At 44.9% G+C, this 57,671-nt stretch carries 43 protein-coding genes and 2 tRNA genes (2 of these 45 only partly in view); 18 read left to right on the top strand and 27 right to left on the bottom strand.

Annotated features, from left to right (window positions below):
• From AACV32_RS11070 to rlmE, 17 genes are all read right to left on the bottom strand, one after another.
• Window positions 1-1,138, bottom strand: partial view of an MATE family efflux transporter gene (locus AACV32_RS11070; RefSeq protein ID WP_170894985.1) — the 5' portion only. 203 nt of this gene lie to the left of the window's left edge; 1,138 of the gene's 1,341 nt are visible here — the first part of the coding sequence; the start codon lies at window positions 1,136-1,138; its stop codon lies beyond the left edge, outside the window.
• 40 nt (window positions 1,139-1,178) lie between these two features.
• A complete protein-coding gene (locus AACV32_RS11065) occupies window positions 1,179-1,589 on the bottom strand; it encodes a MarR family winged helix-turn-helix transcriptional regulator (protein ID WP_010318918.1) in 411 nt (136 codons plus the stop codon).
• A gap of 119 nt (window positions 1,590-1,708) precedes the next feature.
• Window positions 1,709-2,629 (bottom strand): lipoprotein NlpI, encoded by a 921-nt coding sequence (nlpI, locus tag AACV32_RS11060; protein ID WP_170894986.1) that lies wholly within the window; start codon window positions 2,627-2,629, stop codon window positions 1,709-1,711.
• Window positions 2,630-2,781: 152 nt separating this feature from the next.
• The gene (gene pnp, locus AACV32_RS11055) at window positions 2,782-4,908 is read right to left on the bottom strand and encodes a polyribonucleotide nucleotidyltransferase (RefSeq protein WP_010318920.1); all 2,127 of its coding nucleotides are present in this window, start codon (window positions 4,906-4,908) and stop codon (window positions 2,782-2,784) included.
• A 316-nt stretch (window positions 4,909-5,224) separates the two neighbouring features.
• A complete protein-coding gene (gene rpsO, locus AACV32_RS11050) occupies window positions 5,225-5,494 on the bottom strand; it encodes a 30S ribosomal protein S15 (RefSeq protein ID WP_010318921.1) in 270 nt (89 codons plus the stop codon).
• A gap of 109 nt (window positions 5,495-5,603) precedes the next feature.
• On the bottom strand, window positions 5,604-6,554 hold the full coding sequence (gene truB, locus AACV32_RS11045) for a tRNA pseudouridine(55) synthase TruB (RefSeq protein WP_013857615.1): 951 nt from the start codon (window positions 6,552-6,554) through the stop codon (window positions 5,604-5,606).
• On the bottom strand, window positions 6,555-6,971 hold the full coding sequence (gene rbfA / locus AACV32_RS11040) for a 30S ribosome-binding factor RbfA (protein ID WP_026028089.1): 417 nt from the start codon (window positions 6,969-6,971) through the stop codon (window positions 6,555-6,557).
• A 105-nt stretch (window positions 6,972-7,076) separates the two neighbouring features.
• Complete coding sequence (gene infB / locus AACV32_RS11035) at window positions 7,077-9,791, bottom strand: translation initiation factor IF-2 (RefSeq protein ID WP_170894987.1); 2,715 nt, start codon at window positions 9,789-9,791, stop codon at window positions 7,077-7,079.
• Between the two features lie 24 nt (window positions 9,792-9,815).
• Window positions 9,816-11,303 carry a transcription termination factor NusA gene (gene nusA, locus AACV32_RS11030; RefSeq protein WP_013857618.1) on the bottom strand — a complete coding sequence of 496 codons (1,488 nt, stop codon included), beginning with the start codon at window positions 11,301-11,303 and terminating at the stop codon, window positions 9,816-9,818.
• A gap of 36 nt (window positions 11,304-11,339) precedes the next feature.
• On the bottom strand, window positions 11,340-11,795 hold the full coding sequence (gene rimP / locus AACV32_RS11025; RefSeq protein WP_013857619.1) for a ribosome maturation factor RimP: 456 nt from the start codon (window positions 11,793-11,795) through the stop codon (window positions 11,340-11,342).
• 210 nt (window positions 11,796-12,005) lie between these two features.
• Window positions 12,006-12,082: transfer RNA gene (locus AACV32_RS11020), tRNA-Met, on the bottom strand.
• Between the two features lie 54 nt (window positions 12,083-12,136).
• Window positions 12,137-12,220 (bottom strand) — tRNA-Leu (locus AACV32_RS11015).
• Window positions 12,221-12,246: 26 nt separating this feature from the next.
• Complete coding sequence (gene secG / locus AACV32_RS11010) at window positions 12,247-12,582, bottom strand: preprotein translocase subunit SecG (RefSeq protein WP_010318534.1); 336 nt, start codon at window positions 12,580-12,582, stop codon at window positions 12,247-12,249.
• Window positions 12,583-12,845: 263 nt separating this feature from the next.
• Complete coding sequence (gene glmM / locus AACV32_RS11005; RefSeq protein ID WP_170894988.1) at window positions 12,846-14,186, bottom strand: phosphoglucosamine mutase; 1,341 nt, start codon at window positions 14,184-14,186, stop codon at window positions 12,846-12,848.
• A gap of 22 nt (window positions 14,187-14,208) precedes the next feature.
• A complete protein-coding gene (gene folP / locus AACV32_RS11000) occupies window positions 14,209-15,039 on the bottom strand; it encodes a dihydropteroate synthase (RefSeq protein ID WP_170894989.1) in 831 nt (276 codons plus the stop codon).
• A 58-nt stretch (window positions 15,040-15,097) separates the two neighbouring features.
• A complete protein-coding gene (gene ftsH / locus AACV32_RS10995; protein ID WP_017049783.1) occupies window positions 15,098-17,047 on the bottom strand; it encodes an ATP-dependent zinc metalloprotease FtsH in 1,950 nt (649 codons plus the stop codon).
• 98 nt (window positions 17,048-17,145) lie between these two features.
• Window positions 17,146-17,775: a 23S rRNA (uridine(2552)-2'-O)-methyltransferase RlmE gene (gene rlmE / locus AACV32_RS10990; protein ID WP_010318530.1), complete on the bottom strand. Its 630-nt coding sequence runs from the start codon at window positions 17,773-17,775 to the stop codon at window positions 17,146-17,148.
• 119 nt (window positions 17,776-17,894) lie between these two features.
• On the opposite strand from rlmE, the gene yhbY reads away from it, so the two are divergent.
• Window positions 17,895-18,191 (top strand): ribosome assembly RNA-binding protein YhbY, encoded by a 297-nt coding sequence (gene yhbY / locus AACV32_RS10985; RefSeq protein WP_010318529.1) that lies wholly within the window; start codon window positions 17,895-17,897, stop codon window positions 18,189-18,191.
• Window positions 18,192-18,279: 88 nt separating this feature from the next.
• Here yhbY and greA read toward each other — a convergent pair whose 3' ends face one another.
• The gene (gene greA / locus AACV32_RS10980; RefSeq protein WP_013857625.1) at window positions 18,280-18,753 is read right to left on the bottom strand and encodes a transcription elongation factor GreA; all 474 of its coding nucleotides are present in this window, start codon (window positions 18,751-18,753) and stop codon (window positions 18,280-18,282) included.
• A gap of 555 nt (window positions 18,754-19,308) precedes the next feature.
• Here greA and ompU point away from each other — a divergent pair.
• Together ompU and dacB are read left to right on the top strand one after the other, a co-directional pair.
• The gene (gene ompU / locus AACV32_RS10975; protein WP_017049782.1) at window positions 19,309-20,304 is read left to right on the top strand and encodes a porin OmpU; all 996 of its coding nucleotides are present in this window, start codon (window positions 19,309-19,311) and stop codon (window positions 20,302-20,304) included.
• 99 nt (window positions 20,305-20,403) lie between these two features.
• Complete coding sequence (dacB, locus tag AACV32_RS10970; protein WP_170894990.1) at window positions 20,404-21,846, top strand: serine-type D-Ala-D-Ala carboxypeptidase; 1,443 nt, start codon at window positions 20,404-20,406, stop codon at window positions 21,844-21,846.
• On the opposite strand, the gene AACV32_RS10965 is transcribed toward dacB, so the two are convergent.
• Entirely contained in the window at window positions 21,825-22,670 is an 846-nt protein-coding gene (locus tag AACV32_RS10965; RefSeq protein ID WP_064624449.1) for a magnesium transporter, read from the bottom strand. The genes dacB and AACV32_RS10965 overlap by 22 nt on opposite strands.
• Before the next feature lie 489 nt (window positions 22,671-23,159).
• Window positions 23,160-24,347, bottom strand: a complete 1,188-nt coding sequence (gene tyrS, locus AACV32_RS10960) for a tyrosine--tRNA ligase (protein ID WP_019283242.1) — start codon at window positions 24,345-24,347, stop codon at window positions 23,160-23,162.
• A 129-nt stretch (window positions 24,348-24,476) separates the two neighbouring features.
• On the opposite strand from tyrS, the gene AACV32_RS10955 reads away from it, so the two are divergent.
• Window positions 24,477-25,769 (top strand): peptidoglycan DD-metalloendopeptidase family protein, encoded by a 1,293-nt coding sequence (locus AACV32_RS10955; protein ID WP_170894991.1) that lies wholly within the window; start codon window positions 24,477-24,479, stop codon window positions 25,767-25,769.
• A gap of 51 nt (window positions 25,770-25,820) precedes the next feature.
• On the opposite strand, the gene AACV32_RS10950 is transcribed toward AACV32_RS10955, so the two are convergent.
• From AACV32_RS10950 to erpA, 3 genes are all read right to left on the bottom strand, one after another.
• Complete coding sequence (locus AACV32_RS10950; RefSeq protein ID WP_017049778.1) at window positions 25,821-28,919, bottom strand: efflux RND transporter permease subunit; 3,099 nt, start codon at window positions 28,917-28,919, stop codon at window positions 25,821-25,823.
• 8 nt (window positions 28,920-28,927) lie between these two features.
• Complete coding sequence (locus AACV32_RS10945; protein WP_170894992.1) at window positions 28,928-30,034, bottom strand: efflux RND transporter periplasmic adaptor subunit; 1,107 nt, start codon at window positions 30,032-30,034, stop codon at window positions 28,928-28,930.
• Window positions 30,035-30,160: 126 nt separating this feature from the next.
• The gene (gene erpA / locus AACV32_RS10940; protein ID WP_026027518.1) at window positions 30,161-30,502 is read right to left on the bottom strand and encodes an iron-sulfur cluster insertion protein ErpA; all 342 of its coding nucleotides are present in this window, start codon (window positions 30,500-30,502) and stop codon (window positions 30,161-30,163) included.
• Window positions 30,503-30,824: 322 nt separating this feature from the next.
• Between erpA and hemL the strand changes: the two genes are divergently transcribed.
• From hemL to AACV32_RS10870, 14 genes are all read left to right on the top strand, one after another.
• On the top strand, window positions 30,825-32,120 hold the full coding sequence (hemL, locus tag AACV32_RS10935) for a glutamate-1-semialdehyde 2,1-aminomutase (protein ID WP_026028237.1): 1,296 nt from the start codon (window positions 30,825-30,827) through the stop codon (window positions 32,118-32,120).
• A 277-nt stretch (window positions 32,121-32,397) separates the two neighbouring features.
• Entirely contained in the window at window positions 32,398-33,483 is a 1,086-nt protein-coding gene (locus AACV32_RS10930) for an AI-2E family transporter (RefSeq protein WP_017045856.1), read from the top strand.
• 83 nt (window positions 33,484-33,566) lie between these two features.
• Window positions 33,567-34,610, top strand: a complete 1,044-nt coding sequence (gene rsmC / locus AACV32_RS10925; RefSeq protein WP_017048383.1) for a 16S rRNA (guanine(1207)-N(2))-methyltransferase RsmC — start codon at window positions 33,567-33,569, stop codon at window positions 34,608-34,610.
• 199 nt (window positions 34,611-34,809) lie between these two features.
• Window positions 34,810-38,202: a response regulator gene (locus AACV32_RS10920; RefSeq protein ID WP_170895066.1), complete on the top strand. Its 3,393-nt coding sequence runs from the start codon at window positions 34,810-34,812 to the stop codon at window positions 38,200-38,202.
• Window positions 38,203-38,946: 744 nt separating this feature from the next.
• Window positions 38,947-40,617, top strand: coding sequence for an ABC transporter substrate-binding protein (locus AACV32_RS10915; RefSeq protein WP_013857639.1), 1,671 nt, complete (start codon window positions 38,947-38,949; stop codon window positions 40,615-40,617).
• Window positions 40,618-40,783: 166 nt separating this feature from the next.
• Window positions 40,784-41,770, top strand: a complete 987-nt coding sequence (locus AACV32_RS10910) for an ABC transporter permease (protein WP_013857640.1) — start codon at window positions 40,784-40,786, stop codon at window positions 41,768-41,770.
• A gap of 2 nt (window positions 41,771-41,772) precedes the next feature.
• Window positions 41,773-42,798 carry an ABC transporter permease gene (locus tag AACV32_RS10905; RefSeq protein ID WP_013857641.1) on the top strand — a complete coding sequence of 342 codons (1,026 nt, stop codon included), beginning with the start codon at window positions 41,773-41,775 and terminating at the stop codon, window positions 42,796-42,798.
• A 2-nt stretch (window positions 42,799-42,800) separates the two neighbouring features.
• Window positions 42,801-43,784 carry an ABC transporter ATP-binding protein gene (locus AACV32_RS10900; protein ID WP_013857642.1) on the top strand — a complete coding sequence of 328 codons (984 nt, stop codon included), beginning with the start codon at window positions 42,801-42,803 and terminating at the stop codon, window positions 43,782-43,784.
• A 37-nt stretch (window positions 43,785-43,821) separates the two neighbouring features.
• Entirely contained in the window at window positions 43,822-44,814 is a 993-nt protein-coding gene (locus AACV32_RS10895; protein WP_013857643.1) for an ABC transporter ATP-binding protein, read from the top strand.
• Window positions 44,815-44,961: 147 nt separating this feature from the next.
• Window positions 44,962-46,689 carry a glycoside hydrolase family 9 protein gene (locus AACV32_RS10890; RefSeq protein ID WP_017049769.1) on the top strand — a complete coding sequence of 576 codons (1,728 nt, stop codon included), beginning with the start codon at window positions 44,962-44,964 and terminating at the stop codon, window positions 46,687-46,689.
• Complete coding sequence (locus AACV32_RS10885; RefSeq protein WP_017049768.1) at window positions 46,686-47,561, top strand: N-acetylglucosamine kinase; 876 nt, start codon at window positions 46,686-46,688, stop codon at window positions 47,559-47,561. Before AACV32_RS10890 ends, AACV32_RS10885 begins: the two co-directional genes overlap by 4 nt.
• Before the next feature lie 9 nt (window positions 47,562-47,570).
• On the top strand, window positions 47,571-49,484 hold the full coding sequence (locus AACV32_RS10880; RefSeq protein WP_019283250.1) for a beta-N-acetylhexosaminidase: 1,914 nt from the start codon (window positions 47,571-47,573) through the stop codon (window positions 49,482-49,484).
• A gap of 93 nt (window positions 49,485-49,577) precedes the next feature.
• The gene (locus tag AACV32_RS10875) at window positions 49,578-51,983 is read left to right on the top strand and encodes a GH36-type glycosyl hydrolase domain-containing protein (RefSeq protein ID WP_170894993.1); all 2,406 of its coding nucleotides are present in this window, start codon (window positions 49,578-49,580) and stop codon (window positions 51,981-51,983) included.
• Between the two features lie 62 nt (window positions 51,984-52,045).
• Window positions 52,046-53,458 carry a phosphoglucomutase/phosphomannomutase family protein gene (locus tag AACV32_RS10870; RefSeq protein WP_013857648.1) on the top strand — a complete coding sequence of 471 codons (1,413 nt, stop codon included), beginning with the start codon at window positions 52,046-52,048 and terminating at the stop codon, window positions 53,456-53,458.
• A gap of 106 nt (window positions 53,459-53,564) precedes the next feature.
• Here the strand turns inward: AACV32_RS10870 and AACV32_RS10865 are convergent, their stop codons facing one another.
• From AACV32_RS10865 to AACV32_RS10850, 4 genes are all read right to left on the bottom strand, one after another.
• Entirely contained in the window at window positions 53,565-54,593 is a 1,029-nt protein-coding gene (locus AACV32_RS10865) for an ABC transporter ATP-binding protein (protein WP_013857649.1), read from the bottom strand.
• Window positions 54,593-56,218, bottom strand: a complete 1,626-nt coding sequence (locus AACV32_RS10860; protein ID WP_017049764.1) for an ABC transporter permease — start codon at window positions 56,216-56,218, stop codon at window positions 54,593-54,595. The genes AACV32_RS10865 and AACV32_RS10860 overlap by 1 nt, the downstream gene beginning before the upstream one ends.
• 100 nt (window positions 56,219-56,318) lie before the next feature.
• Window positions 56,319-57,332 (bottom strand): Fe(3+) ABC transporter substrate-binding protein, encoded by a 1,014-nt coding sequence (locus AACV32_RS10855; RefSeq protein ID WP_013857651.1) that lies wholly within the window; start codon window positions 57,330-57,332, stop codon window positions 56,319-56,321.
• 140 nt (window positions 57,333-57,472) lie between these two features.
• A protein-coding gene (locus AACV32_RS10850; protein WP_026028234.1) for an ammonium transporter crosses the window boundary here: on the bottom strand, window positions 57,473-57,671 show its 3' end. 1,031 nt of this gene lie beyond the right edge of the window; the window shows 199 of its 1,230 coding nt (coding positions 1,032-1,230); its start codon lies beyond the right edge, outside the window; its stop codon occupies window positions 57,473-57,475.

The following is a 57,671-nucleotide window of genomic DNA, read 5'->3' as shown; positions in this document are numbered from 1 at the left end:
TGCCGCGATTGGTCGCTTGGTAAAAGGCGGCGGCGACAACTAAAAATCCATCCAAAAACAACGCAAACATATGCAGTTTTAAGCCCAGTACAGCGCTTGCCATCAATTGCGGGTCAGTTGAATTGAAGACCGCAACAACCTGAGTGGAAAACAAGTTCAGCAGCACCACAAAACCCAGCCCGCCAAGCACGGCAATGCTCATTGCAATTTTGAGCAGTTTTCTAATATGAAGATAGTTTTTGGCACCATAATTGAAGCTAACTAACGGCTGCATACCATTCGCGATGCCCTCTGCCGTTAAGTAATAAACCGTGACGATATAGCCTAATATCGCGTATGCCCCAACAAGTACCGCGCTGCCATAGTGAGCAAATAGGCTGTTGTGCACCGCCACCATCATCGAACCGTAGGCATACATAAAAAAGCTTGAAGTACCAATCGCAACAATCTTAGGTAACAACGACCATTGCACCCTCATCACCGAGAGTGACAGCTGCAACTTGGCTCGCGTCGAAAAGAAATAGCCTATACCTAATACAGTCACACTTAATTGTGCGAGTGCCGTTGCTATGGCGGCACCAGTAAGTTCCCAATGTAAAACGGCAATAAACAGATAATCAAAGAGAATATTGATTATCGCACCACTCACCATCAGCAATGTGGCTAAATTAGGGCTGTCGTCGTTTCGTAACAAGAAAGGCATAGCAATAGAGCCAAGCGTAAAGACACAAGCGATCACTAATACCTGCAAATATTGCAAGCCAAGTTCGTAGACTCGTCCTTCAACACCTTGCCACGCAATGAAATCGTCCGCAAGAAACCATAGAATTATCGCCACCACGGGAGCTAGCATCACAAGCAACAATAGGCCAGTAGCAAGCACTTGCTTAGCTGCCGCCATGTTCCCTTCACCTTGCTTGATCGAAGCCAGAGCACCAGTTCCAACGCCCACCAACATGCCAAGCCCTAAAATAAAGCCAATAATAGGCCACGCAACGTTAATGCCCGCCAATCCCTCAGCACCAACATAATGACCAATAAAAATACCATCCACCACTTGATACAAGCCATTGACTAACATAGCTGCCACGGTCGGAATGGTATAGCGCCAAAATTGGCGGTAAATTGAATTTTTCATAACAGACACCATAGTTAGCAAAGCTAACTATATAAGTAAATTAAAGTAATACTTTGGATAGCAACATATTAAAACACAGTGCTTCTTCTTCCGAGAGATGCTTAGTCACTTGCTCTGCGACAACAGCGTACACTTTCGCTTCATCCGCTAAATGCTCACGCGCAGTATCGGTGAGAGAAACTCGGTAAGAACGCGCATCATCTTGGCATTGTGCCGTCTGAACCAACCCTTTATTTTTAAGCCTTTTAACCATATTTGATACCGATGGTTTACTCACTTCCATCTCATTGGCTAAATCAGTTAAGCGCAGTGGCAAAGAAGAGCTTTGAATCACTTTAAGGTAATCATATTCATTAAAGCTCAATTGTGAAATGGGATCAGCTTTGCTATACCGACGCCAGATTTTGGCACTAAAACGCTCTAATTTTTCTAAGTTAGCTTCTAGTTTCACTGTTTTTTAAATTTAAATAGTTATCAAGGCTAACTATTTTATGGATCTTTAGATCGTTAAGCAACAAAAAAACCGCTGAAAAAGTCAGCGGCTTTAAGGGAAAGGATATAGCAAGGTATTTATTGCTGAGACTCTGGCTGTTCTGATTTCGCCTTAGCTAAATAGTCGGCTCTTACTTGCTGGAAAATTTTCCCCAATTCAAGATAAGCGTATCGATGCTCAACATATTCGTAGACGTTAAATGACAACGCAAGCTTGTACAAGGCGATCGCGTGCGCGTAATTTCCCTCTTGTTGGTAACGCTTAGCGAGATAAAAATAGACTTCAGTTAAACGCTGTGCTTGTATCGCATTACCGCTGCCTTCTTCTAAGATCATCTTAAAAGCTTGCTCTTCCGATATCTCTTTAAGCGTTAACGCAACCAAGAGCCATCCCCATTGATCATCTCGAACTTTATAGCGATTGAAGAGATCCACACGTGCCTGCAAAGGCTCGCTTTCACTTTGAATAATATATAGCCACAATGCACGAAAGGGATCGCTAGGGTCATGTTGATAATGTGCGCGAATCTCTTCCAGCGCAAGTTCTGTACGGTCGCCGTAATAAAGTGCGATGGCTCTGTTACGCTCAGCGTAAAAATTGTCAGGTTCAAGTTCTAATGTCGAATCAAATGCCTCATAAGCGGCATCAAACTCTGCAACTTGCGTGTAATACACGCCTAATAAATTAAAGATATCAGGCTGCGCCGGGTTAAACGCGAGCGACTGCTCAAAATCTAAACGTGCTAAAGTGCGTAGCCCAACACTGTCATAGTTGTTACCACGCTCATAAAACATTTTGGCCCGCACATCATCAGGCAGATCAGTACGTTGTAGCAGTTGCGTCAAACGCGCTATCTGAACTTGTTGCTGTAATGAAGACTGCAATGGCACTGCCATCGGAGGGTATACCCATTGACTTTGATTGTCATTTTGAGTTGACGCGCAGCCCGACATTATCAGTATCAAAGCACTCAATGCGGCCGTTGGAAACCATTTCACAAATAAAACTCCTGTGTACCCCAAAGCCCAAGATAAGTGGGTGTATCGCATTAATCTAGGCATGAAAAAGGGAGCGAATAACGCTCCCTTTATATCATGCTTTATGTTGAAAAGGCGACTAAAGCGCCGTGCTTCTCAAGCTTAAAGTGGCCTTATTCAGCCGTTGGTGCTGCAACAACTTCTTCAGCTGGTTTCTCTACCGCTTCTTTCATGCTTAGACGAACACGGCCTTGGCGGTCGATTTCAAGTACTTTAACTTGAACTTCTTGGCCTTCTTTCAAGTAATCAGACACTTTCTCGATGCGTTGATCCGCGATTTGAGAAATGTGTACCAGACCATCTTTACCAGGAAGAATGTTAACGAACGCGCCAAAATCAGCCAGACGAGCGACCTTACCAGTATAGATAGCGCCGACTTCAACTTCAGCCGTGATCTCTTCAATGCGACGAATCGCTTCTTTAGCTTGAGCGCTATCGGTTGCCGCAATCTTGATTGTACCGTCATCTTCGATTTCAATGGTTGTGCCCGTCTCTTCAGTTAGAGCACGGATCACAGCACCACCTTTACCGATCACGTCTTTGATTTTCTCAGAGCTGATCTTCATGGTGTAAATGCGTGGTGCAAATTCAGAAATCTCAGCACGAGCACCAGAGATCGCTTGATCCATCACAGAAAGGATATGCTTACGTGCACCTTGTGCTTGGTTTAGCGCAATTTGCATGATCTCTTTGGTGATACCTTCGATCTTAATGTCCATTTGCAGTGCAGTGATACCTTGGTTAGTACCCGCTACTTTAAAGTCCATATCACCTAGGTGATCTTCATCACCAAGAATGTCAGAAAGAACAACGAAATCATCGCCTTCTTTAACAAGACCCATTGCAATACCTGCAACTGAAGACTTGATTGGTACACCTGCATCCATCAGAGCAAGAGAAGTACCACATACCGAAGCCATTGAAGATGAACCGTTAGATTCTGTGATTTCTGATACTACACGAACTGTGTATGGGAACTCTTCCACTGAAGGCATAACGGCAGCGATACCACGCTTAGCCAGTTTACCGTGGCCGATTTCACGACGCTTAGGAGAGCCTACAAAACCAGTTTCGCCCACACAGTATGGAGGGAAGTTGTAGTGTAGTAGGAAGTTATCTTTACGCTCACCTGTTAGCTCATCGATGATTTGAGCATCACGCTGAGTACCAAGAGTAGCGGTTACGATTGCCTGAGTTTCACCACGAGTAAATAGTGCAGAACCGTGAGTACGAGGAAGAATACCAGTGCGTACGTCTAGCGCACGAACCATGTCTTTTTCACGACCGTCAATACGTGGGTTGCCAGCAATAATGCTACGACGTACAACCGTCTTCTCTAGATCGTGGAAGATAGTGTGGATTTCTTTCGCATTTGCTTCAGGATCTTCAGCAAGAATTACTTTGTTTACTTCAGCAGCAATTTCATGAATACGGTCGTAACGAGCCATTTTTTCAGTGATTTTGTAAGCTTCAACAAGCTTAGCTTCTGCTAGTTCAGCGATCTTGCTGTTAAGTACTGTGTTCTCTTGAGGAGCAACCCAATCCCAAGCTGGAGTGGCAACTTCAGCAGCAAATTCATTGATCGCTTTAATCACAGCTTGTTGTTGGTCGTGGCCGTAAACAACCGCTGCTAGCATTTCTTCTTCAGTTAGGTTATCCGCTTCTGACTCAACCATCAGTACCGCGTTGTCTGTACCTGCAACCACAAGATCAAGACGAGATACAGCAAGCTCGGTCATGCTTGGGTTAAGCACTAATTGACCATCAATGTGACCCACGCGCGCCGCGCCAATAGGACCATTGAATGGAATACCAGAGATAGCAAGTGCTGCTGAAGTACCAATCATAGTTACGATGTCAGGTTGAACGTCTGGGTTTACAGACATCACTGTCGCGATGACTTGAACTTCATTTTTAAATGCATTAGGGAAAAGAGGACGAATTGGGCGGTCAATCAGACGCGCAGTCAAAGTTTCGCCTTCTGATGGACGACCTTCACGCTTGAAGAAGCCACCTGGAATTTTACCCGCTGCGTAAGTACGCTCTTGGTAGTTAACAGTAAGAGGGAAGAAGTCTTGACCTTCTACTGCTTCTTTTTTACCAACAACAGAAACGAATACCGCGGTATCGTTCATAGTGACCATAACGGCCGATGTAGCTTGGCGTGCGATAACGCCGGTTTCTAGAGTGACGGTATGATTACCGTATTGGAATGATTTCACTACTGGTTTATCAAACATTGTTTATCCTTGCTCTAGAGTTGCCTCTAGATTGAATGAAATAACACTCAAGACATTACGAATCGCGACTAGTAAAAATAGGCTCTATATCACGGGAAACAAAGCGTTGGGCTTGCCGCTCCCACTGGTATCTGAACGCTACTTTTAATAGCCGCGACCTGCTGGCCGACTTCGGTGACTGTAATGCTATGAGTATGAAGCGTTAAAGTACATACAACAGACTTTAACGGCGGGTAGTATAGCGACTTAGGAGAGATTGTGCCAAATTTAGATAACAAAAAAGGGGCTAAAAGCCCCTTTTCTGAACAAACTGATCTTAGCGACGTAGCTCAAGACGTTTGATTAGGTCTTGGTAACGACCTAAATCTTTACCTTTTAGGTAGTCTAGAAGCTTACGACGGCTTGAAACCATACGTAGTAGACCACGACGGCTGTGGTGATCGCCTTTGTGAGTTTTGAAGTGACCTTGTAGGTGGTTGATAGAAGCAGTTAGTAGTGCTACTTGTACTTCTGGTGAACCAGTGTCGCCTTCGCCACGTGCGTATTCAGCAACGATTGCCGCTTTAGTTTCTGCATTCAGAGACATAATGCTCTCCTAATAAGAGTAAGTTTAAAGGTGTAGCAGCCAATCTCTGATTCAGCCGCTACGCGAAGCCGGGATTATAGGGAAATCCCCAACGTTAAGCAATAGCTATTTAAAGCGACTCTTCGTCTCTAAAAACGACCAATCGCTTAGGCGCAACACGACCATCTTGGTCAATTTCACCCACACCGATAAAGAGTTTCTCTTCACCCATGGTCATGCGCACTGTGCCATCAAGTGGCACACCCAACACTTGCACTGGTTGGCCATGTTGTACCATGTCTGCCAACTCAGGAATAAGGTTAACTTCCGGCAAATCTTGCACCGCACTGTCCATTGGCATCAATAACGAGTCCAACACATTTTTCGGTGCGACATCATCACGCAGCGCCTGTTGCAGCAATGCATCAAGTTGCTCTAAAGTCACCATCTTCTCATATGGGTACTTCGCGACCGCAGTACGACGCAGCATGGTCACATGTGCGCCACAACCAAGCATTTCACCTAAGTCATCCACGATAGTGCGGATATACGTGCCTTTCGAACAGTGCACATCCATTTCAACTTCATCACCTTCGAAACGGATCAATTCAATATCATAGACAGTGATTTTTCGAGATTCGCGAGGAATATCAATGCCTTCACGAGCGTATTCATATAGAGGACGGCCTTGATACTTCAGTGCAGAAAACATTGACGGAATTTGGTCGGTTTCACCACGAAAACGCTCGATGCACTCTCGCAGGGTATTTAATTGCACATTGACTGGACGTGTTTCCACTACCTCTCCGTCTGAATCAGAGGTATTGGTTCGCTCACCCAGTTTTGCAATGACTCGATAACGCTTATCTGAATCAAGTAAAAACTGAGAGAATTTTGTCGCTTCACCAAGGCAAATAGGCAACATTCCTGTTGCCAAAGGATCGAGCGCGCCAGTGTGTCCGGCTTTTTCTGCAAAATAAATACGTTTTACTTTTTGTAAGGCATCATTCGAGGAGATACCCGTTGGCTTATCCAGTAAAATTACCCCGTTGATTGGGCGACCTTTACGACGACGAGCCATCTATTCATTCCCTTCTTCTGCAGACGCTTCATCTTCACGTCCTGCATCTTTCTGTCTGCGCTTATCATTGCTGACCACTTCAGTCACCAAGTTGGACATGCGCATACCTTCAACCAAAGTATTGTCATAAGTGAAGCGAATTTCTGGTGTCAAACGTAAGCGAATACGTTTGCCAAGCATCATGCGGATATGAACTTCATGCTCTTTTAACGCAGCTAAGCAGCTTTCTGGGGTCTGCTCACCAACGCATAGAAACGTCACAAACACTTTTGCATAAGCAAGGTCACGTGACACTTCGACTTCTGAAATCGTCACCATACCTAAGCGTGAGTCACGGACTTCACGTTGTATGATCATGGCGAGTTCTTTTTGCAGCTGTTGGGATACGCGCTGCGTGCGGCTAAATTCTTTTGACATATCTTTTCTCACATATAGAAAGAATGGGGGGATGGTTCAACCCAGCCCCCCATGGTGTATTCAACAACCGATTACTGTCTATTTCAATACAGCAACGTCAGTCAATTAATCCAGTGTACGTTTAATTTCCACTGTTTCGAAGACTTCGATTTGGTCACCAACGCGAACATCATTGTAGTTCTTAACGCCGATACCACATTCGTAGCCATTCTTCACTTCTTGCACGTCATCTTTAAAGCGACGTAGCGACTCAAGCTCACCTTCGTAGATAACCACGTTATCACGTAGAACACGGATAGGGCTATTACGTTTGATAACGCCTTCAGTCACCATACAACCAGCAACTGCACCTAGTTTAGGTGATTTAAATACTTCACGAACCTGAGCAAGACCAATGATCTCTTGCTTAAACTCTGGTGCTAGCATGCCGCTCATGGCCGCTTTTACTTCATCAATCAATTGATAAATGATTGAGTAGTAACGTAGGTCTAAGTTTTCAGATTCGATAGTACGACGTGCTGATGCATCAGCACGAACGTTAAAGCCAAGTACGATAGCGTTAGAAGCTGCTGCAAGTACTGCGTCAGTTTCTGTGATACCACCCACACCAGAACCCACGATGTTCACTTTCACTTCATCAGTTGAAAGGTTACGCAGTGAATCAGCAATGGCTTCAACCGAACCTTGAACGTCTGCTTTTAGTACCACGTTCAGTTCAGCCACTTCGCCCGCTGTCATGTTAGAGAACATGTTTTCGAGCTTAGATTTCTGCTGACGTGCAAGCTTCACATCACGGAATTTACCTTGACGATAATTTGCCACTTCACGTGCTTTACGCTCATCACGAACTACTGTTGCTTCATCACCGGCAGCTGGAACACCAGACAAACCTAGAATTTCAACAGGAATTGATGGGCCCGCTTCCGTAACTTCGTTACCAGTTTCGTCGCGCATCGCACGAACACGACCATATTCTTGACCACACAGTACGATGTCGCCTTTGCGTAGTGTTCCTGATTGAACAAGAACGGTTGCCACAGGGCCACGGCCTTTATCAAGACGAGACTCAACCACCACACCAGACGCCATACCATCTTTAACAGCATGAAGCTCAAGAACTTCAGCTTGAAGTAGGATAGCTTCTAGTAGGCCTTCAATATTGGTTCCCTGTTTCGCAGAGATGTGAACAAACATGTTCTCACCGCCCCACTCTTCAGGAATGATGTTGTGTTGAGCAAGCTCATTTTTCACGCCATCTGGGTTCGCGCCATCTTTATCGATTTTGTTTACTGCAACGATAAGTGGCACATTCGCCGCTTTCGCATGTTGAATCGCTTCAACCGTTTGTGGCATTACGCCATCATCTGCTGCAACAACCAATACAACGATATCTGTCGCTTGAGCACCACGAGCACGCATTGAAGTAAACGCAGCGTGTCCAGGAGTATCAAGGAAGGTGATCATACCGTTTGGTGTTTCAACGTGGTAAGCACCAATGTGCTGAGTAATACCACCGGCCTCGCCTGATGCAACGTGTGTGCGACGGATGTAATCAAGTGTTGATGTCTTACCGTGGTCAACGTGACCCATGATAGTAACAACTGGCGCACGAGGCACTGCTTCAAACTTGTTATCACGGTCAGAAAGGATCGCTTCTTCCAGTTCATTCTCTTTGCGGATGAGAACTTTATGACCCATTTCTTCAGCGACTAATTGCGCGGTTTCTTGGTCGATCACTTGGTTGATGGTTGCCATTGCGCCCATCTTCATCATCACTTTGATAACTTCAGTTGCTTTCACTGACATTTTGTTTGCCAGTTCAGAAAGAACAATCGTTTCACCGATCACAACATCTTGCTTAGCGACAACCGCTGTTTTATCAAAACCATGTTGCATCGATGCAGGTTTAGCCATACGACCTTTACGAGCTTTGCCTCGGCGCGTACCGCGCTCTTGCTTATCATCCTGAGATGAGATTTTGCTCTTATTAGCTTTCGTAGATTTACGGCTAGCACCTTCTTCACGGCGATCTGCTTCATCTTCGGCTTCACGTGCATACGTTGAAGTCGTAACATGGTAATCTGTATTTTCTTCCATACTACCCTTTTTCTCTTCTTCAGCAGACCAACGCTCTTTATTCTTCTCAGCCAATTCACGTGCTATTTCTAGCTGGCGCTGACTTTCCTCTTCAGCTTTACGTAATGCTTCGGCTTCTTGACGACGTTTAAGCTCTTCGGCTTCTTTTCGCGCTGCTTCTTGCTTCATTTTATTTTCAGCAGAAAGTTCTGGTTTCACTGCAGAACGTTTTGCTTTCTCATCCGCGTTAGCTGTTGCATTCGTTTGTGCTTCAACCTTCGCTTTCTCTTGTGCCTCACGCTTCACTTTTTCTTCGGCTTCACGCTTTGCTTTTTCTTCGGCTTCGCGCTTTGCTTTTTCTTCGGCTTCGCGCTCTGCTAATTCTTGTGCTTCACGTTGCGCGGCTTCTTCCGCTTCACGTGCTGCTTCATCGTCTACTGTACTGCGCTTAACGTAGGTACGTTTTTTACGCACTTCAACTTGAACATTCTTACTTTTGCCGCCGCCGGCATTGACGCTCAATGTGCTGCGTGTTTTTCGCTGCAACGTCAAACGAGTCGGCTCTGAGTCACCAGTGGTATCACCGTGCTCTTTTCTAAGATGTGACAGTAGCTTATGCTTTTCATCATCAGAAACGTTATCAGAACTCGTTTTGTTCATGCCTGCATCAGCAAGTTGTTCTAACAAGCGGTCAACTGGCGTACCAATTTCTTCACTCAGTGCTTTAACTGTAAGTTGTGTCATGCCGCTCTCTCCCCTTGCTGAGAATTATTCTTCTTCGCTAAACCAACAAATATTGCGCGCTGCCATGATCAATTGACCTGCACGCTCTTCTGTTAAACCTTCAATATTTTCGAGGTCATCAATACCTTGGTCAGCAAGATCTTCTAATGTGACTATGCCTTTCGCTGCGAGTTTAAAGGCCATTTCACGCTCTAAACCTTCTAGTGCGAGCAGATCTTCTGCTGGCTCTAGCCCTTCAAAAGACTCTTCTTGTGCTAGCGCAATCGTGGTCAACGCATTCTTCGCGCGAGTACGCAATGCTTCGATGATATCTTCATCTAGGCCGTCAACTTCAAGTAGCTCAGCAACTGGCACATAAGCCACTTCTTCAAGCGTTGAGAAGCCTTCTTCAACCAATAACTCAGCGAAGTCTTGCTCGATATCGAGGTACTTCATAAAGTTTTCAATAGAAGCCATCGATTCTTCTTGATGTTTTTTCTGTAGATCAGCAACCGTCATAACATTCAATTCCCAACCAGTCAGTTGAGAAGCGAGACGTACGTTTTGACCATTACGACCGATTGCTTGCGCTAGGTTATCCGCTTCAACAGCAATATCAATTGAATGCGTATCTTCATCCATGATGATCGATGCAACATCTGCTGGTGCCATTGCATTGATAACAAATTGAGCTGGGTTATCATCCCAAAGAACGATATCAATGCGCTCACCGCCGAGCTCACTCGATACGGCTTGAACACGTGCTCCACGCATACCGACACACGCGCCCACAGGGTCAATGCGTTTGTCATTGGTTTTGACTGCAATTTTCGCACGCGAACCCGGATCACGAGCCGCGGCTTTCAATTCAATCAGCTCTTCACCGATTTCTGGCACTTCTACACGGAATAGCTCAGCGAGCATTTCTGGTTTTGAACGAGTAATGAAGAGTTGGAATCCGCGCGCTTCAGGGCGTACAGCATATAGCAGACCACGAACTCGGTCACCTGGACGAAAGTTTTCACGCGGTAGCTGGTCATCACGTAAAATAACCGCTTCAGCGTTATTACCTAAATCCAGAATAACCGAATCACGGTTTACTTTCTTAACAACGCCAGTAACCAACTCACCTTCGTTATCAATAAACTGTTCGACGATTTGCGCACGTTCAGCTTCACGCACTTTTTGTACGATAACTTGTTTTGCTGTTTGTGTTGTAATACGGTCAAAGGTCACTGATTCAATTTGATCTTCAATATATTGACCAAGTTCAGCTGTTTCGTCGTCGTATTTAGCTGCATCGTATGAAATTTCTTTTGTTGGATGTTCAACATTTTCAACGATTAACCAACGGCGAAAAGTTTCAAACTCACCCGTTTTACGGTCGATAGCAACACGTACATCGACTTCAATTTCATGTTTCTTCTTTGTTGATGTGGCAAGCGCAGTTTCAAGCGCCTCAAAAATACGCTCACGAGGTACGGCCTTCTCGTTCGAAACCGCCTCAACTACCGCTAAAATTTCTTTACTCATTTAATCTAGCCTCTTAAGCTCTTTTCTCTAGGAGAACTAAAATTTAGGGATCAGGTTAGCTTTAGAAATATTGCTTAGCGCAAATAGTTCTTCTTTCCCATCAACGCTAATTGCAACGGTTTCGCCATCAATAGAATGGATAATTCCTTTCCATTTGCGACGGTTGCCGACACCCATTTTCAAAACGATGCTGACTTCGTGACCAATAAACTGTTCATAATGCGCTGCTTTAAAAAGTGGTCTCTCTAAACCTGGTGAAGAAACTTCTAGGTTGTAAGCCACAGAAATTGGATCTTCAACATCGAGCACAGCACTCACTTGATGGCTCACTTCTGCGCAATCATCAACGTTAATACCGTTTTCATGATCAATATAGATGCGTAATGTTGAGTGCTCTCCGGCACGAATAAATTCTAATCCAACTAACTCATAACCTGATGCAGCTACTGGAGCGTCAAGCATTTCAGTAAGTTGTCTTTCTAAACCAGTCATTTAAACCACTCCAGAAACAAAAAAAGGGCACAGAGCCCAATTTAAATTCCAAGCAACTATCTGAAAATCTCATACTTGAGAAACTCAGATAACAAAAAACCCCGATTAGTCGGGGTTTTTTGTTGCTGGACCCTGATGATTGAGAATCTAAATTCTCAATTGCAGTGAGGTTGACACTGCACAAACTTGCATCCAAAACCCAAAAAGAATTGGTTGCGGGGGCCGGATTTGAACCGACGACCTTCGGGTTATGAGCCCGACGAGCTACCAAGCTGCTCCACCCCGCGTCCGACTTGCGAGCATTATACGCTCTATCAAGTGATTTACAAGTTTGTAAATAATGGTGCCGAGAGAGGGACTCGAACCCTCACACCTAAGGCGCTAGCACCTCATGCTAGTGTGTCTACCAATTTCACCATCTCGGCAATTATTTGTACTTATCTAAGATAAGTTATTGCGGGATTTCGTCACCAGATTTTACTGGAACGTCACTCGCTGTATCCGTAGTTTGCTCAATCACTTGACCTTTAGTTGGGTCAATCCATTGTGATTCAGTTTTATGCGTAGACAAATTGCCCAATGCCAAACTAAGAATGAAGAATACGGTTGCAAAAATTGCAGTCATTCGGGTTAGGAAATTTCCTGAGCCACTAGCACCAAACACAGTGTTTGACGCGCCAGCACCGAAAGAGGCTCCCATATCTGCGCCTTTACCTTGTTGAATTAACACTAGGCCAATGATACCAAGCGCTGCCAACAGGTAAATCACAAGTAGAACTGTAAACATTACTTCCACCTATGTTCCAAATAGTTGAGCCAGCGCCGTTCTTATCAACTGACTTGAACAAGGCTAGCGACCTCCTCAACGAAGGCGGACGCAATACTAACGAATGCATCCCATGCTGACAAGGAGTATTTTATAAAAAAATGGAGTTTATGCTTCAAGCGGTTAAAAAAAGGGCAACAACACCCTATGTGTATAGCTAACCATAAGATTTCAAGCCGAATTACGGTCATGAAATCCTAGGTTAACTCATATTATTTGTCTGGTTAGCAATTATCTTTAACCGCTTGCGCTATCTTTAATGCTGAATTTTTTACTAGCTCAGCATCTTCCCCTTCCACCATCACGCGCAATAAAGGTTCAGTACCTGATTTACGCAAGAGCACTCGACCTTGGTTACCAAGTTCCGTTTCTACGGCAGCTACAGCCGCTTTTACCGCTTCGGCTTCTAATGGGTTGGAATCACCACTAAAACGTACGTTTTCTAAAACCTGCGGGTAAAGCGTCATGCCTTTAGCCAGTTCATTGAGCGACATTTCACTGCCCACAACGGAAGCAAGAACTTGCAACGCCGCAACAATCGCATCACCCGTAGTCACTTTGTCTAGCAGTATGATGTGCCCTGAATTTTCTGCGCCAATTTTCCAACCTTTTGCCAGCAATTTTTCCATCACATAACGGTCACCAACCGCCGCTCGCACAAAAGGGATACCTAACTGCTTTAAGCCGTTTTCCATACCAAGGTTTGTCATTAGCGTTCCAACAACACCACCTTTTAATTCTCCACGTCTCAGGGCATCACGGGCGATGATATAGGCAATTTGATCTCCATCCACTTTATTACCAAGCTCATCAACCATAATTAAGCGATCGCCATCACCATCAAATGCCAGTCCTAAATCTGCTTTTTCTGCCACAACGCGCTGTTGCAACGCGCGGACATCCGTTGCTCCAACTTCGTCATTAATATTCAGACCATCTGGCTCAACCCCCATTGCTATCACTTCAGCACCAAGTTCCTTAAAGACATTAGGCGCGATGTGATAGGTGGCACCATGAGCACAGTCAACGACGATTTTCAGCTTTGATAAATTCCATTGCGATGGAAAGGTACTTTTACAAAACTCGATATACCGCCCTGCAGCGTCGACCATACGTGAAGCCTTACCAAGTTCGGCAGACTCGACACACTCAATCGGTTTATCCAATTCAGCTTCGATCTCCAATTCAATTTCATCAGGTAATTTAGTCCCTTCGGATGAGAAGAATTTGATGCCGTTATCGTAATAAGGGTTATGCGACGCTGAGATAACGATCCCCGCTTCCGCACGAAAGGTTTGAGTCAGGTAAGCAACAGCTGGCGTCGGCATAGGTCCGGTAAAAATCGCCTTTAATCCTGCAGCGGCTAAGCCCGCTTCTAGAGCCGACTCAAGCATATAACCTGAAATACGCGTATCTTTACCAATAATGACTTTTTTCGTGCCTTGTTTTGCCAATACACGTCCAGCCGCCCAGCCAAGTTTTAATACGAAATCGGGAGTGATAGGATACTGTCCAACTTTACCGCGGACACCATCTGTACCAAAGTAACGTCTTTTGTCAGACATGATTTTTCCTTAATGATTATTGTTAACTATTTTGAATAATGGTTTGTACTATTTTCATTGCTTCAATGGTTTCGTTCACATCATGGACACGAATAATCTGTGCACCTTTCATTGCCGCTACAGCCGCGCAGGTAACGCTCGCCACCATACATTCAGCTGGTTTTTTATTGAGTAGTTTAAAAATCATTGACTTACGAGACATCCCAGCCAATATCGGCAAACCTAGCTGATGAAATGCGTCTAGATGTGCAAGCAGATAATAATTATGCTCAATGGTTTTGCCAAATCCAAAACCGGGGTCGAGGATAATATTTGCACGCGCGATCCCTACGCGCTCGCACGCTGCAACTCGATCTTCTAGAAAGAGCTTAACATCCGCTAACACATCTTGATAATGTGGGCTGGTTTGCATCGTTCGTGGCTGGCCTTGCATATGCATGATACAGACAGGCACTTGTGCTTTAGCCGCAGCCTCTAATGCCCCCGGCTCTTGCAGTGCACGAACATCATTAATCAAGTCAGCACCAGCCTCAACCGCCTGACGCATCACCTCAGCTTTACTGGTGTCAATTGAAATCCAGACGTCATACTTTGCACGAATAGCTTTAATAATAGGAATAACACGAGATAATTCGTCATCGAGAGTCACTTCTGGAGCCCCCGGCCGAGTTGACTCCCCTCCAATATCAATAATGCTGACACCTGCGGCAATCATTTTATCGGCATGCTCTAGTGCCAAATTTAACGCGTTAAATTTTCCACCATCGGAAAATGAATCCGGAGTCATGTTCAAGATACCCATGACATGAGGACGATCGAGGATAAGTGTCTTTGTTGGGGTTTGAATCTTCATTTTGCTCTAAAACACAAAAACCCCGAGAAAGCTCGGGGTTTAATTTGAATATTAACGATTACTCAGCATCTTTCTTTTCTGAGGACTCAGTGGCTACTTCGTCTTCTGCTGCTGGCTCTACTTTTGGCTCTTGAGCTTTTTCCGCTTCCGCTTTTTCTGCTTGAGCTTTGGCTTGATCAGCCCAACCTGCAGGTTCGCGAATCTCGGTTTTACGCTCCATTAAGTCATCAATTTGGCCTGCATCAATCGTTTCGTATTTCATCAACGCATCTTTCATTGCATGCATAATATCCATATTCTCTTCAAGGATTTTACGCGCACGATCATAGTTGCGGTCAATAATTTTACGAACTTCGTCATCAATCAACTTAGCAGTATCTTCAGACACATGCTTAGTTTGAGTCACGCTGCGCCCTAAGAAGACTTCACCTTCATCTTCTGCATACAACAATGGGCCAAGTTTTTCCGAAAAGCCCCATTGAGTAACCATTTTACGAGCAATGGCTGTCGCACGTTCGATATCGTTTGATGCACCAGTTGAAACGTTTTCTGGGCCGTAAATTAACTCTTCCGCTAAACGACCGCCATACAAGCTTGAAATCATAGACTCAAGATGCAGCTTCGACATGCTAACTCTGTCTTGTTCAGGCAAGTACATCGTCACACCTAAAGCTCGACCACGTGGAATAATCGATACTTTATAAACAGGGTCATGTTCAGGTACCAAACGACCAACAATGGCGTGTCCTGCTTCATGATAAGCTGTTGATGCTTTAGTTTCTTCAGACATCACCATCGAACGACGTTCAGCACCCATCATGATTTTGTCTTTTGCTAACTCAAACTCAACCATTGAAACATTGCGTTTGTTACCGCGAGCAGAGAATAACGCCGCCTCGTTCACTAAGTTCGCCAAATCGGCACCAGAGAAACCCGGTGTTCCGCGAGCAATCAATGAAGGTTCAACATCACCAGCTAAAGGTACTTTGCGCATATGAACTTTCAAGATCTGTTCACGACCGCGAACATCAGGTAAACCGACCACCACTTGACGGTCAAAACGCCCCGGACGCAGCAATGCTGGGTCTAAAACGTCTGGACGGTTAGTTGCCGCAATGACGATAACGCCTTCATTGCCTTCAAAACCATCCATTTCAACCAACATTTGGTTTAAAGTCTGCTCACGCTCATCGTGACCGCCGCCGACACCAGCACCACGTTGACGACCTACCGCATCAATCTCATCAATAAAGATGATACAAGGTGAAGCCTTTTTCGCTTGCTCGAACATGTCACGTACACGAGATGCACCGACACCAACAAACATTTCAACGAAATCAGAACCAGATATAGTGAAGAACGGTACTTTCGCCTCACCAGCAATTGCTTTGGCCAGTAATGTTTTACCTGTACCAGGAGGACCAACCATCAAAACACCCGTTGGAATTTTCCCACCCAGTTTTTGGAAGCGACTCGGATCACGCAAGTAATCCACAAGCTCTTTCACATCTTCTTTCGCTTCGTCACAACCAGCCACATCACCGAACGTGGTTTTGATTTGCTCTTCACTCATCATTCGAGCTTTGCTCTTACCAAATGACATGGCACCTTTGCCACCGCCACCTTGCATTTGACGCATGAAGAATATCCAAACACCGATCAGTAGGATCATGGGGAACCAAGAGATAAAAATGGTCCCGAGCAAACTTTGCTCTTCTGGTGGTGTACCTTGTACTTTAACGTTTTGATTAATCAAATCATCAAGCAGTTTTTGATCGTACACGGGCATGTAAGTTACATAGCGAGTACCACCGCCTCTACGAGTAAAGGAAATTTCACTATTGTTAAATTGAGCTTCTTGAATCTGGCCTTGGCCAACTTCCTGTACGAACGTGGTGTAATCCACTGCTTTGCCGTTACTATCACCAGGGCCAAAGCTCTGGAATACCGACATTAAAACGACAGCTATAACTAGCCACAGAATTAAATTTTTTGCCATATCACTCAAGGTGTAAGCCTCGCGATAACTAATTGTAATTAAAGGTAGGGTACTACAGTTTGTAACCTGTAGCCATATGTTAACTTATGCCTTGTACAGCAAAAACGTTAACCTTTGTAACCAGTGGCTACAACAAAGACTTCTCTTGAGCGAGCTCGCGAAGAGTCTGGTTTTCTTATTTTCACGACTTTAAACAGGTTTCGAACTTCTTTGACATAATCATCAAAGCCTTCTCCCTGAAAAACCTTGACCACAAAACTACCATTTGGAGTAAGAACTTGTCGACACATATCTAGAGCTAGTTCAACCAAATACATTGCCCTTGGCTGATCAACCGAATTATTTCCGGCGATGTTAGGTGCCATGTCTGACATCACTACATCAACCATATCAGGCTGTATACGATCTAATAGTGCTTCCAGTACCGCCTCTTCACGAAAATCGCCTTGTAAGAAAGCAACGCCAACAATAGGATCCATCGGCAAAATATCACACGCGATCACTCGGCCTTTATCACCGACGATACCCGCTGAATATTGAGACCACCCGCCGGGAGCCGCCCCTAAATCCACAACAGTCATTCCTGGCCTAAGCAGTTTATCTTTATTTTGAATCTCTTCTATTTTGAAAATAGCACGCGAACGATAACCTCTCTTTTTGGCTTCATTCACGTATTTATCATCAAAATGTTCTTTCAACCAGCGACTAGAGCTGGCCGAATGCTTCTGTTTACTCATTCGATTCCTAACTGAAATGTTTCCATCCAAGAAAGTATGGTAGAAAATATAGTCTTCAGGGATAGATGGCGTTAAAATAGCTTTTTTCAACCCTTATATTAAATAAAATTGGCCGCATAATGAACCTAAGCACCAAACAAAAGCAGCACCTTAAAGGCCTAGCACACAGTTTGAAACCTGTTGTACTGATGGGCGCGAATGGACTCACTGAGGCTGTTCTAGCGGAAATCGAGATTGCCCTCAACCACCACGAACTGATCAAAGTGAAAGTAGCATCCGAAGATCGCGAAACTAAGCAGTTGATTATCGATGCTATCGTGCGTGAGACTGGCGCAGAAAAAGTACAAACCATTGGTAAGATTCTCGTACTATTTCGTCAAACCGAGCAACGTAAAATCGAGATCCCTCGTAAGTAATCAGTCGCGTTATCGACGCTCTGACTCTGATGGATACAGACAAAAAAAGGTCGCACACTGCGACCTTTTTGATTGTTGTTGAAATGAATTAGAGGTATTCAACTTTATCGATTTCGAAATCTTTATCACCACCAGGAGTGGCGATAATCACCTCATCACCTTCCATTTTACCGATCAAACCGCGGGCAATCGGTGAGCTGACAGAAATGCGCCCAGATTTAATCTCAGCTTCATCTTCACCCACAATCTGGTAGCGTTTCACTTCATCAGTATCACTGTCAATCAATGTCACTGTTGAACCAAAAATCACTTTGCCTGTATTTTCCATTTTAGTGATATCGATCACCTGAGCAACAGATAGCTTATATTCAATATCACGAATTTGAGCCTCACAAATACCTTGCTCTTCTCGAGCAGCGTGATATTCCGCATTTTCTTTTAGGTCGCCAAGTTCACGTGCGGTTGCAATAGCTTGGGTAATTTGTGGACGTAATTTTAGCAGCCTATCTAACTCTTCGCGCAGCAATTGTTCACCACGAACTGTCATTGGAACTTTTTCCATTTTATACCTCTAATGCCAAAATTCGTATTTGGGCAAAACAAAACTACCCAACACAACAAAGGTTAGGTAGTACATGGATTAACATAGTTGCTAATCAGTGTAATCAAACTTCGTGACTAAATCATCTTAAATCACACGTGACCCCTGTCAGGTTTCTGTGAATGAGTTTGGGGGAAAGTGATAAAAAACAGACACAAAGCTCATTTTCACGAATGTTTTTGCACAAAAAACCGACCCACTTCACTAAAAAAAAATAAAAAAACAAACTATTCAGACCAGTTGATAAAAACCAATAAACCAAATAAAAAACAAAGACTTGATATTTATTTACACAAAATAAAACGGTGTTCATAAACCTGTTTTATATCATTTTACTAACTAATTTCGGAACTTAAGAGTAAAAAGTAGAACACGAAATGCTAGTAACGTTTGGTTGTACGTTAGTGAAGGTTTACAAAACCCAACCTATGCAACTCAATGTTCAAAAGCACTCGAAGGACGATATAGACGTCGCAAATAAAAATATTTATGGACAGTAAATTAGGACTAAATAAGATGAACAAAACTCTGATTGCTTTAGCAGTATCAGCTGCTGCAGTAGTAACTGGTGTAAATGCTGGTGAGCTATACAACCAAGACGGTACATCTCTAGAAATGGGCGGCCGCGCAGAAGCACGTCTTTCTCTTAAAGATGGCAAAGCGGAAGATAAAACTCGCGTACGTCTAAACTTCCTAGGTAAAGTAGCGATCAACGATAGCCTATACGGTGTTGGTTTCTACGAAGGTGAATTTACTACTGCTGACGACGGTAAAGCTGACCAAAAAGGTGATTTAGAAAACCGTTATACTTATGCTGGTATCGGCGGTAACTTCGGTGAAGTAACTTACGGTAAAAATGACGGCGCGCTAGGTGTTATCACTGACTTTACTGATATCATGTCTTACCACGGCAACTCAGCAGCGTATAAAATCGCTGTAGCAGACCGCGTAGACAACATGGTTGCTTATAAAGGTCAATTTGCTGATCTAGGCGTTAAAGCAAGCTACCGTTTTGCTGACCGTCAAGAAAGCACGTCTGCAATCACAGACAACAATGCAGATGGCTACTCTCTATCAGCTATCTACGCAATCGGCGACACTGGCGTTAAGCTAGGTGCGGGTTACGCAGATCAAGATACAGCAGCGAATGCGTCTTCTGATCAATATATGCTAGCAGCGTCTTACGCTATCTCTGATTTCTACTTCGCTGGTACTTTTGTTGATGGTCAAGACAAAGCAGCAAATAGCAAAACAGATAAAACTGGTTATGAGCTAGCAGCAAAATACACTATGGGTCAAGCTGTATTCACTTCTACTTACAACTACCTAGAATCTAAAAATTCTGGCAATAAAGCAGATGAAGCTGATAACTTTGCAGTTGATGCAACTTACTTCTTCAAACCTAACTTCCGTTCGTACATCTCTTACAACTTCAACCTACTTGATTCAGACAAAGTAGGTAAAGCTAAATCTGAAGACGAACTAGCACTAGGTCTACGTTACGACTTCTAATTCTTGGCTTAATGTCATAGATTTAAAACGCCTGCTTGCTAGCAGGCGTTTTTTTATCTCGCTATACTGTATGCACACTCCGCCCTGAAATGCCGTGTTATGCTCTTATTAAACCGCAGTGCTTTTTTATTCATCCTCTCATTCTTCCTTCCTTTATCGACTTTGGCGTATACGCCTTTGCAAACACTGCCACAAGGTACTCGGGTGGGTTTATTCGTTCACTCTTTAGCCACTGAACAGGTTTTTCAAGATACTGATAACATACAAGCGCTTTTCCCTCCTGCCAGCACTTTAAAAATGCTCACCGCGCTTGCCGCCACGCTAGAGCTTGGCGAACAATTTCGCTTCACGACTCAACTAACTCAACATGGAGATGACATTGTTATTCACTTCTCTGGCGACCCTACGTTAACCAGCCAAGATATGAAGCAGCTACTCAGCGAGCTAAAAAAACAGGGCATCTCACAAATAAAAGGCAACCTTTGGTTAGATAATTCAGCCTTTTCAGGTTACGACCGCGCGGTTGGATCACCTTGGGATATTCTGGGGGTATGCTATAGCGCCCCATCAAGTGCAATCACTCTGGATGGTAATTGTGTGCAAGCCTCTATTTATACGCAACCGAACGGGAAAACTCGGGTTTATGTGCCTGAGCACTATCCCATTCACGTGACCAGCTACGCAAGAAGTGTCACTAAGACTGAACAAGAGAGCGCTCGCTGTGATTTAGAACTGCGTACTTCAGAGCAGAACCATTACCAGCTCGACGGCTGTTTGGCCGAGCGAACACAACCTCTGCCACTAAAGTTTGCCGTGCAAGACCCAAACTTATACGCCACACGTATGATTTATAAGCAACTCAAACAAGTGGGCATTGAATTACTAGGCGAGGTTAAGCTGGGTGTAAAGCAAGATGAACTGAGCATAGAAAAGGGTTCATTGATAGCAACACATCAATCTATGCCACTGTACCCGTTGTTAGAAATGATGCTTAAAGAGTCTGACAATTTGATTGCTGACAGTTTAACCAAAACACTTGGCCAGCATTTTTTTATTCAACCCGGCAGTTTTAGTAATGGCACCGAGGCGATCAAGCAGATCCTTTTTTCTCGAACAGGCATCAACTTGGCACAAGCTCAGTTGGCTGATGGTTCGGGTTTATCACGTAACAACCGCCTGTCAGTACAAAATATGGTGGATGTGCTGAATTACATTTGGATTAATAATCAAACCCTTAAGCTTATTGACATCATGCCTAAAGCCGGTGAATCCGGTACCTTACAGTACCGACGTAGTATGCGTGGCCAAGCTATACAAGGGCAGCTAATTGCCAAAAGTGGTTCGCTTTATGGAACGCATAACATGGCGGGCTTCGGTTTAGATAAACAAGGAAAACCGAGTACATTATTTGTTCAATTCATCACTGATTATTATCCGCAAGATCAAGGCGATAACACTAGTGTTACCGCCCCAATTGCTCAATTTGAGACGCTCTTCTTTGAAGATGTCGTTAAGTTCAGTCAACTCAGTCCTAATGAATAGTTCACTACGTTAAAGTAGATCCACATCCCGGAAATATCGACGATAGAAGCCAGTACTGGGCTAACTAATACCGCTGGATCTAATTTAAAAACGCGCGCAGCAATGGGTAATAAGCCGCCAATCGTCGTGGAAATGGTGACTTGGATAAAGAGCGCAACCGCAATTGCAAACGCAATGTTTTCTAGTGGAAAGCCTCCGGTTGAGTTGGCATCACTAAACAACATAATGCGAGCCACCATCACCGCAGAGATAGCCAACGCAAGGCAAACCGCAACACGGCACTCCTTCCACAATACACGCAACCATTGACGTTTGCGTAATTCACCAACCGCCAACGCGCGCACGACTAACGTCGCAGCTTGCGAGCCAGTATTCCCACCTGCAGCGGCAATAACAGGCATATACACAGCCAAGAGCACAAGCTGGCTCAATGTATCTTCGTACTGGGTAATAATCAGCCCGGATACGATACCAAGTAGTGCCAATACAATAATCCAGCCAATACGCTGCTTCACATGTTCAATCACGCTAGTGGTTAAATAGCTTTGCGCCGTTTCAACTTCTGAGTAAATAAACCCCAATTGGTTAGCGTAATGGCGAGCGCGAATGTCATAGCCCCCTTTATCTAATTCACTGAGTAGTTGCTGAACATAACCAATAGTACAGTGACGTAAAATCGCCACTGCCTCTTCGATAGGCATCACTGCCAATAAATGTACCTGTTTTTGCTGTTCGTACTGCAAAAACGCATTACGAGCCGCACCAATCTCTTCTAAAGAAAAGTTAGGTGAATTTTCAATATAAATGTTGCTCATTACCGTCATGGCGAATCTCCCGATTGGCAAAGGTAACGACCATCGAAATGATACCCAAATGCAATATATTCATGAGCAATGACGTCATTATTCATCAATGTAATTCATAGATAGGTTTTCATCTCAAACTAGAGAGCAGGAGAAAAATCGAGAGGTGTAAATCAGAAAAGATAAGCCCTACCACTGAAGGTAGGAGCGAAGATCGCCAATACCGAAAGCGGTTATTTTTCTCCCTTCATACTAGGGGGATGGTCGGTATTGTTCATAAAAATCTCCGAAAGTACTGCTCAATTAGCAGTGCGCAAATTGTACCAAAGCCTTTGGCGAAATACACTCTGATCTTTGCATCCAATGCGTTTCAATTTCAACCATACTCAATCACAAAAAACCACCATTCAGATTGGAGATTTAATGGCTAATTAATATGCCAAGATCAGGCCCAGCAAAAAAGCGCCCTTAGGCGCTTTGATGAATAGACGGTTCACTTTACTGTGATTTTTACTTTACAATAACTCGTGCGAACTTACGCTTGCCGACTTGGTAAACATAAGTCCCCGCGGCTGGTACATTTTTGCTGTCGTCGATTTTTTCGCCATCTTGTTTGGCACCGCCTTGCTTGATCATTCGCATCGCATCAGACGTTGAAGCCACTAAACCCGCCTCTTTGAGCAGGTTAGTGATAGCAATACCCGCTGCAAATTCAAATTCTGGCATCTCTTCTGGCATCGCACCTTTTTGGAAGCGGTTGATGAACTCTTGCTCAGCCGCATCCGCCTCTTCTTTAGAGTGAAAACGTGCAATGATCTCTTTCGCCAACAAGATTTTAAGATCGCGTGGATTCGTGCCATTTTCAACATCAGCTTTGAACTGTGCGACTTCTTCCAATGGACGGAAAGAAAGCAGCTCGTAGTAGCTCCACATTAATGTGTCAGAGATCGACATGATTTTGCCAAACATTTCACTTGGCGATTCACTGACACCAATGTAGTTGTGCGCTGATTTGGACATTTTTTTCTCGCCATCCAAACCAACAAGCAGTGGCATCATCAAGACAACTTGTGGTTTTTGACCATGTGCTTTTTGCAGTTCACGGCCCATCAGTAGGTTGAATTTTTGGTCAGTACCGCCAAGCTCAACATCTGTCTCCATCGCGACTGAATCATAACCCTGTAGGAGTGGATACATGAATTCATGAATGGCAATAGGCTGACCATTAGCGTAGCGCTTTTTGAAATCATCGCGCTCTAGCATGCGTGCCACTGTTTGGTTCGATGCAAGACGGATCATGCCTTCCGCGCCCAATAGAGACAACCATTCAGAGTTAAACTGAATTTTCGTTTTAGCCGGATCGAGGATCTTAAACACTTGTGTCTTATAGGTTTCAGCATTACGCAAAACATCGTCACGAGTGAGCGGTGGACGCGTGGTATTTTTACCGCTTGGGTCACCAACCATACCCGTGAAATCACCAATCAAAAAGGTGACTTCATGGCCCAAATCTTGAAATGCACGTAATTTATTGAGGATCACCGTATGTCCAAGATGGATATCTGGAGCCGTTGGATCAGCACCTAATTTAATGCGCAGTGGACGGTTTTCTTTCAGTTTCGCGATCAATTCATCTTCTGGGATTAGCTCTTCAACGCCGCGTTTAATTTCAGCTAAAGCCGCTTCAATACTCGCCATTCTTGTTCACTCCTACAGATTTGGCAAAATTTAATAGTTGAACATCTTACTTGAATAGCGATGCTTTTTGAAACCAGTTAGACTAACGAACCGGCTAATTTCTTTATAATTTACTAAACGAACCTAAATATGCTTTCAATTTTCGCTCGTCTCCCTTGGGTGCATCGAATCCTCATCGCCTTTTTAAGCGCACTCATGGTTTTCGCGCTGCTATTTCTGCCAAATCCTGAAGATCTCGCTCAGGATCCGAATCGTCTAGAAATTGGTCGCCATTATCCATTAACCATTAACGCAGAAGCACTCTCTCCGGGAATATCTATCTCGCCTTCGACCATGCTGCGTTGGGAAACTTATCAAGTTAAATCGGGTGAAAGTGCCGCCGTATTATTTCAGCGAATTGGGCTTTCGGCTCGCTTACTCTATCAACTCACGGCAACAAATCGTGATATTGACAGCCAGCTTTCACGACTTAAGCCAGGAGATGAGCTGCAATTTGGCTTTGATGAAAATAATGAACTTGTTCAACTCAATCGCATTATTAGCGCCTTTGAAACCTTTCGTATCACTAAATCGGGCGATGGCTTTGCTTCTGAGTTTGATAAAAAAGAGCTGATGTTCCAGTACAACTATGCCGAAGCGATCATTACTTCAAATTTTTGGAATGCGGGGATAAGCGCGGGTTTAACGGCAAACCAAATCATGGAGTTAGCGGGTATATTTGGTTGGGATGTGGATTTTGCGTTAGATATTCGTGAAGGTGACCAATTTAAGCTGCTATTCCAAGAAAAGGTGGTGGAAGGTGAGGTAATTGGCCGCGGAAATATCATTGCCGCCGCCTTTACCAACCAAGGTACGACGTTCACAGCAATATTGGACGATGCAACAGGCAATTACTATGACGAAAATGGCCGGGCCATGAAAAAGGCCTTTTTACGCTCGCCGATCGATTTTCGTCGCGTGACATCGAATTTCAATCCTGTGCGTCGCCACCCCGTCACAGGAAAAGTCACCGCACACAGAGGAACCGATTATGCCGCGCCAGTTGGTACCCCAATTTGGGCCGCCGGCGATGGTGTGGTTGAGAAATCAAGTTACAACCAATTTAATGGTAATTATGTGTTTATTCGTCACAGCAACACCTACATTACCAAATACCTACACTTACAACGACGTATGGTCAAAACGGGTCAACGAGTCAAGCAAGGACAAACGATTGGTACTTTAGGAGGGACTGGAAGAGTCACTGGCCCTCATCTCCACTATGAATTTTTGGTCAACGGTGTACACAAAAACCCAAGAACGGTCTCTTTACCGCAATCTAAATCCTTAACGGGCCAAGCAAAAACCACCTTTATCGCCAATGCTCAAATTAGGCTTGGGAAGCTAGAACGCTATAGCCAATTACTCTATGCCAATAAATAATAAGAAAAGGCCCACCAATAATGTGGGCCTCATTGTGTAAGATTGAGTAGATTACTCTTCGAGAGTAGGTGGTGGTTCCTTACGCCCCAACATCAACAAGCAAGGCGTCAGTACTAACGTTAAGACAGTGGCAAAAGCAAGGCCTCCCGCAACGGCCGTGGCGAGTTGTGACCACCATTGCGTGCTGGGAGCGCCAAACTCAATTTTCTGGTTAATCAAGTCGATGTTCATCTCCAGTACCATTGGCAATAACCCTAAAATAGTCGTCACTGTGGTCAATAAAACGGGCCTTAAACGCTGAACACCAGTGCGTAAGATGGCCTCTTGTTTTGACAAGCCTCTGCGTATCAGTTGGTTATAAGTATCTATCAATACGATATTGTTATTCACCACGATGCCTGCCAAGGCGATGACCCCAATACCTGACATAATAATGCCGAAAGGTTTTTGGAAAATCAGCAGGCCCGCAAATACTCCGACCGTTGAAAACAGTACTGCACTTAAAATGAGGAATGCTTGGTAAAAACTATTAAATTGCGTAACCAGAATTAACCCCATCACCACCAGCGCAATCAAAAATGCATTTTTTAGAAATTCTGAGGAATGTTCCTGCTCTTCATTTTGCCCTCGTAATTTAAACTCCACCCCATTAGGTAAATTCAGTTCCGACAATGCTTGAGTAACTTTCGGCAATTCAAGGGCCAGATTATACCCTTCCTTTAGATCCGCCATAATATCGATAACCCGTCGGCCATCAATCCGTTTGATCGTATCTTGTTTGTGATCCGGTTTTATCTGCGCAAAATTGGTTATCGGCACCAGACCTGCGGGTGTGTTGACCCGTAACTGATCAAATCGACCAATATCCCGCTTATCCTCTGGATAACGCACCAAAATATCGACCTCTTCGTTTGCATCATCAGGCAAGTAGTCACCAATTTTTAGTCCATTAGTCACAAATTGCACTGTGTTACCTACCAATGTCGCATCGGCTGAAAATCGAGAAGCATCATCACGTCGAATATCAATTCGCCAGTCAATTCCTTCTTTATTTGAGGTGTCACTGATATTAGTCAACGCGGGATTGTTATCAGCCCACTTTCTGACCATTTTAGCGGCCTCATTAAGATTTTCAGGAGTACGCGCCGACATTTCAATCACCAGATCATGCTCAACCGGTGGCCCTGCATCTGGAAATTTATACTCGATTTCCACCCCTGAAAACTGATCCGTGGTGCTTTTAAGCTCTTCAATAATCGCTTTGACGGTGCGGCGATATTGCCAATCAACAGGGGTAATTTGAATCTGGCCAATTTCATCCTCTCCCCCCGTTCGAGTATAGACGCTCTCAAATTCCTCATGGCCAAGCATCACCTGCTCAATTTCTTGCATTAAGGTGTCTTTTTCTTGGATGGAAAGATCGCCATAAGAACGAACTTTAACGGTGAAATAAGGCGGATCCACCTCAGGGAAGAATTCGGCACCGAGCCCTGCTTTGGCATAAGCAAAACCAATCACAATCGCGAGCACTATCGCACTGAACAGTATTTTAAGTGGGTGACGAATCGCAATGGCCAACGTGTGATAATAGAGCTTGGTGATGCCCGTCGCTTGGGCAAAATCACCTTCATGTAAAGCAATCATCCGTGCTTGACTGGCAGCCGAAGCATGTTGCGGTCGGCCAATTAAGCCTCCTAGCACAGGTACGAAAAGCAGTGCCATAATCAATGAAGCAGCCAGTGTAGCGATAAGCGTGAGAGGCAAGTATTTCATGAACTCACCCGTGATATCTGGCCAAAAAAGCAGAGGGGCAAAAGCGGCTAAAGTAGTAGCGGTTGATGCGGTAATCGGCCATGCCATCCGTTTTGCGGCATCTCGATACGCTTCTTTACGCGGCACACCTTCTTGCATGCGCCGATCAGCAAACTCAGTTACCACTATGGCTCCATCAACCAGCATGCCAACCGCCATAATTAATGCAAATAACACGACAATATTGACGGTTAGTCCAAACACCGACAAGACTAATAATCCGGTCAAAAATGAGCCTGGTATTGAGATACCAACCAGCAGCGCCGTCCTCATTCCCAAAATAGCGATAATCACGATCACGACTAAAATAATGGCCGACAGAATATTGTTTTGTAGATCGTTGAGCATGATTTCAACGTCTTTCGACTCATCCCACGTGTATTTCACCAACAAATTACTTGGCCAATCTTCCCGTTTTTGCGCCTCTCCCATTACCGTTTTTACCAGCTCAACGGTTTCGATGATATTTTCACCAGCACGCTTTTTAACGTCCAACACCACCGCCGATTTGCCATCTAAACGAGCAAAGCTTTCGGGGTCCCGAAATGCTCGTCTGACGGTCGCGATATCGCCAAAGGTGATTACTTGCTTACCATCAACCTTCACCGGAAGCTCTAACACATCTTTCAAGGATTCAAAAACAGAAGGAACCTTTACGGAAAAACGTCCGTAGCCCGTATCGACGAAACCCGCCGCAACGACTTTATTATTCAGTGCGATTAAGTTATAGATATCGCCTTGATCGAGTCCGTAACTTTCCATCAATAGGGGATCGACAATGATCTCAACAATATCTTCGCGATCGCCAGCGATATCAACTTCTAATACTTGTCGGTAGCTTTCTAATTTGTCTCTCAACTGCCTTGCAATTTGTACGATGGCTCGCTCTGGTAAAGTGCCATAAAGCACCACTGATAATACCGGTTGCTCTGATGCCAATGTTACTTCGTTCACGGTCGGCTCATCGCTGTCTGCTGGTAGCTTCGGCTCGGCCAAATTGACCGCATCTCTCACATCCGCCATCGCTTTATCAAGGTTAACGCCAACGTTAAATTCCAAAACTACAGAAGCATGCCCTTCGGAAGCATTCGACGTCATCTCTTTTACGCCTTCAATAGAGCGCATTTCTTGCTCTAGGGGCCGCACGATAAGGCGCTCAGCATCACTCGGTGATATGCCTTGATGACTTACGGAGACATAAATAATAGGAATAGTAATGTCAGGGCTCGATTCTTTAGGGATCGAAAAATAGGTCGCCACGCCAGCGATCAAGATAAAAATCAGCAGCGATAACATAGTGCGCGAGCGAGAGAGCGCCGCATCAATAATAGAAAACATGGCGCCCCCTACTGCACTGAGTGGTTAGGTTTCTTGACCGCAATCACTTGATCACCATCTCGAACAAAACCTTGCCCAACGGTGATAATATCCACCGTCTCCCCTAGCCCAGTTAGCCACACACCATCTTGCTCCGCTTTTACCAATTGAATGGGGATGAAGCGAACACGATCTTGCTGCAGAGTTTTAACACCTAAATTTCCTTGATCATCCAGCGCAAGCATGGCAGGCGTGATTTTCACCGCCAGTTGTGTTTCCAAACTCATCTCCACTTCAGCGCTCACACCCGCGGGGATCGTTTGATTGGGATTGTCTAATTCCACTTCGATAGCAAACGTGTTGGTGGTAGGTGATGAGACGCGAGAAATATAACGAACCTTGCCATCGATAATAGAACCATCGATAAAACGTACACGAGCGGTTTGGTTTTGTTTGATTTTTTGGATGTGTCGTTCGCTGACATCCGCTTCTATCACTAATTTACTGAGATCAATAAAGGTGACCATCGGGTCACCTACTCCGACAAAATCGCCTTTTTCTATCAAGATGTCTTCAACAATGCCATCGAAGGGAGCCACAACTGATGTATTACGTAAAGCCAATTGAGCACGACTTTGCACAGCGCTGGCTTCCGCCAAAGCGGCTTGCGCCGAAGCAAAGGCCACTTCGCCTTGTAAGCCTCGATTTTTTAACGACTCAGCGGCACTGAATTCTTTTTGTTTGAGTTTGAACAAGGCTTGCGCACTCTCTAATTGAGCTGCTAGATCAGCTTGATCGATTAAGACGATCTGTTGTCCTTTATTGACAGGCTGTCCTTTTGCTATCGATATCTGAGTAATTTTTCCTGCGATTTCAGCACCAATTTTAGCTTGACGATTAGGTGCGGTCCGACCGTAAAGATCGATATGCTTATCGGTCGATTCAGCCTCAAAAGATTGGTAAATAACTTTCGCAAGAGGAATGGTGTCATTGGCAGTTTGCCGGGGCTCTTCCGCTTTCAATGCCCCAAAACCTAACCAAAAACAGAGAAGTAGGATAAAAATCGTCGAGAGTAGCCAAGGTCGTTGCGAAAAAAAGCGGCCAATAGATGAACGGCTGATTTTGGTATCAGGCATAAATAATCCTTTATTATGTTCTTGCCTTCTTAAGGTTAAGGCAAAGCCCTACATTACATCCAAATACGTAGGGCTATTAAGCTTAATTAGCTACAGTAGATTAATTGTGCATCGAACCTTTTTTAGTTAAACACTAAATGATGCACCACAACCGCATGTTGTTGTTGCATTAGGATTGTTGACAAAAAAACGAGAGCCTTCTAGGCCTTCTGTGTAATCGACAATGCCACCTATCAAATATTGTAAGCTCATCGGGTCAACCACTAATGTCACGCCACTATTAACGATTGTTGTATCGCCATCGTTTACATTTTCATCAAAGGTAAACCCATATTGAAAACCGCTACAACCACCACCAGTAATATAAACGCGCAGTTTTAGCGCTGGATTCTCTTCTTCAGCAATCAACATTTTTACGCGTTGTGCTGCAGTATCAGAAAATGACAATGGTACATTTACTTCACTCACGATGGCCTCTCTCACTCGTGTTAATACCTGTCAGACTTATTATGCTTAACTTATGCCTGTAAAGGTGATTCTTTTTTAATAATGCAATGATTATCTAATACCTGACCTATTCGTTCAAGTATTCACCGTCACTTAAGCTAAAACTCCAACTATCGAGGCATTATGCACTGAAAAAACACTCACTGTCGCGTGAGTTGTACACTATACGGCGCTTATTTGGCTGTGAATGGGCTCAGAAAATGAGTGAAAAAAAGTGTCTTTGGTGAGTTTGGGTATACAATGCGACACCAACTGGTCCGAACAAGCAGAAGAGGATAAATCCATGACCAAATCAGCAGAGCTTTATCAAAAGGCACAACGTGCAATCCCCGGTGGAGTTAACTCTCCTGTACGTGCTTTTAACGGAGTTGGTGGCTCGCCGATTTTTATCGACCGCGCAGACGGCCCGTTGATTTTTGATGCTGATGGCAAAGCTTATATTGATTATGTCGGCTCTTGGGGGCCAATGATACTAGGCCACAACCATGCGGTCATTCGTGAAGCCGTGATAGGCGCAGCGCAGCGCGGTCTCAGTTTTGGTGCGCCGACCGAGATGGAAATCGATATGGCAGAATTAGTTTCTGAGCTGGTTCCATCAATGGAACAGTTGCGTATGGTCAGTTCCGGTACCGAAGCGACGATGAGCGCCATTCGTTTAGCTCGTGGATTCACTGGGCGCGATAAAATTTTAAAATTTGAAGGCTGCTATCACGGTCATGCGGACAGTTTGCTAGTAAAAGCAGGCTCTGGCGCCTTAACATTAGGCCAACCAAGCTCTCCTGGTGTGCCTGCTGATTTTGCTAAACATACACTGACCGCCACTTTTAATGATTTAGAATCTGTACGTGAATTGTTCGCGGCCAATAAAGACCAAATAGCCTGCATTATCGTCGAACCAGTCGCGGGCAACATGAACTGCATTCCACCAGTAGAAGGGTTCCATGAAGGCTTACGTGAGATTTGTGACCAAGAAGGCGCTCTGCTGATCTTTGATGAAGTAATGACAGGTTTTCGTGTTGCACTAGGTGGTGCACAGGCTTACTACAACATCAAACCAGACTTAACAACGCTAGGGAAAGTGATCGGCGGTGGTATGCCTGTTGGCGCTTTTGGTGGACGCCGTGATGTGATGCAATACATCGCTCCAACGGGCCCGGTGTACCAAGCTGGTACGCTATCAGGTAACCCTGTGGCTATGGCTGCGGGTTATGCCTGCTTGACGCTTCTAAAAGAAGAAGGCAATGAAAAACGTCTCGCGGCCAAAACAAAGCAATTGGCTGATGGATTCAAAGAACTCGCAGACAAACACGGTATTCCTTTGCTGGTCAGCCAAGTTGGTGGCATGTTCGGCTTCTTTTTTACCGATCAAGAACGCGTCACCTGTTATGAAGAAGTCGCAAAATGTGATGTTGAACGTTTCAAGCGCTTCTTCCATTTGATGCTCGATCATGGTGTCTATTTAGCGCCTTCAGCTTTTGAAGCAAGTTTTACCTCTTTGGCGCATGGTTCCAAAGAAATTGAAGCGACATTAGAAGCGGCCGATCGCTGCTTTGCGATGATGGCAGCTCAAGCGGAATAAGCACCATTAGGCAGACTCATCATAATTATAAAGGGCTGTAGATCAGCCCTTTATTCATTTCAGACTCAATAAGCAAGCTATCATTGCCAGTAATAAATCACTAAAACGACCAACGCCATCATGCTGATGGCAAACCACGGTAGCTTCAACTTTTTTTTATGCTGGTTTTGACACCCTTTTTCATTATCACAACATCCCATCTCATCAGTTCCTCATTGATAACACGCTGATTTGCAGTCATTATAACCCTATTACTTTACAAGGTTGGATTAACAACGTGTCAGAAAAAGTGAAAATCACCTCTAGCCACTGGGTGCTCATTGCGGCACTTGTCGCTGCGGCTATTGCTTGTTATCTGTTGATTGCACCTTATATCAACTCGATTGTCATGGCTTTCATCATCTCGTTATTGATGTTTCCCATTCATGAGTGGCTCGAACGAAAAATCCCCAAATACAAAAATACCGCCTCGTTTCTCTCGTGTATTATTTTGACGTTTATTATTGTGATTCCACTGCTGTTTGTCTTTGCTGCTATTGTGCAGCAAGGGTCGGTATTTTCTCAGAACATGTACCAATGGGTCACTCATGGTGGCATTCAAACCGCCTTTGCTCATCCTTGGATTGTCAAAGGACTCGCCATTGCGAATCAATATTTGCCCTTTGATGAAATTCAGCCACAACAAATCGCACAAAAAGTGGGGCAATTTGCCAGTTCATTTGGCACCAACTTGGTCAGTATTAGCGCAAAAGTGCTGGGTGATGCGACCAGTTTTTTGATGGATTTCTTCTTAATGCTGTTCGTGTTGTTTTTCCTACTCCGTGATCACGATAAGCTCATCAGCGCTCTTAGGCACATCTTGCCGTTGTCGCGTAGTCAAGAAGACAGGTTGCTCTGCGAAATTGAGCAAGTCTCCAAATCGGCTGTCATGGGGTCATTTTTAACCGCAATAGCGCAAGGCTTTGCGGGTGGGTTTGGTATGTGGCTCGCCGGTTTCCCTGGATTATTTTGGGGCACCATGATGGGGTTTGCTTCGTTTATTCCGGTTGTCGGTACTGCTCTGATATGGATTCCAGCCACTATTTATCTCTTTCTAACCGGAGATAGCACATGGGGCATATTCTTGGCCCTCTGGAGCGTTATCGTTGTTGGCTCAATTGATAATTTATTGCGGCCCTTTTTAATGCAAGGGAGCGCGGGCATGAACACCTTAATGATCTTCTTTTCTCTGCTCGGTGGTATTCAGCTGTTTGGCCTGATTGGGTTAATTTACGGCCCACTCATTTTTGCCATCACTATGGTGCTGTTTAATATTTATGAGGAAGAGTTTAAAGGTTTTCTCAATCAACAAGATAATAGCTAACTTTTGACTTACTGACGATCAAGCTAGAAGCAAGGGGCAGACTGTGCGAGAATCTGCCCCTCTTTTTTAGCGCAGAGCCCACTATGTCCAGTTACACCGCACCAAGTCAAATTGCCCAGCGTCAGCTTGCTTATTTCGAAGGAAAACATCTTTTAGTGGCTGGAGAAGCGGAGGATTTATTTCCTGTAGAGTTAGCTAATCATTGTCGCTCTGTTTCGGTGTTCACCACTCATTATGGTTACTACCGCCAACTCGAATCCTATTCACAAATTACATGTCATTTTGGCGCTCAATTTGAGCAAAAAACCGATGCTGACATGATTCTGCTTTACTGGCCCAAAGCGAAGCAGGAAGCTGAATATCTACTTGCGATGCTGTTGGCCAAACTGGGCAAAGAGACTGAGATTGTGGTCGTGGGTGAAAACCGCTCGGGCATAAAAAGCATTGAAAAAATGTTTGCAGCTTATGGGGTGGTTAAAAAGTATGATTCAGCTCGACGCTGTTCGTTCTATTGGGGGCAATGCACTCAGCAGCCACCAAGCTTCCAAATTGCAGACTGGTTCAAAACTTATCAGGTGCAGTATCAGCAACACGCACTGATTGTAAAAAGTTTACCTGGCGTATTTAGTCATGGCGAATTTGACCTCGGCAGCCAACTGTTACTCGATACACTGCCTAAACTAAGAGGTAAAGTTCTCGACTTTGGTTGTGGTGCTGGTGTACTGGGTACAGTAATGGCCACATTAAACCCAGATATCGAGATTGAACTGTGCGATATCAGCGCGCTTGCGATTGAATCAACCAAAGCAACCTTGATAGCAAATAACATATCAGGGAATGTATTTGCCTCTGATGTCTACTCAGATACCGCTAAAGATTATCAATTTATCGTCTCAAACCCCCCTTTCCACTCCGGATTAGAGACCAGCTATAGTGCGACAGAAGCCTTACTGGCTAACGCACCAAGCCATCAAACCGTGAAAGGCGAACTTTTTATTGTGGCCAACAGTTTTCTTAAATATACCCCGCTAATTGAACAGGCTTATGGTCATTGCGAGGTGTTAAATAAGACTAACAAATTCATCATTTACCACGCAAAAAAAACATTACAAAAGTCGCAACAATAAGTGTAGTCCACTCTCAATTGGTCACTAAACTGGATGATTTTTACGAATTTTGCGTTAGTGACCACGCTTTCCACAGGACTTACTTGTCAAAGTAAAAAAACTCGTTAATTTCGTCACTTTAGGTTTTCTTTGTTTTTTTTATTCACTTTAACGACTACCTCATACCGTTAAAGCCTCACGGAAAGTAATGCCTTTTTCTATGTTTAGGTTCTCTCGTAAGCAAAAATTTAAGCGCCTGCAAAATACTCTTATGCTGGCTTTTCTCGTTTTGAGCATCACGCCTTTAACTGTGACTGCCATTTTTTTTCTGCAATCACACACTAAAGATCTTCAAGAACAAAGCACGTCTCACTTATTGTCAGTCAGAGACACTAAGCAACAGCAAGTTCTCGATTACCTCACGGCCAAAGAATCAGAAGTGATGGGGTTTGTCCGTTCAGAGTTAGCTTATGCTAGTGGAGGGCGCTTTTACGGCTTAGTCAATGCGTTCCAAAGACTTGGTCTGGATATTGTTCAAGCTCGTGAGCATGCCCAGCAGCGTTATATTCCTGGCTCTGGTGATCAGATAAAAACGTCAATATTGCCACAATCGAGCAGCTATGTAGGCAGTGAACGGTATCGCCTACTGCACAAACGCTATCATTGGGCGTATTTAGAACTGCTTAAACGTTCTGATTTTGACGATATTTTACTGGTGGATCTCGATGGTGATGTCGTTTATTCCGTTTATAAGCACGACAACTATGGGACGAATTTACTGACCGGAAAATACAAAGATAGCAATCTGGGTAAAACATTCCGCCAGTTAGAGCAGCAAGTTGGCGAACAACGAAAAATCAATGAAGAATATACACCAGTCATTATTTCTGATTTTTCACAACAAGAAGGGCAATCAGTTGCTTGGCTTGGCGCGCCCATTATTCAACAGGGCTACCTGCACAGCTACGCCATGTTCCGCCTACCAAACAATGGCATCACAAAGCTCGTTGCTGACACCAATGCGACATCGCAAATAAGGACTTTACTCGTCGGGCAAGATCATCATTCTCGAATACTCTCTTACACGCAGCAAGAAATCGAGACTAGTCAAAAAGTGATCAATCTTGCACTTTCTGGGTTGAGTGCCGTTGGTACTTACACCAATACATTGAATGAGAAAACCATTGCCGCCTATGCACCTGTTGCAAATAAAAATATCAACTGGGCCTTGGTCGTAGAGATACCAGAAAAAGAGGCTTATGCGCGAGTTCATCAGCTTGAGAAGTTATTTATTTTCGCCATGCTAACCGCGATTATTTTAGTCGTCATCGCTTCACATTATCTCTCTAATTTTATTACCTCTCCCCTACTGAAGCTCACTTGGGCGGCAGAAAAAGTCTCAGCTGGGGATTTAGATGAAAATGTTATCAATACCGATCGTAAAGATGAGATTGGTCGACTCGCAGTGAGTTTTGAGCGTATGCAGCGTTCAATCCGAGAAAAAATGCAGCTGATTAAAGCGCAAAATAAAGAGCTCGAAAGCAACATTCAATTAATCCGCAAACAGAACGATGAGTTGCATCTCGCTAACAAACTAAAAGATGAATTCCTAGCCACAACGTCACATGAATTAAGAACACCGCTGCACGGTATGGTCGGTATTGCAGAAGCACTGATCTCTGGGTCAAGTGGAACTATCACCGCCGATCATCGTTATCAATTGGGCATAATCATCAGCAGTGGACAACGGCTGACAAACTTGGTCGATGACTTACTCGATTATCATAAGATGCGCTATGGCAGCTTGGATATCAAACAGTGTGCTGTTGATCTATCCGGTGCAACACGCTTAGTGTTAGAGCTGTCTAACCATCTACTCAACAAAAAGCCCATTCGCGTAATAAACCAAATCCCTGATGAATGCATTTGGGTCTCTGCCGATCCACAACGATTAGAGCAAGTGCTTTATAACCTTGTAGGAAACGCCATTAAATATACGACTGAAGGGAAAATTGTCATTTCAGCCAATGTGGTTGATGACAAGATTCGTGTCCAAGTTGTCGATACGGGGCAAGGCATTCCTGCTGAACAACTTGAACACATCTTCGAACCACTGATTCAAGCAGGGCAAGATGCCAGTCGTTATCGACAAGGCGCAGGCTTGGGTCTTTCGATCAGCCGTCAATTGATCGAATTAATGCAAGGAACGCTTTATGTCAGTAGCCAACCTATGGTCGGTACGACATTCAGCTTTACCTTGCCATTAGCATCAAAAGCGGAAATTGAGTCAACAAGCTATATGGAAGCTGGCCACTTCCAATCTCCGACCATTTCAGACATTGAACTGCCTGAAATGCATTCACTACCTGAAAATAAAGAAGGCCCAGTACTACTGATAGCAGATGATGAACCCGTCAATCTGCGTGTCCTAGACAGCTTCCTACGTTTAGAAGGCTATCAAGTCCGCACCGCTAAAGATGGCAATGAAGTCATTAGCGCGGTCGAAAAAGAAAAACCGGAACTTCTACTGCTCGACATTATGATGCCAGGATTAAGCGGCTACCAAGTCTGTGAAAAGTTAAGAGAAACATACGATCATGCCGAGCTACCTATCATTATGTTGACGGCATTAAATCAAACTGACGATAGAGTTCGTGGTTTTGCAGCGGGAGCGAACGATTACTTATCGAAACCTTTTAATAAGCAAGAGCTCGCTGCACGTATTACGGCGCATTTAACGGCCAGCAAAGCTGAACAAAGACGTATTGAGAACAACCAACTGCAACAAGAGCTGAAGCATAGAGCAATGGTAGAGGCCAGTTTATTGGAAACCCAAGGCCGTCTACTAGAGCAGCTTGAATCCGCTCCTGAGGCCATTATTTGCATTCGAGACGATCATAAAATCCGCTTTGCGAACGAAGCGGCGGCTCGGTTATTTAAGCGCAGCCAAGAACAACTAAAGCGCTCAAATGCGGAAGAACTCATCGCTCCCAAATACTTAGTCGTCGAGCAAGAGCATTACTGCGGTAATATCGATATCTATGTCGAAGATACACGTCAACATATGTCTGCTGATGTGTTACGACTACCGGATGGCTCTGGGTTGCAGGCTATGTACATCTTTAACGTGGGTGGAAACATCAATGCAGCGCGCATCAATAACCTTGAAACCGCTATTGAAGCGCTATCCAGTTACGCATTTGAAGGCGATAAAGAAAAACTGCAGCAGCTCAAAGAACTCGGTGGCGAGTTCACTCGTATCGCCGACAAAGTATCGGGAGAGAGTCAATCTAAGCAAGATTTAATGCGCGAAGTACTGGTTGAAGCAATGACCAGTGCTTTAGATTACTGGGAACGGGTCAGTAACCAAAGCAAGTTTACCTTTGCAGAGCAGAGTGGGCTATGGCGAGTGTATCTCGATAGAAGCACATTACAGACTCGGACACTAGACAAGTACTTACGTATCGAGACACTGCCTAAAACACCTCGCTGGCGTACCGTTCTTAATTCGTTAGATTACATTCTTGATCATTGTCAGGAGCACGGCCCTGAACGCTCTCACATCGAAGCGCAGCGCGATAAATTGCAAAAGCTACTGACCTCATCACTCTAAGTACATCAACACCATTAAGCCTGCACTCTGCAGGCTTTTTTATCACTATATTTGCATGACCATCAACGGAACAACTACCCCATTGATGCATCCAGAGTGATGACTAGTTAAATTTAATCAATGTTAACCTCAAGCATCCATTACTCTGCTGCGCCTTATTCACTGCGTATTACAAACCTTACTTCTCAATAGAAAAAAAGAGGCAAAATGATGATAAAAATTGGAAGTAAAAACTGATTTCTAGGCAATTTCACCAGCAGATTTTCAATTGAAGATGAATAAAGATCCAGATTGCGAACCGAATCACAACAATTCGGCAGAATTAATTTAAGTAAAAAAATTAACGATAAAACTATAAGTGAGCAAGATCTCATGATACAAAAAAAACAAAAAAACATTAAAAATAAAGGCACAAAAAGATAGCGAGCGCTTACAACCATAAGTTAATCGAATTGAGTATGAGAGGCAGATCACTGACCTAAATGAGAGTAAAAATCAAACCAAAGATGGTAAATTGACGTTTATAACGGTCACTTTCTACAAATTGACGTTTTTAACGGGAATTCAAATTGATAATTTTCTCTCCAAGGTGTCTTCTTACTCCTGCCAAAGGTCTACAGGCCACTCATGTTGACCAACTCCTCCGGTTTGTTAACACGCAATGAGGTAGGCCTTGGAGAGTGTTTATCAATTGATGACATTCATATCCATTAGTGAAATGAAAGCAAATAGTAAGGAACAGCTATGCTTGCCAATATTAAAAAAACAGCGCTAGCCGCTGCAGTAATCGCCGCCGCAGCGAGCCTTTCAGCTCCAGCAGCCGCACGCAGTGAGCTAACGATCGTACCTGATTTCTACCCTACAATGGTACGTAACTTTAACCCGTATCTAGCAACAAACCTACGTACGACCACTGATTTCATCTATGAACCACTGGTGATATTCAACGAAATGCATGGTAATACACCCGTTATGCGTTTGGCTGAAGGCTTTAAAATGTCTGATGACCTAATGAGTGTTACTTTTGATATCCGTAAAGGTGTTAAATGGTCAGATGGTCAAGCATTTACAGCGGATGATGTCGTGTTCTCTTATGGCTTATTGAAAAATAAACCTGAACTCGACCAACGCGGTATCAACAAGTGGGTAACGAGCGTAGAAAAACTGAACGACTACCAAATCCGTTTCCGTTTAAGTGAAGCTAACTCAAACGTACCTTATGAAATCTCGTTAGTTCCTATCGTTGCTGAGCATGTATGGAAAGATGTGAAAGATCCAGCGACTTTCACCAACGAGAACCCTGTAGGTACTGGTCCGTTTACTGAAATCGACACCTTCACTCCACAGCTATACATCCAATGTCGTAACCCGAATTACTGGGATGCTGCAAACCTTGAGGTTGACTGTTTGCGTGTACCTCAAATTGCAAACAATGACCAATTGCTAGGTAAAATTGTTAACTCTGAACTCGATTGGACCTCTTCATTCGTTCCGGATATTGACCGTACTTATGCCGCTGCAAGCCCTAGCCACCACTACTGGTATCCGCCATCAGGCACACAAGCATTTATGGTTAACTTCAAAAACCCAGATGCAGTAAAAAATGAAGCGCTAAGCAACGTTGATTTCCGTCGCGCATTCTCTATGGCTCTTGACCGTCAAACTATTATCGATATCGCTTTCTATGGCGGCGGTACCGTTAATGACTTCGCTTCAGGCTTAGGTTATGCATTCCAAGCTTGGTCTGATGAAAACATCCACAATAAGTACAAAGGCTACAACACGTACAACGTTGAAGGCGCGAAAAAACTGCTTGCTAAAGCGGGCTTCAAAGACGTGAACAAAGACGGTTTTGTTGATACTCCATCAGGTAAATCTTTTGAGCTACTTGTTCAATCACCAAATGGCTGGACTGACTTCAACAACACAGTACAACTTGCCGTTGAACAGCTTGCCGAAGTAGGCATCAAAGCACGTGCTCGTACTCCAGAGTTTGCGGTTTATAACCAAGCAATGCTTGAAGGTACTTATGACGTCGCTTACACCAACTACTTCCACGGTGCGGATCCACATCTATACTGGAACAGTGCATACAACTCTGCACTACAGAAAGGTGAAGGTATGCCTCGTTTTGCTATGCACTTCTACAAAAACGACAAGCTAGATACTTTGCTAGACAGCTTCTACAAAACAGCGGATAAAAATGAGCAGCTAGAAATCGCTCACGGAATTCAGAAAATCATTGCTGAAAACCAAGTGACCATCCCTGTAATGTCAGGTGCTTACATGTACCAATACAACACAGCACGCTTTAGCGGCTGGTGGAACGAAGAAAATCCTAAGGGTCGTCCAAACATTTGGGCTGGTATCCCTGAGCGTCTATTACACGTACTGGACCTAAAACCAGTTAAGTAAGTAGAAGTTCATTCCTTGCGGCGTACTTCGTGCGCCGCTAAATAAAATCCCCTAAATACCTAGCAAATGTATAACGCTCGTCGTTAGGGGATTTTTCGCTCTAAATTTCGCTAGGAGCGACCTGAAACCAGGTACAGGATAAAACTGGGTGAGTAAGGTGTGAGTTATGGGTTATTTTTTAAGACGTTTGTCATTTTATTTTATCGCGTTGCTGGTTGCAGCAACATTGAACTTCATTATTCCGCGAGCCATGCCTGGAGACCCAGTGACCATGATGTTCGCAAACGCAACAACGCAAGTAACGCCAGAACGAATCGAAGCGATGAAACAGCTTCTCGGTTTCGTTGATGGTCCGTTACCCGTACAGTATTTGACCTATTTAAAAAGCATTCTAAGTTGGGAATTAGGCACGTCGATTAAGTTCTATCCGTTAAGTGTCAATGAATTACTGGGTAGTGCATTTGGTTGGTCGTTATTTCTAGCGGGTACTGCGGTTGTGATCTCGTTCTCAATCGGTTCTCTACTGGGCATTTTTGCCGCATGGAAACGAGGCAGTCGTTACGATACGTTTATTACCCCAGGGATGTTGGTTATACAAGCCGTTCCGCAAGTGGTTATTGCGATGATCGCTATGTTTACTTTTGCTATCGGCTTGCAATGGTTCCCTACGGGCTATGCCTACACTGCTGGTACGATGCCAGATTGGACAAGTTGGACATTCATTAAAGATGTGGCCTACCACGCTTTCTTGCCTCTTGTCTGTGCGTCTCTAGTACAAATCGGTGGGTTTCTCGTCAACATGCGTAACAACATGATTAACCTGCTCGCTGAAGACTACATCACGATGGCGAAAGGGAAAGGGCTCAGCGAAAACCGTGTGGTTTTCCAGTACGCCGCTCGTAATGCTTTATTGCCAAGTGTCACCGCTCTATCAATGTCTTTGGGTATGGCTATCGGTGGTCAGCTCATCATTGAAATTATCTTTAACTATCCTGGCCTTGGTACCGTTTTATTTAATGCGATCAACGCTCGTGATTACCAAGTTCTGCAAGGGCAGCTACTGATTATGACGCTCTTTATGCTGTTCTTTAACCTGTTGGCGGACATGCTTTATGTCGTACTAGACCCTCGCCTACGCAAGGGAGGTAAATAATCATGAAAGATCTCATTAAACTCATTCGCGGCAATACCGTTGCCATGGTCGGTGTCATTATTTTGGGCCTATTTTTATTCATCGCCCTTGCTGCGCCACTGATCACCAAACATGCGCCAGATAAACGTACCGGAAATCCACACGAGTACCCATCGTTCGTCGTCAAAGCCGCTAAAGCAGATCCGAATGGCTGGATTGCTGAAAACTTGGCAACTGACCGCCGTACCTTACTCCTCTCAAAAGGTGAAGACCATGTGCTAGGCACCTCTCGTATGGGACGCGATGTTTGGTCACAAGTGGTGTATGGCGCACGAGTCTCACTCGCCGTGGGTTTTGGCGCAGGAATGACCGTCTGTTTTCTTGCGACTGTGATTGGTGTTTCTGCCGGTTACTTTGGCGGTAAGGTCGATGACATTCTAACCGCCGCTATGAATATCATGCTGGTGATACCGCAATATCCTCTTTTATTCGTGGTCGCGGCATTTATTGGAGAGGCCGGCCCATTAACCATTGCACTCATCATTGGCTGCACCTCCTGGGCTTGGGGCGCTAGGGTCGTACGCTCACAAACCCTCGCACTGCGTGAAAAAGAATTTGTCAGAGCGGCGGAAGTCTTGGGTGAATCATCATGGCGCATCATTTTCGTTGAGATTCTACCTAACCTCATCTCCATCGTTGGCGCTAGCTTCATCGGTTCAGTGATGTACGCCATCATGATGGAAGCCACCATCTCCTTCCTTGGTCTTGGCGATCCAAACACTATCAGTTGGGGCATCATGTTGTACAACGTTCAAACGTCCTCTTCTATGCTGATTGGCGCTTGGTGGGAACTGCTTGCTCCTTGTATTGCTTTGACTCTGCTCGTTACTGGTTTGGCTTTACTGAACTTTGCGGTCGATGAAATTGCCAACCCACAACTGCGTTCACACAAAGGAATGAAGCGTTGGAAAAAACTCGCAGAGCAAGACAAGAAAGAGCGTCAGCCTGACCTGCCACCACAAAATGCACTTTGGAGCGGAGATAAATAATCATGACAAACCCACTTATTTCAATCCGTAACCTATGCGTTGACTACATCACCGACGCCGGTGATGTTCGAGCATGCAGCAACGTCAGTTTTGACATCGCACCTGGCGAAGTATTTGGTCTTGCTGGTGAATCTGGCTGTGGTAAATCAACCATCGCATTTTCACTGATGCGTCTGCATAAGCCGCCCGCGTTTATCACTGGTGGAGAAGTGATTTTTAATGGTGAAAATATCATTAAATACAGCGATGAACGCATGCAATCCTTTCGCTGGAGCCAAATGTCGATGGTGTTTCAAAGTGCGATGAACGCTTTGAACCCAGTATTGACGATGGAAGAACAATTTTGTGACGTGATCATGCGCCATACCAACATGACTCGTGAACAAGCTAAACGCCGCGCTGAAGGTTTGTTAGAAATTGTCGATATTCACCCAAGTCGCTTAAACGATTACCCACACCAATTCTCAGGGGGTATGCGTCAGCGCTTGGTGATTGCAATTGCTCTCGCGCTCAATCCTAAAATGATCATTATGGATGAGCCGACTACGGCACTTGATGTGGTTGTCCAACGTGAAATATTGCAAAAAATCTATGCGCTGAAAGAAGAGTTTGGCTTCTCTATCTTGTTCATCACCCATGATTTGTCGTTGATGGTCGAGTTCTCCGATCGAATTGGCATCATGTATTCCGGTGAATTAATTGAAGTGGCTCCTTCTAAACAGATTCTGGAAAGCCCTTTCCACCCTTACACCAAAGGGCTGGGTAGTTCTTTCCCTCCACTGACAGGCCCTAAAACGAAGTTAACTGGAATACCAGGTAACCCGTTGAACTTATTGGATATACCTCAAGGTTGTCGTTTCCAAGCTCGTTGCGATCGCGTACATGAAGCTTGCACCAAAATTCCAACGAGTTTGCGCCAAATAGAGCTTGGACGCTTCTCCAGTTGCCACCTTTACGGTGACCCAATTGCTCAAGTGAAACTGTAGAGCACAAGCTGTATTACAAAAATTTCTGGAGACAATTATGAGCAAAAATTTCGGTGAATTACTGGTTGAGGGGAAAAATCTAGTTAAAGATTTTCCAATCAACAGTAACACCCTAAAACAACCTATGATGCGAGCGATCAACGACGTATCGTTCAAAATGTTCAAAAGCCGCGGCTTGGCTGTCGTGGGTGAATCAGGCTCTGGCAAATCAACAACCGCTAAAATGATTGCCAAAATGTACGCCCCAACATCCGGTGTAATTGAATACAAAGGACGCGATATTTTAGACATCACTTCACGCAGTGACCTGATGCACTATCGCGAAGGCGTCCAGATGGTATGGCAAGATCCGTTTGGCTCACTCAACCCAACTCATACCATTTTTCATCATATTGCTCGTCCACTGCTTATCCATAAAAAAGTGACGTCAGGTAATAAGAGAGAGTTAGAAGAACGCGTTCACGATTTACTGGAACAAGTCGGCCTTATTCCACCAAAAGAAACAGCCGCGAAATATCCGCACCAGTTGTCTGGTGGACAGCGCCAACGTGTCAACTTAGCGCGTAATATCGCGGTTGGTGCCGAAGTGGTACTGGCTGATGAACCAACCTCCATGTTGGATGTGTCGATTCGTGCGGGTGTTCTCAACCTGATGGAAGAGATGAAGTTTGAAAAGCAGATGTCGCTGCTTTATATCACGCACGACATCGCCACCGCACGCTACATCGCCGAAGACTTAGCCGTCATGTACGTCGGACATATGGTGGAATGGGGCGATACCGAAGAGATCATTCACGATCCTCAGCACCCATATACTCAACTATTGGTTTCCGCAGTACCCGATCCTAGTAAATCGATACACGAGAAGCTCAAAGGGAACAAAGGCGAAATTCCACTTTGGACTCCAGTATCAACAGGCTGCCCTTTTGCTGGTCGATGCATGCAGGCAAGTGACAAATGTCGTGAACAACTTCCAGCGGTGACTCAGTTGTCTGATAACCACTTTGTTCGTTGTTACTTATTTGAATAATCACTAACGCACACCTTAAGCGATTGAAGCCGCTGACATAACCTCATCGGCTTCAATACATTAGGTAAACCTATAAAACAAAGTCAGCACATGCCTCAACTGGTTAAGTGCTGGCGAGAAATCAAAGATCTGGCTTGGAGATGTTTAATGCTGCTACTGATTAACCATATTGGTTATGAGCCACAAGGGCCAAAACAGGCGATACTAATGAGTAACACGCTCCGTGTTTCTTCCGATATCGCCCTGCTTGTTTGTGCAAACAGCCATCAAACGGTGTCGACTTTCGTTGTTGAACCACAAGCTAAAGTCGCACATTGGCATTTAGGTAGCTTTTATACGATCGACTTTTCTCAATACACCACTTCAGGGCAGTATTACCTGCGTTTTGAAAATACCCACTCCCCTATTTTTGAAATTGGTGAAGGGATACTGATGAAAAAAACGTTTTCTGATGTATTGCACTACTTCAAATCACAACGTTGTGGTGGCATTTTCGACCAGCAAGATAAGCTCGTACCACTGCTTGGTACATCAACCACTGCCGATGTACACGGTGGCTGGTACGACGCTTCCGGTGACGTCAGTAAGTATCTGAGTCACCTTTCTTACGCCAACTATTTAAACCCTCAACAAACCCCAATGGTGGTTTGGAATATGCTAAAGGGATTGGCACAACTAGAACACCACTCGAGTTTTGCTGCATTTTCTCGCACTCGCCTTAAGGAAGAGGCGTTATTTGGTGCTGATTTTCTGATCCGCATGCAAAACTCCGAGGGGTTCTTTTATACAACGGTCTTTGACAAATGGAGCAAGGACATTAAGCAGCGAGAGATCTGCGCCTATGCCACTCAATCTGGCCACAAGTCTGACGATTATCAAGCCGGATTTCGTCAAGGGGGAGGCATTGCGATTGCCGCTCTTGCGGTGGCAGCACGTTTAGATGTTCACGGTGATTTCACCTCAGAACACTATTTAACAGCGGCGGAGCATGGTTACTGGCATTTAAAAGAAAATAACACGCGCTATCTCGACGATGGTCAAGAGAACATCATTGATGCCTATTGCGCTCTGCTTGCATCGGTTGAACTCTACCGCTCAACTCATCAAGCAAATTATCTGGTTGAGTGTCGTCTTTGGGCACAAAGGTTATGCGCTTATCAACACAGCGACGCTAACATCGCTCATTATTGGGCAGCCAATAGTGATGCCACTCGTCCTTATTATCACGCCGCCGAAGCTGGACTACCAGTGATTGCACTGTGCGAATATCTCGAGATTGAAACAGAAGAACACCGCAAACAATCGGTCGTTCAAGTGATTGAGAATGCTTGCCGCTTTGAGCTCACTATCACTCATCAAGTCAGTAACCCATTTGGCTACCCACGCCAATATGTAAAACCTGTGAATGGCGACAAACGCTGCGCATTTTTTGTCGCTCACGACAATGAATCCGGCTACTGGTGGCAAGGCGAAAATGCGCGTTTAGGATCGCTCGCGTGTATGGCTTATCGCGCCCAAGCCTTCGTCAACGCAGATCTGCATGCCCCTTTAACCACCTTTGCACAAAATGCATTGAACTGGATTATCGGATTAAATCCATACGATATGTGCATGCTCGATGGGCACGGTCGCAACAATCCAGACTACCTACCCCATTTGGGCTTTTTTAACGCCAAAGGGGGAGTGTGTAATGGCATTACAGGCGGTTTTGAAGATGAAGAAGATATCGCTTTTAACCCAGCGAAACAGAAGGATGACATGCTGCAAAACTGGCGTTGGGCTGAGCAATGGATTCCTCATGGTGCTTGGTATCTGCTGGCCATCACAACCCAGTTTTGCCACTTCTCAACACCAGACTTAGAGAGGCAATCATGACCTTTTATTATGTCGGTATTGATGGAGGCGGCACATCATGTCGCGCACGCATCCGCAACGAGCAAGGCGCGCTGTTAGGTGAAGCGAAAAGCGGTAGCGCCAATATTTTATTGGGTGTGGAACTTGCCATGCAGACGATCATTGATGCAATTACTCAAGCGGCGCACCAAAGCGGGCTGACGAAAGAGAATTTTGCTCAGATGCACGTGGGTCTTGCTCTGGCTGGCGCAGAACAAAAATCCGCATGGCATGCGTTTATGTCTCAGACACATCCTTTTGCTTCACTAACGCTCAACACAGATGCTTACGGTGCGTGTATTGGTGCTCATAATGGCGACGATGGCGCAATTATGATCGCGGGAACGGGCTCTTGTGGCCTATTTTTACACGCCGGGCAGCAGCATGTGGTGGGTGGACGAGAGTTTCCCATATCCGATCAAGGCAGTGGTGCCATCATGGGTTTACGCCTAATCCAGCGCGTGCTGCTCATTGCAGATGGCATCGGCGAGCCTTCATTATTAAGCGCTCATGTGATGCAACATTTTAACCACGATGTTGATCAGATTGTCGAATGGTCAAAAAACGCACTCCCACGAGACTATGGCCAGTTCTCTCCCGTTATTTTTTCTCTAGCGCAACAAGGTGATGCGCTGGCGATAGAGCTTCTCAAACAAACCGCGGCAGACATCGAAATATTTCTTGTCGCTCTTCATAACAAAGGAGCCAAGCGGATCTGCCTCATGGGTAGCATTGCAGAGCGTATCTTGTATTGGCTTTCTCCACCGGTACAGCAGTGGATTGTTCAACCTCAATTCGACGCTATCGAAGGCGCGATTATGTTTGCCGGCAAAGCCGAGCATAATTTGTATTAAGGAATCACTATGAGCTATCGAATTGACTTTGCGGTACTCTCAGAACAGAAGCAATTTTGCCGTTTTGGTTTAACGTTCCATAACTTAAGCGATCAAGACCTAAAAGACTGGTCGTTACATTTTGTGATTGATCGCTTCATTCAGCCAGACAGCATCACCCATGGCAACGTAGTGCAAATAGGCAGTTTCTGCTCATTAACGCCAGATATGACCGTGCTTGCTGCAAACTCGCATTTTTACTGTGAATTTAGCATCAAAACCGCCCCTTTCCATTTTTACACTGATGGCGTAAAGCACGCTTTTGTTCAATGCAATGGTGAGCAACCGCTCGAACGTCATGATGTGATCGTAACTCCGATTGCTCTCGCCTCGCCTTATCGTGAGCGCAGTGAAATACCCGCAACAGAAGCCGCGAGCCTCAGTCTCATTCCATTACCAAACAAGATTGAATCCGGCACAGGGCATTGCACCTTAACGACTTCGAGCCAGATTACCTTGCAATCCACGTGCGCTGAGCAAGCTGCGACTTGGTTACAACAGGAACTCAACCGTATATTTGATTTTCAGCCCAAACCCATTGGCAGCGCTGATATTATCTACCGCACTAACCCGACCTTTGACGAGGGCGCGTATCAACTCAACGTCGATCGTACCGGCATTCGCTTAGAGGCGAGTGGCCATCAAGGCTTTATGTATGCTAGCGCGACCCTGTTGCAGTTGATTCAAGTTCAAGATCAATCGTGGTTAGTCCCCTGCGTCAAAATCAGTGATGCGCCACGCTTTAAGTACCGAGGCATGATGCTCGATTGTGCGCGCCATTTTCATGGAATCGAGACAGTTAAGCGGCTTATTAACCAATTAGCGCATTACAAATTCAATACGTTCCATTGGCATTTGACCGATGACGAAGGATGGCGTATCGAAATTAAAGCACTGCCACAACTCACCGACATCGGTGCATGGCGAGGAGTTGATGAAGTGCTCGAACCTCAATACAGCTTGTTAACGCAGCGCCACGGTGGTTTCTATACACAACAAGAGATCAAAGAGGTTATCGCATACGCTCAAGAGCGTGGTATCACAGTGATCCCTGAAATTGATGTTCCCGGACATTGCCGCGCCGCGATCAAATCTCTGCCTCATCTGCTGGCCGATAAAGAGGATCAATCACACTATCGCAGCATTCAATATTATAACGATAACGTCCTCTCCCCCGCCCTTGAAGGTACGTATGAGTTCTTAGATATCGTCTTGCAAGAAGTCTCTGAGCTATTTCCATCCCCCTTTATCCATATTGGTGCCGACGAAGTGCCCGATGGGGTCTGGATTAACAGCCCTAAATGTCAACAACTGATGGCTGATAATGGCTATACCGAGGCCAAAGAATTACAAGGACACTTACTACGTTATGCCGAACAAAAACTGCGTACGCTTGGCAAACGCATGGTCGGCTGGGAAGAAGCGCATCATGGCAATAAGGTCAGTAAAGATACTGTTATCTACTCTTGGCTTTCTGAAGCGGCGGCATTGAACTGCGCGAAACAGGGGTTTGATGTGATTTTACAACCCGGTCAGTACACGTATCTGGATATTGCTCAAGATTATGCACCAGAAGAACCTGGCGTTGACTGGGCTGGTGTCACCCCATTAGAAAAAGCCTATCGCTATGAACCCTTAGCCGAAGTGCCCGAAAACGATCCACTCCGTAAGCGAATTCTCGGTATTCAGTGCGCTTTATGGTGTGAATTAATCAATAACCCACAGCGTATGGAATACATGATTTACCCACGCTTAACTGCACTCGCCGAAGCAGGATGGACCCATAAAGTGCATCGTGATTGGCAAGATTATCTGTCACGGCTCAAAGGACATCTGCCTATGTTGGACAAGCAAGGCATCCGTTACCGAGCACCATGGAAATAAACACAACACTTGGAGTCGGCATTACCTCTCCTTGGTTTTCACTAGCATAATTTTTGGCTGCAAAAGACGCAGTTTGTTTAAAAGGAAATGACAATGAAATACGGCTATTTCGATAACGACAATCGTGAATATGTCATCACACGCCCTGACGTTCCAGCGCCTTGGACCAACTACTTAGGGACAGAAAAATTCTGCACCGTGATCTCTCATAACGCGGGCGGTTACTCTTTTTACAATTCACCAGAATATAACCGTGTTACCAAATTTCGCCCGAACGCTTCTTTTGATCGCCCGGGGCACTATGTTTACTTACGTGACGATGCAACTGGCGACTATTGGTCTATTTCTTGGCAACCCGTAGCAAAAAGCTTAGAAGAAGCGAAGTATGAAGTCCGCCACGGCCTCTCTTACTCCAAATTCAAATGTGAATACAGCGGCATTACTGCCACTAAAACTCTCTTTGTACCGAAAGGCGAAGATGCTGAAATTTGGGATGTCGTCATTAAAAACGATTCCACAGAGACTCGCACTATCAGCGCTTTTTCGTTTGTTGAATTCTCTTTTAGTCACATTCAATCCGATAACCAAAACCATCAGATGTCGCTTTACTCTGCAGGTACCGCTTATCACGCGGGTGTGATTGAGTACGATCTTTACTACAACACCAATGATTTCGAAGGCTTTTACTACTTAGCCTCGACGTTTGATCCAGACTCTTATGATGGACAACGCGATACCTTCCTTGGCTTGTATCGTGACGAAGCCAATCCCATTGCAGTAGAACGTGGTCACTGCTCGAACAGCGCGCAAACCTGCTACAACCATTGCGGTTCGCTGCACAAACAATTTGTGATCCAACCGGGTGAAGAAGTTCGCTTTGCTTATATTTTGGGAATTGGTAAAGGCAATGGCGCGCGTTTGCGTGCTAAGTACCAAGACTTGGCTAATGTCGATGCCGCTTTTGCTGGGATCAAAGCGCATTGGGATGAACGTTGTGCGAAATTCCAAGTAAAATCACCGAATGAAGGCCTTGATACCATGATCAACACTTGGACGCTTTATCAAGCGGAAACGTGTGTGGTGTGGTCTCGCTTTGCCTCTTTCATTGAAGTGGGCGGTCGTACTGGCCTTGGTTACCGTGATACGGCGCAAGATGCCATTTCAGTACCGCACGCAAACCCGAAGATGACCCGTAAACGCTTGGTTGATCTGCTTCGTGGTCAAGTCAAAGCGGGCTATGGCCTACACCTATTTGATCCTGACTGGTTTGATCCAGAAAAAGCGGATGTCAAACCATCAAAATCGCCAACCGTTGTACCAACACCAAGTGATGAAGATAAGATCCACGGCATTGAAGATACGTGTTCTGACGATCATCTCTGGCTCGTTCCAACCATCTGTAAATACGTGATGGAAACAGGTGAAACATCCTTCTTTGATGAAGTGATCCCTTACGCCGATGGTGGCAATGCAACGGTTTACGAACACATGAAGGCGGCGCTTAACTTCTCGGCAGAATACGTGGGGCAAACAGGTATCTGCAAAGGCTTACGCGCTGACTGGAACGATTGCTTGAACTTAGGTGGTGGCGAATCATCTATGGTTTCTTTCCTCCACTTTTGGGCACTGCAAGAGTTTATTGACCTTGCAAAATACCGTGACAATGCAGAGGATGTTGCGAAATATACCGAAATGGCGGCGAACGTGCGTGAAGCTTGTGAAACTCACCTTTGGGATGAAGAAGGTGGCTGGTATATCCGTGGCCTGACGAAAAATGGCGATAAGATAGGAACCGCTCAGCAAACCGAAGGTCGAGTTCACCTTGAATCAAACACACTCGCCGTCTTATCGGGCGCAGTGTCGCAAGAGCGTGGTGAAAAAGCGATGGATGCCGTTGATGAGAATCTATTCTCGGAATACGGCTTACATCTGAACGCACCTTCCTTCTCAACCCCTAATGATGACATCGGTTTCGTTACTCGTGTTTATCAAGGTGTTAAAGAAAATGGCGCTATTTTCTCACATCCAAACCCTTGGGCATGGGTTGCAGAAACGAAGCTTGGCCGTGGTGATCGAGCCATGAAGTTCTACGACGCATTAAACCCTTATAACCAAAACGACATCATTGAAAAGCGCGTTGCCGAACCTTACTCATACGTGCAGTTCATTATGGGACGAGATCACCAAGATCACGGCCGTGCAAACCATCCATGGTTAACAGGTACGTCTGGTTGGGCCTACTTTGCCGTCACCAACTTCATTTTGGGTGTTCGTGTCGGTTTTGATGGCCTAGTCGTTGACCCATGCATTCCTAGCAATTGGCCTGGTTTTGAAGTCACTCGCCAATGGCGCGGCGCGACTTACAACATCACAGTGCAAAACCCGAACTCCGTCAGTAAAGGGGTGAAAACAATCACAGTGAATGGCGAAGCAGTAGAAGGCGTGATTCCTGTCATGGCACAAGGCAGTGTCAACGATGTAGTGGTTATTCTCGGTTAACACGATTTGAGCCTCAGCGCGAAGGAGCTGAGGCTCAACATTCGTCCCACAAGGATTTTATTATGATCAAATTTGGTACAGGTGGCTGGCGCGCCTTTATTGGTGAAGAGTTTACCAAAGACAACGTCTGTCTAGTGGCTCAATCACTTGCCAACATCATTAACCACGAAAATGTGGCTAACAACGGGTTCGTTATCGGCTACGACCGCCGCTTTCTTTCTGACAAAGCCGCACGTTGGTTCGCGCAAGTCTTAGCAGCGAATGGCGTGGTGGTAAGTTTTATCGATAAGTTTGTTCCTACCCCTATTGTGATGTTCAAGGCCAAAGAGATGAATTGCGCCTATTCGGCGTGTATTACGGCATCCCACAACCCTGCGGACTACAACGGCATCAAAGTGTTCATTGAAGGTGGACGAGACGCTGATGAGGTGATCACGCAAAAAATTGAACAACAAATCGCGTCACTGACGCTTGCCGATGTAAAACACGTCGAATTTGAACAAGCGCTGCAAGATAAATCGATCGTCATCATCAATCCAATGAATGAGTTTGTCGATTCAATCATCAACTTTATCGATATTGAAGCGATCAAAAAAGCCAACCTGCGTGTGTTGATTGACCCTATGTTTGGCGTCGCGAAAAATGCATTGCAGACGGTTCTGATCAATGGCCGCTGCGATGTGGATGTGATCAATGATGGCAAAAACCCCGATTTTGGCGGTTTAATGCCTTCCCCTAATGCAGCGACTCTTTATCGTCTCAAACATTTAGTGGCCGCAGAAGGTTACGATATTGGGATAGGTACCGACGGCGATGCAGACCGACTTGGTATTATTGATGAGAAAGGCAACTTCATCCATCCTAATGAAGTACTGATCCTGCTTTACTACTACCTGCTTGAATATAAGGGTTGGAAAGGATCCGTGGTGCGTAATATCGCCACCACCCACCTGCTGGATAAAATTGCCGCTGACCACGATGAGAAAAGTTTTGAAGTCCCCGTTGGCTTTAAACACATCAGCTCACAAATGGAAGCGGATGATTCACTGATTGGTGGTGAAAGCTCCGGCGGTTTAACCATTCGTGGACACATCAAAGGTAAAGATGGGGTTTTTGCATCGAGTTTGTTGGTTGAAATGATCAGCGTGACAGGTAAAAAACTCTCCGAATTACTGGGGGAAATTTACGCGAAATACGGTTACGCCTACACCGCAGAAGGTGACTGCAAATTTAAAGCCGCACAAAAAGAGTCGTTGTATAACAAAATTTACGTTGAGAAACAGTTGCCTCAATTTGAGTATGAGATTGAGAAAGTCAGTTACGAAGACGGAGCCAAAGTCTACTTCAAAAACGGCGGCTGGGTTATTGCTCGTTTCTCTGGTACCGAACCATTGCTACGCATTTTTGCTGAAATGGCGGATAAAGACACTGCAGAACGTGTTCTTCAACAGGTGAAAGATTTTCTATCGTTATAGCTTTTACCCACTTCGACTCAAATTTGAGTCGCTATACCCGCACAGTATGAAGAGGTTGTAGGTATATCGATGAAGAACACTTGCCCGGCGTCATGCCGGGCTTTTTTTAAAAAGCCAACACACCTTGCGTATCAATGCTGACTGCAACATTTTGCCCAACGCTCAACGGCTGTGAAGAACTCGCCAGCAACTTACTGCCATACGCATCAATCACATAACGGCAGTGATCGCCCATAAATTGCTGCTCTAACACGCGGACTTTGCTCTCTTGCTGCGCACTAATTTGAATGTGTTGTGGCCGCAGTAGTAATTCGCATTTGGCTTCAAGCTCAATGGGTTGCTGAGCTTTGGCGTCAACCACACCTAAATCGGTCTCAAATTGCCATTCTGAAATTCGTTTGGCGCTTAAATAACTTCCACCACCTAAGAAATCGGCCACAAATTTACTCGACGGTTGGTAGTACAGCTCTGATGCGGTGCCATATTGCTCAATCACACCGTGATTCATTACCGCCATTTTATCAGCAAAAGCAAAAGCTTCTTCGCGGCTATGGGTCACAAAAATAGCCGTCACACCCTGCTTTTTAAAAATGTTGCGAATTTCACCGATCAACTCATGGCGAACTTGGGTATCGATGTTGGAAAACGGCTCATCAAGCAGTAGCAGATCCGGTTTATACGCCAAGGAGCGAGCAATCGCCACTCGCTGCTGCTGTCCACCCGATAGTTGATGAGGATAACGATCCCCCAGCCCCGCTAAGTGCACTAATGCCAACATCTCTTCGACTTTCGCTTTGCGCTCGGTTTGAGAGAGCTGACGCAATCCAAACGCGATATTTTCCGCAACAGTTAAGTGAGGAAACAGCGCATAATCTTGGAAAATCATCCCTATGTTTCGCGCTTCCGGTGGCAACCAATGTTGACCATCATCAATCGTCACACAATTAAGGCTCATCACCCCAGAGCTAAGCGGCAGCAAACCCGCAATAGCTTTCAATAAGGTCGTTTTCCCACAACCACTTGCTCCTAATAAACAGACGATTTCTCCCTGTTTGACTTCCAGCGACAGTGATTGTAAAACCGTTTGGTTTTCATATTTGCAAGTCAAATCATGGATAGACAGCGCACAACTCATCAGTGATTTTGCTCCAGTGAACGGTTAACGACGATAAGCGGAATTAAACCAACCGCGACCAAGAGTATCGCAGGCAAAGCAGCCACTTCTAATTGTTCATCCGATGCGTAGTTATAAACATAGGTCGCCAAGGTTTCGAAATTGAACGGACGCAATAACAAAGCGGCATTCAGCTCTTTCATTGACTCAATAAACACCAACAACCCAGCGATAAGCGTACCACGGCGGATCAATGGCAGATGAACTCGCCACAGCATAGCGTTCGATCGATAACCCATAGTTCGAGCCGCCATATCCAAAGAAGGTGAGACTTTATTGAGGCTACTTTCTATACTACCAATCGCCACGGCCGAAAAACGCACCACTAAAGCAAAAATAATAGCAAACATCGAACCAGAAAAGATAAGACCCGGTCGCCCCCATTGCATCGCTTTAGCAACATCATTGACCCAATGATCCATAAACAGCACCGGAACCATCACACCAATCGCTAGCACGGTTCCGGGAACCGCATACCCCATAGAAGACAAGCGCATAAAGGCTAAAGTCACCCCATTGGCGTTCAACCGATGGCAAAAATTCACGACCAAAGCAATCAACACCGCCACCAGCGCTGTCGTCAACGAAACCGTTAAGCTATTGATCGCAAAGTCTTGGAACTCCGAAGTCCAACTTTTCGCAAAATAATGATAAGCGAATGAGGCCAACTGCAATAAAGGCAGAAGAAACGCGAGCGCAACTAGCCCCCAACACCAACACAAAGCGGCCCATTTTTTCCAACCTTGCAACTGATAGCGAAAATCTTCATGGCTGTTAAATTGGCTTTGAAATAATTTCTGTTTACGACGGCTATAGCGCTCTGCGCTCAGCAGTAATAATACAATCACCAACATGATGGCGGATATTTTCGCTGCCGCATTCAAATTAGAATAACCGAGCCAAGTGTCATACACCGCAGTCGTTAGGGTATTAACGGCAAAGTAACTCACCGTACCAAAATCACCCACCGTTTCCATCGCCACTAAGGAGAGGCCAACCGCCATCGCGGGCCGTGCAAGCGGTAGTGAAATCAGACGAAAACTCTGCCACGGAGAGCATTTTAATAGACGAGCGGATTGCAATAAGGAGACGTTTTGTTCCATGAATGCTGCACGGCACAGTAGGTAAACATATGGATAAAGCACCAGCGCAAGCACAATGCTTGCCCCGCCCAAACTGCGAATGTCGGGAAACCAGTAATCACCTGCGCCCCAACCCATAATATCTCTAAGTAACACTTGCACTGGGCCTGCGTAGTCAAACCAACCGGTAAAGATGTAACCGATAATGTAGCCGGGCATCGCAAGTGGTAACACCAAAGCCCATTGTAAAATACGTTCGGTAGGCAGCTTACACATCGCCATTAACCAAGCACTGGGAATGCCAAATAGCAAAGAAAGCCCCATCACACTGAACGTTAATACGACGGTATTAAAGGTATAGGTAGGCATCACTGTTGACATGAGATGAGAAAAAACCTCATCACTTTGTCCCGCAGCGGTAATAAAGATGGCTAAGATCGGCAAAACCAGTAGCACAGTGACACTGGCACTACTGGTTTTCCATAATGTATTTTTTTCTTTCATTGCCTAATTACAATAAGGCTTACTGACACATAAATGCGTTTGCAAATACATCTCATGCCCCTTCAATAGAATAGGGGCACTGTTATACCCCTAGAATCGATTAAAGGTCAAATTTCACTTCATCAAGCAGCTTAATTGCCGCGGCATGATTGTCGGCAATTTTTTCGAGCGGCAGTGGATCCGCTTTAAAATCACCCCATGAAGCGACTAGTGCAGAACGCTCAACACCTGCTTTTACTGGGTATTCAAAGTTGACGTCAGCGTACATGTGCTGTGCTTTATCGCTGGTCAAAAACTCCATCAGCTTAACTGCGTTTTCTTTGTTAGGCGCGTACTTCGCCATCGCCATACCACTCACGTTAACGTGCGTGCCTTGCGCATTCTGGCCGGGGAAGTTGATGTAGACGGCTTCAGCCCATGATTTTTGCTTCTCATCAGCTAACATTTTCCCTAAATAATAGCTATTACCCAATGAGACATCACACAAACCTTCTTTAATCGCTTTAACTTGGTCACGATCATTACCTTGAGGCTTACGTGCTAAATTTGCTTTGACACCTTCAAGCCAAACTTTAGTGCTCGCTTCGCCTTGCTCTGCAATCATGGATGCAACCAGCGCCACGTTGTAAGGGTGCTTACCACTACGAGTACAGATTTTGCCTTTAAATTCAGGCTTCGCGAGGTCAGCGTAGTTGAAGTCATCACCCAGCTTGCCTACGCGATCGCGTGATGAGTAGACGCTACGGGTACGTATTGTTAGTGCAAACCACTCATCTGCGCTATCGCGATATTGGGCAGGAATGTTAGTTTCAATGGTTTTGTTATCCACCGCTTGGACTAAACCTTTTTCAGATAACTCAAAAAGACGGCTAAATTCTGAGGTTAAAATCACGTCAGCAGGGCTGTACTCACCCTCTTGTACCAATTTCTCAGCAATCCCTTCTTTCGCAAACTTCACATTCACTTTAATGCCCGTTTGTTGAGTGAACTCTTTAAACATCGGCTCAATCAAAAATGGTTGGCGGTATGAGTAAACGTTGACCTCCTCTGCCGCCATCGCGCTCGGAGCCATCACACTACATGCCATCGCAGACAGAGTAAGCAGTTTCTTCATTTCTAGTTCCCTTTAAAATTGGTAATGATAATGTTTATCAGTTTCGTTATTATATTGATGATAGATTGAAAAACAATTCAATCAATAAAAAAACCTGCCTTAATCGGCAGGTTTTTAGGTAGGTTATCTGTAAGGAAATATTACTTTATTGTCACGAATTCTGGGTAGGCCCCCACCCCACAGTCGTGCATATCCATCCCTTCTAATTCTTCTTCTTCCGAAACTCGAATGCCTATCGTTGCCTTCAGAATGCCCCAAACCACAAGGCTTGCACCAAATACCCAAGCGAAAATCACTGCGGCTCCAAGTAGTTGAGCGCCAAAAGTCGCATCAGTATTG

Source organism: Vibrio sp. B7 (assembly GCF_963888765.1).
GTDB classification, from domain to species: Bacteria; Pseudomonadota; Gammaproteobacteria; order Enterobacterales; family Vibrionaceae; genus Vibrio; species Vibrio anguillarum.
This window is presented reverse-complemented; position numbering and strand designations above follow the sequence as displayed.

Coding starts and splice junctions, on each gene's coding strand:
- pnp (WP_010318920.1), bottom strand. CDS start 4,908: ATGTTTGATAAACCAGTAGTGAAATCATTCCAATACGGTAATCATACC.
- rpsO (WP_010318921.1), bottom strand. CDS start 5,494: ATGTCTCTGAATGCAGAAACTAAAGCGGCAATCGTTGCTGAATACGCA.
- truB (WP_013857615.1), bottom strand. CDS start 6,554: ATGGCTCGTCGTCGTAAAGGTCGCCCAATCAACGGGGTAATTTTACTG.
- rbfA (WP_026028089.1), bottom strand. CDS start 6,971: ATGTCAAAAGAATTTAGCCGCACGCAGCGCGTATCCCAACAGCTGCAA.
- infB (WP_170894987.1), bottom strand. CDS start 9,791: ATGACACAACTTACAGTTAAAGCACTGAGTGAAGAAATTGGTACGCCA.
- nusA (WP_013857618.1), bottom strand. CDS start 11,303: ATGAGTAAAGAAATTTTAGCGGTAGTTGAGGCGGTTTCGAACGAGAAG.
- rimP (WP_013857619.1), bottom strand. CDS start 11,795: ATGACTGGTTTAGAAAGACAACTTACTGAAATGCTTGACGCTCCAGTA.
- secG (WP_010318534.1), bottom strand. CDS start 12,582: ATGTTTACAGTTCTACTTGTGATTTACCTGTTGGCAGCGCTTGGTATC.
- glmM (WP_170894988.1), bottom strand. CDS start 14,186: ATGTCTGACAAAAGACGTTACTTTGGTACAGATGGTGTCCGCGGTAAA.
- folP (WP_170894989.1), bottom strand. CDS start 15,039: ATGAAGATTCAAACCCCAACAAAGACACTTATCCTCGATCGTCCTCAT.
- rlmE (WP_010318530.1), bottom strand. CDS start 17,775: ATGAGTAAACAGAAGCATTCGGCCAGCTCTAGTCGCTGGTTGAAAGAA.
- yhbY (WP_010318529.1), top strand. CDS start 17,895: ATGAACCTAAGCACCAAACAAAAGCAGCACCTTAAAGGCCTAGCACAC.
- greA (WP_013857625.1), bottom strand. CDS start 18,753: ATGGAAAAAGTTCCAATGACAGTTCGTGGTGAACAATTGCTGCGCGAA.
- ompU (WP_017049782.1), top strand. CDS start 19,309: ATGAACAAAACTCTGATTGCTTTAGCAGTATCAGCTGCTGCAGTAGTA.
- dacB (WP_170894990.1), top strand. CDS start 20,404: ATGCTCTTATTAAACCGCAGTGCTTTTTTATTCATCCTCTCATTCTTC.
- AACV32_RS10965 (WP_064624449.1), bottom strand. CDS start 22,670: ATGACGGTAATGAGCAACATTTATATTGAAAATTCACCTAACTTTTCT.
- tyrS (WP_019283242.1), bottom strand. CDS start 24,347: ATGGCGAGTATTGAAGCGGCTTTAGCTGAAATTAAACGCGGCGTTGAA.
- AACV32_RS10955 (WP_170894991.1), top strand. CDS start 24,477: ATGCTTTCAATTTTCGCTCGTCTCCCTTGGGTGCATCGAATCCTCATC.
- AACV32_RS10950 (WP_017049778.1), bottom strand. CDS start 28,919: ATGTTTTCTATTATTGATGCGGCGCTCTCTCGCTCGCGCACTATGTTA.
- AACV32_RS10945 (WP_170894992.1), bottom strand. CDS start 30,034: ATGCCTGATACCAAAATCAGCCGTTCATCTATTGGCCGCTTTTTTTCG.
- hemL (WP_026028237.1), top strand. CDS start 30,825: ATGACCAAATCAGCAGAGCTTTATCAAAAGGCACAACGTGCAATCCCC.
- rsmC (WP_017048383.1), top strand. CDS start 33,567: ATGTCCAGTTACACCGCACCAAGTCAAATTGCCCAGCGTCAGCTTGCT.
- AACV32_RS10920 (WP_170895066.1), top strand. CDS start 34,810: ATGTTTAGGTTCTCTCGTAAGCAAAAATTTAAGCGCCTGCAAAATACT.
- AACV32_RS10915 (WP_013857639.1), top strand. CDS start 38,947: ATGCTTGCCAATATTAAAAAAACAGCGCTAGCCGCTGCAGTAATCGCC.
- AACV32_RS10910 (WP_013857640.1), top strand. CDS start 40,784: ATGGGTTATTTTTTAAGACGTTTGTCATTTTATTTTATCGCGTTGCTG.
- AACV32_RS10905 (WP_013857641.1), top strand. CDS start 41,773: ATGAAAGATCTCATTAAACTCATTCGCGGCAATACCGTTGCCATGGTC.
- AACV32_RS10900 (WP_013857642.1), top strand. CDS start 42,801: ATGACAAACCCACTTATTTCAATCCGTAACCTATGCGTTGACTACATC.
- AACV32_RS10895 (WP_013857643.1), top strand. CDS start 43,822: ATGAGCAAAAATTTCGGTGAATTACTGGTTGAGGGGAAAAATCTAGTT.
- AACV32_RS10890 (WP_017049769.1), top strand. CDS start 44,962: ATGCTGCTACTGATTAACCATATTGGTTATGAGCCACAAGGGCCAAAA.
- AACV32_RS10885 (WP_017049768.1), top strand. CDS start 46,686: ATGACCTTTTATTATGTCGGTATTGATGGAGGCGGCACATCATGTCGC.
- AACV32_RS10880 (WP_019283250.1), top strand. CDS start 47,571: ATGAGCTATCGAATTGACTTTGCGGTACTCTCAGAACAGAAGCAATTT.
- AACV32_RS10875 (WP_170894993.1), top strand. CDS start 49,578: ATGAAATACGGCTATTTCGATAACGACAATCGTGAATATGTCATCACA.
- AACV32_RS10870 (WP_013857648.1), top strand. CDS start 52,046: ATGATCAAATTTGGTACAGGTGGCTGGCGCGCCTTTATTGGTGAAGAG.
- AACV32_RS10865 (WP_013857649.1), bottom strand. CDS start 54,593: ATGAGTTGTGCGCTGTCTATCCATGATTTGACTTGCAAATATGAAAAC.
- AACV32_RS10860 (WP_017049764.1), bottom strand. CDS start 56,218: ATGAAAGAAAAAAATACATTATGGAAAACCAGTAGTGCCAGTGTCACT.
- AACV32_RS10855 (WP_013857651.1), bottom strand. CDS start 57,332: ATGAAGAAACTGCTTACTCTGTCTGCGATGGCATGTAGTGTGATGGCT.